The organism is Burkholderia reimsis (assembly GCF_003294055.1).
GTDB lineage: Bacteria > Pseudomonadota > Gammaproteobacteria > Burkholderiales > Burkholderiaceae > Burkholderia > Burkholderia cepacia.
On the sequence record NZ_QMFZ01000014.1, the window covers coordinates 1 to 56,224 of the forward strand.

Genomic DNA, 56,224 nt, shown 5'->3' on the forward strand with positions numbered 1-56,224 from the left:
CCTGCTCGGGCTTCACGCCCGCGCGCTCCAGCACCGCGCGGATCACCGTCGCGCCCAGTTCGGGCGCCGCAATCTTCGCAAGCGAACCGCCGAATTTGCCGACCGCGGTCCGCGCGGCCGATACGATTACTACGTCCGTCATGTCCAGTTCCTGCATTGAAATCAGTTCGTCGTTCCGACGCCGGTGCGAGCCGGTCTCGGCCGGCGAACGCGCCCCCGGGCCATCCGGCGCGGTAGCGGTCGCATGCCTCCGTACGGCGAACCGCACCCGTTCGCACGGGTGGCACACCAGCACGGCTCGCCGGGTCACCGGCGCGTTGCGGCAGACCGGATGCGAGCCGGACACCGCGCGGCACACGCGGCGTCCGGCGCCATCCGGCGCCGATCAATCGTGTCGCGCCCGTGCGCGACACATGCTTGCGCGGCTACGCGATCACGCAGCCGATTCGCGGGCGGCCGCGGCGTCCTTGCGCGCGGCGGCGGCCGTTTGCTTCGCACCACGCGTTGCCGTTTCGCTGACCGCGTCGAAGCCGCTCTGGGCGGCTTCGATCGCCTGCCCCGTCGCTGCGCGTACGGAGTCGGCCGCGGCGGTCGCCGCGGACAACGCCGAGTTCAGCGCGGCCACCACCGGCGCCGAGCCGGCCGGCGCGTGCTTCGACAGCTCGCCCAGCACGTCCTTCAGGCGCTTGTCGTTCTGTTCGTATTGGGCTTGCGCGACCTTTGCCCATTCGGATTGCGTCGACACCGCGATGTCGAACAGGTGGCGGCCATAGGACACGGCCTTGCCGGCCGCTTCCTGCGGCACGGCGATCTGTTGCGCGAAGCCCGCGGCCGGATTGCTGCTGTTGAACGCGTTCTTCAGCTTGTCCTCATATTCCTCGAGCGCCGTCCGGGCCGCTTGCAGGTTGAGTTCGACGACAGCCTCGAAACCTTGGATAGCCGGACGGACGATCGCAAACCACGCGGCGATACCGGACTGATAATCGGCGTTGAGTTTTTCGGGGGCAAATACGGACATCGGGCACGCTCCTGTTGGCAATGCGAGAGACGACGTAAGGAAAATCGGAAGCCGGTTCGATAGCAGACTTCCTTATTGACAACCCGTCACTTGTTTGAGTGCGGGAGGTTGAAGGAGCCCATTCTAGATCGATTAATTGTCAATTAAATGGCATTAATGCTAGGTGTAAACCCCTAATCCAATCCCGAGCGACCGCTGGAACCCGTGATGCGCCGACATCGCAGACGGGGCGGCGCTTCACTCTGTCCCGCAATGCATTTTTACCTTTTTACAGGATAGCCGATCATGACGTCGCGCAACATTTACCAATTCATTATTCCGTTTATTAGAAAACCGGCGCACATTGAAAATGGAGCAGTCGCTTATGTAATCGTTTTTTCCGGATTTATTATGAAATCGTTTTCGGGATTATTAATGACGAAATCAATGATCGGACGAATTGCGGGTCGCAATAAAAAAACGGCCGCATGATGCGGCCGCGTGCGGGGTCCGGCAGGCGCGGATGATCAGCCGGCCAGTTCGCGATGCAGCGCGAGGAACTCCTGCGCGAGCTTGTGCCCGGGCTCCAGATGGATCACCGGCCTGGACTGCTGATGCGACTCCCGGATCTTCACCGAGGCCGACAGCTTCGACGCGAGCACCGGCAGCCCTTCTTCGACGAGTTCGTCGACGAGCCGCTGCGGCAGGCTCGCTCGCGGCTGGAACTGGTTGATCACGATCCCTTCCACCTCGAGCGTCGCGTTGTGGTCCTGCTGGATCTCCTTCACATTCTCGAGCAGCGTGTACAGCGCGCGACGTGAAAAATCGTCGCAGTCGAACGGGATCAGGCAGCGCTCGACCGCGATCAGCGCCGAGCGCGTATAGAAATTCAGCGCGGGCGGCGTGTCGATGTACACGGCGTCGTAGGCATCGAGCTCGTTCAGCGCATCGCGCAGCTTGTAGATCTTGTAACGCGATTCGAGCTTGCCGTGCAGCGTGTCGAGATCCGGATGCGCGGGCATCACGTCGAGCCCTTCGAACGGGGTCGGATGGATGAACGATGCGACGTCGACCGGACGGAAGTTGAAGGTCAACGCGGTTTCGAAGAAATCGGCGACACCCGGCTGCGCGTCGGCCGCGGCGTCGCCGAGCAGGTAGCGCGTGGAGTTCGCCTGTGCGTCGAGGTCGATGACGAGCGTGCGCGATCCTTCGCTCGCGCTGATCGCCGCCAGGTTGCAGACGATCGTCGACTTGCCCACGCCGCCCTTCTGGTTGAATACGACCCGCCGCATGGTGCCCCCTCGATCGAACGTCGAAAAGAGCAGCTTAGCCGGTCAATAATGGCGACCGCGTGACGCAGGTCGAATTGCGTGCGACTTGTGTACGGCTCGCATCAAGCGCGCGGCAGCGCCCCCGACACGTACCGGCTGCCGGGCACGCACCACCGCCACGGGAAGTCCATGCCGACGCGAATGCCGATGCGCGGGCCGCCCGCCAGGTTCGCGGGCGGCGCCGCACCGTCGTCGACGATCGCGAATCCTTCGCGCGCAGCGACGAGATCGACGCCATCCTGCGCACCACTGATGCCCATCGCCTGGGTCAGCCGCCCCGGCCCCCGGCACAGGTCGCGATCGCGCGTCTGCGGCGGCCGGGCCGCACGCATCCGTTCGATCCCGTACAGCGGCTCGAGCGCACGGATCAGCACGCCCGTCCCCGTGCCGTCCGGGCCGCACACGCAGTTGCAGCACCAGTGCATGCCGTAGGTGAAATAGACGTACAGGTGCCCCGGCGGCCCGAACATCGTCGCGTTGCGCGGCGTCTTGCCGCGATAGGTATGCGCGGCCGGGTCGATCGCGCCGGCATAGGCTTCCACTTCGACGATCCGCCCTGCCCGCCCGTCCGCGGCCGCGAGGATCTTGTTGAGCAGTTGCGGCGCGACGTCGGTGGCCACGCGGTCGAAGAACGCGCGGGGCAGCACGGCGCCCGGCCACGCAGGCGCGGGTTCACCGCGCCGCATCCCGCCTCTCCGGTTGAAGACCGGAACCGGCCTTCGCGTGCAGACGCAGTTGACGGTAGGCGTCGACCAGATCGTCGAGGCCGAACGCGAGATTTCTCCCGCTGGGATTGGGCAGCACCCAGACACTTGCCCCCTCCATGCGGGCCGGCTGCAATCCCCACCCGACCTCACGCTGGCCGGAAAGCGCCGAGTACGCCGCCTTGCCGAGAAAGGCAACGAAGCGCGGCCGATAACGCGCCACCTTTTGCTCGAACCCCGCGGCCGCGGCCATGAATTCCGCGCGCGAAAGCTGATCGGCGCTTGCGGTCGGCCGCTTCACCACCGCCGTCAGGCCGCAGCCATGGCGGAGTATCGCGCGATCGTCCTGCGGCGAAATTTCCGCCGGCGTGAAGCCTGCGAGATGGATCACGCGCCAGAAGCGGTTGCTTCTCCCGGCGAAGTGATGACCTGTTGCCGCAGCGGTCAGGCCGGGATTGATCCCGCAGAACAACACGTCGAGATGCGGAGCGATGAGGTCGGGAAGTTCGTCAGCCACGGTTCGTCTGGATTGCGAGGGACAAGGACATCAATGAAAAGGAACCAGGCGCTCGGCCGGCGACGCGCCGCACGGACGAGCACTGCTCGAACGTCTGGAAGCGCCGAATCGGCCGCTGCACCTGCTGATGGACAAGGCGTACGAAGGCAACGAAGCCCGACAACTCGCGCTCGATCTCGGCTTCACCCCCGTCGTTCCTCCGTTGGGCACGCACGTTGAGCCTTGGGAGTAGGACCGGGAGTTGTACAAACGTCGCAACGAAGTCGGGCGGCTGTTCCGTCGATTGAAGGGCTTTCGTCGCATCTTCCCGCGTCGACAAACTCGATCTGATGTTCATTGCCTTTATCAACTTCGCCTTGATCGTCGAAGCCCTTCGTTAGCGTGAACACATCCTAGTCCCCTTCGCGTTGGGACCGGCGAATCAAATGCCACTCCAGGTAGGCGCTGTGTCCGAACAGGATTGCCGACGTCAATGCCAGACGCCCCGTCGTGAGCACGCCCGGCGCCACGACACTGCTCAACGCGGCCACCCCGACCGACATCGGAAGCGTTCTGCCGAACGCACCCAGCAAGACGGCAAACCATCCATCGCCGAACTCCTTGCTGAATCGCTCGGGATAAAGGCCGTACCTCAAGAACTTCCTGACCGGGCTTCGCAAATCACGAAAATGCATGACGACTCCCGACATTTCAATACATCGAACACGACAGGTGTGCGAGCATCGAAATGCTCGCACACCCCCTACGGACAGGCAAAACTGCCCGTCGATATTCAGAACTTGCAGATCCAGGCCTGTCCGAGGAACGCGCCCGCGCCACTCAGAAGTGCTGCTTGCGGGCCACGGGCGGCGCCCACCAGGGCTGCCCCACCAACCGCCGCCCAGTTGATGGGAGCCGGATTAAGTTGACACGAAAAAGCGCCACTGACCTGTTTCAGGTCGCTTCGTTTGAGCTCATGCATCGATTCGGTATCCTGATAAAAGTTGACTTGGGCCGGCTGCATCTGCGATCACATTCGCGCCGACAACGCACTCTATCCGCGGGAGCTGTCTCGATAAATATGGAATTTCTCACGGGAATGAAGAAATCCACAACGAAATCGCTGAACCGCACCGCTCACGATGCAGGCTCAAAAATCGAGCCAGCTGTCGGGTTCGGGGGTTCGTAGCCCCCCTGGTTCCTGCCGGCCGGGTCTCGGCTTCCGTCTTGCGGGGAAGGAAAATTCGCGGAATCGCGAATACAAAAAGAAAAACCCCACCAGAGGGCGGGGTTGATCTTTACATTTCTCGGATACGGGAAATCAGAACGGGATATCGTCGTCCATCTCGTCGAAGCCGCCGCCTGCCGGTGCGCTCGGACGGCTTTGCGCGCCGCCGCCAGCACCGCCACGCGCCGCGCCGCCGGCACGACCGCCGCCGCCACCGCCGCGTTCCATCTGTTCGCCGCGACCACCGCCGCCGCCACCACCGTAGCCGCCGCCGTAACCGCCTTCGTCACCACCGCCACCGCCGCCGCCCGCACCGCCGCGGCCGCCGAGCATCTGCATCTGGTCGGCGACGATTTCGGTCGAGTAACGATCCTGGCCGTCCTGGCCCTGCCACTTGCGCGTGCGGATGCGGCCTTCGATATAGACCGACGAACCCTTCTTCAGGTATTCGCTGACGATTTCCGCCAGACGGCCGAAGAACGCGACGCGATGCCACTCGGTCATTTCCTTGAAATCGCCGCTGGCCTTGTCCTTGTAGCGGTCGGTCGTCGCGAGACGGATATTCGCAACCGCGTCGCCGCTCGGCAGGTAACGGACTTCAGGATCGGCGCCGAGATTGCCGACGAGGATGACCTTGTTGACGGATGCCATGTGTTTCTCCAGTAAATTCGATGCCGGGCCGCCCGCTCACGCTGCCGGTGCGGCCCGCCGGGCAAGCCGGCGAACGCCGCCGGTGCCTGCCCGAAGTAAGTTCAGGCCTTGCGCGGCGGCGCTTTCATGCTGGCCGCGATTATAAGCCACGCGGCAACGAGCCCCGAGCACGTGTAGAACACCGTGTTGGCGCCCCCGTGCTTCAGCAGCCAGCCGCCCACGATGCCGCCGAGCGCGAGCCCGATCGACTGCGTGGTGTTGTAGACACCCGTGGCCGCGCCCTTGCGCGAACCGGGCGCGAGCTTCGACACAAGCGACGGCTGCGACGCTTCCAGGATGTTGAAACCGAGGAAGTAGACGAACAGGACCGCCGCCACAATCAGGATGGTATGCGGCGCGCTGCCCAGCAGCAATTGACCGATCAGGATAGCCAGAATGCCGCCGAGCAGCACCGGCTTCATCTTGCCCCGTTTTTCCGCGACGATGATCGCCGGAACCATCATCACGAACGCGAGCCCCATCACCGGCAGGTAGACCTTCCAGTGCGCGGCGACCGGCAGGCCGCCGTCGACGAGCAGGCGCGGCACGACGAGGAACAGCGCCGTCTGCGTCGCGTGCAGCACCAGCACGCCGAAGTTCAGGCGCAGCAGCTCGACGTTGTGCAGCACCTCGGCGAACGGCGCGGGCACGTGCACGGGCTTCGCCGCGTCGGGCACGATCCACAGCACGACGCCGATCGCGAGGATCGACAGCACGCCGACGATCGCGAACAGCCCGCTCATCCCGACCCAGTGGAACACGATCGGCGCACCGACGATCGCGACCGCGAACGACACGCCGATCGAGCCGCCGACCATCGCCATCGCCTTCGTGCGGTTCTGCTCGGAGGTCAGGTCGGCGATGAACGCGAGCACCGCGGACGAAACCGCGCCCATCCCCTGGATCACGCGGCCGACGATGATCCACGTGATGTCGTGCGCGAACGCGGCGACGAAGCTGCCGATCGCGAAGATCACGAGGCCCGTGGCGATCACCGGCTTGCGGCCGAACTTGTCCGACGCCCAGCCGTAGAAGATGTAGAACAGCGACTGCGTGACGCCGTAGGCCCCGAGCGCGATGCCGACGAGCAGCACGTTGTCGCCGCCCGGGATGGTTTTCGCGTAGACCGAGAACACCGGCATGATCATGAACAGGCCGAGCATGCGCAGCGCGAAGATCGCCGCGAGCGACGTGGTCGCGCGCAATTCGGGCGCAGTCATGCGGGAAGACGTGGCAGACGGATTGGACATCGGGAATGAATTTCGAATGATCGGGATGACCGCCCGACACCGGGCGGCGGAAGATCAGGACCAGCGGCCCGGGAGGCTTGGCGGGCGACACGTCGGGGCAGGATTCAGGCAGCCCGCGGGCCACCCGGAACCGCGCGGCGCGGCCGCTTTCCCGGCGCAGGCGCCGCCTTGCTGCCACCTGCGGCCAAGGCCGGGGGCCCCAAACGACGGCCTCGAAAAGCCGTTATAGTAGCAGGTTTGGTTCCCTCCATTTTCGCCAGGTTCATGGAACAGATCCGTATCCGTGGGGCACGTACCCACAACCTGAAAAACGTCAATCTCGACCTGCCGCGCCACAAGCTGATCGTGATTACCGGGTTGTCCGGGTCGGGCAAGTCGTCGCTCGCGTTCGACACCCTTTATGCCGAGGGCCAGCGCCGCTACGTCGAAAGCCTGTCCGCGTATGCCCGCCAGTTCCTGCAGCTGATGGAGAAACCCGACGTCGACCTGATCGAGGGTCTGTCGCCCGCGATCTCGATCGAGCAGAAGGCGACGTCCCACAACCCGCGTTCGACCGTCGGCACGGTCACGGAAATCCACGACTACCTGCGACTTTTGTACGCACGTGTCGGTACGCCGTACTGCCCCGATCACGACATCCCGCTGGAAGCGCAGAGCGTGTCGCAGATGGTCGACGCGGCGCTCGCGCTGCCCGAGGACACCAAGCTGATGATCCTCGCGCCCGTCATCGCGAACCGCAAGGGCGAGCACGCGGAGCTGTTCGAGGACATGCAGGCGCAGGGGTTCGTGCGCTTTCGCGTGCGCTCGGGCGGCGGCGCCGCGAACGAAGGCGTCGCGAAGATCTACGAGGTCGAGTCGCTGCCGAAGCTGAAGAAGAACGACAAGCACACGATCGACGTCGTCGTCGATCGTCTCAAGGTGCGCCCGGACATGAAGCAGCGCCTCGCCGAATCGTTCGAGACGGCGCTGCGCCTCGCCGACGGCCGTGCGATCGCGCTGGAAATGGATACCGACCACGAGCACCTGTTCAGCTCGAAGTTCGCGTGCCCGATCTGCTCGTACTCGCTCCAGGAGCTCGAGCCGCGCCTGTTCTCGTTCAACAACCCGATGGGCGCGTGCCCGGAATGCGACGGCCTCGGCCAGATCACGTTCTTCGACCCGAAGCGGGTCGTCGCGCACCCGTCGCTGTCGCTCGCGGCCGGTGCCGTGAAAGGCTGGGACCGCCGCAACCAGTTCTACTTCCAGATGCTGCAGAGCCTCGCGGCGTTCTACGAGTTCGACATCGACGCCGCGTTCGAGGACCTGCCGGAGAAGATCCGGAAGGTGCTGCTGTTCGGCTCGGGCAAGCAGACGATCCCGTTCTCGTACATCAACGAGCGCGGCCGCACGACGATCCGCGAGCACGTGTTCGAAGGGATCATCCCGAACCTCGAGCGCCGCTACCGCGAGACCGACTCGGTCGCGGTGCGCGAAGAACTGTCGAAGTACCAGAACAACCAGCCGTGCCCGTCGTGCGAAGGCACGCGCCTGCGCCGCGAAGCGCGCCACGTGCGCATCGGCACCGGCGACCACGCGCGCGGCATCTATGAAATCAGCGGCTGGCCGCTGCGCGACGCGCTCGGCTATTTCGACGGCCTGACGCTCGAAGGCGCGAAGCGCGAGATCGCCGACAAGGTGATCAAGGAAATCGTCGCGCGCCTCACGTTCCTGAACAACGTCGGCCTCGACTACCTGTCGCTCGAGCGCAGCGCCGAGACCCTGTCGGGCGGCGAGGCACAGCGCATCCGGCTCGCGTCGCAGATCGGCTCGGGCCTGACGGGCGTGATGTATGTGCTCGACGAGCCGTCGATCGGCCTGCACCAGCGCGACAACGACCGCCTGATCGCGACGCTCAAGCACCTGCGCGACCTCGGCAACTCGGTGATCGTCGTCGAGCACGACGAGGACATGATCCGCACGGCCGACTACGTCGTCGACATGGGCCCGGGCGCCGGCGAGCACGGCGGCGTGATCGTGGCCGAAGGCACGCCGAAGCAGGTGCAGTCGAACCCGCAGTCGCTCACCGGCCAGTACCTGGTCGGCAAGCGCACGATCGAGTACCCGGACGAGCGGCTCGCGCCCGATCCCGAGCGGATGCTGCGCATCGTCGACGCGCACGGCAACAACCTGAAGCACGTCGATCTCGAGCTGCCGGTCGGCCTGCTGACCTGCGTCACCGGCGTGTCGGGCTCCGGCAAGTCGACGCTGATCAACGACACGCTGTATCACGCGGTCGCGCGCCACCTGTACGGCTCGTCGGCCGAACCGGCGCCGCACGAGGCGATCGAGGGCCTCGAGCACTTCGACAAGGTGATCAACGTCGACCAGTCGCCGATCGGCCGCACGCCGCGCTCGAACCCGGCCACCTATACGGGCCTGTTCACGCCGATCCGCGAGCTGTTCTCGGGGGTGCCGACCTCGAAGGAACGCGGCTACGATCCGGGCCGCTTCTCGTTCAACGTGAAGGGCGGCCGCTGCGAATCGTGCCAGGGCGACGGCGTGCTGAAGGTCGAGATGCACTTCCTGCCGGACGTCTACGTGCCGTGCGACGTGTGCCACGGCAAGCGCTACAACCGCGAGACGCTCGAAGTGCAGTACAAGGGCAAGAACATCAGCGAAGTGCTCGACATGACCGTCGAGCACGCGTATGCGTTCTTCAACGCGGTGCCGGTCATTGCGCGCAAGCTGAAGACGCTGCTCGACGTCGGCCTCGGCTACATCCGCCTCGGCCAGTCGGCCACCACGCTGTCGGGCGGCGAGGCGCAGCGCGTGAAGCTGTCGCTCGAACTCTCCAAGCGCGACACCGGCCGCACGCTGTACATTCTCGACGAGCCGACCACCGGCCTGCACTTCCACGACATCGCGCTGCTGCTGGAAGTGATCCACCGGCTGCGCGACCAGGGCAACACGGTCGTGATCATCGAGCACAACCTCGACGTGATCAAGACGGCCGACTGGGTGATCGACCTCGGCCCCGAAGGCGGTGCCGGCGGCGGCCAGATCATCGCGCAGGGCACGCCCGAGCAGGTCGCGAAGACGAAAGCGAGCTTTACCGGCAAGTACCTCGCGCCGCTGCTCAAGCGCCCGACCCGCAAGGTCGCGGCGGGCTGACGCTTTGCGCCGCCCTGTCCCTCCCGCGCGCGGCCGCCCGGCCGCGCGCGCCTGCGCGCACCGCGCAACCGGCCTCCTCTCGTTTTCCCTTCTGCGTTTACACCATGCGCCAAACGGCCCCGTTGCGGCCCATAATGGCGGCTATACTTTACGGTCGTAAGGTTCGCCGTACGCACCAATCCGGTGCAGCGCCGGGCGAACACGGCTCTGCCGCGCATTCCGCGGCATGACACACGAACGACAGGAATCCACGATGGAGAAGCAACCAGACTCGTCTCGCGATACGCAGAATCGCGAACCGCACCTGCGCAGCGTGCGGCTGACGAGCGATTTCAGCCTGCCGAAGCTGTCGGCACTCGAGATCGGCAGCTATGCGTTTGCGATCCTCGCGATGTGGCTCGTGATCGAGCTCAAGTTGCTCGGCGGGCTGCTGGCCGGCCTGCTCGTCTATCAGCTGATCCACACGATCGCCCCCGTGATCGAACGTCACACCACGAGCATGCGCGCGCGCTGGGTCGCCGTCGTGCTGCTGGCCATCGCGATCGTCGGCGCGCTGACGGGCCTGACGATCGGCATCATCGAACACTTCGAACGCACGGTGCCGAACCTGCAGAGCCTGCTCGACCAGCTGATGCAGATCGTCGAGCAGACCCGCGCGCGCACGCCGGCCTGGATCGCGAACCTGCTGCCCGTCGACGTCGAGCAGATGAAGACGAAGGCCGCCGTGCTGATGCACTCGCACATGGACCAGCTTCAGCAAAGCGGCAAGAGCGTCGCGCGCGGCTTCGGCCACGTGCTGTTCGGGATGATCATCGGCGCGATGATCGCGATCGGCGTCGAGCACGGCAAGGTGCGCCGGCCGCTGTCCACGGCGCTCGTCACGCGCGTGTCGCGCTTCGCCGACGCATTCCGCCGGATCGTGTTCGCGCAGATCAAGATCTCGGCGATCAACGCGGTGTTCACCGGCATCTACCTGCTCGTCGCGCTGCCGATCTTCCACCAGCGGCTGCCGCTGTCGAAAACACTCGTGCTCGTCACGTTCATCGTCGGCCTGCTGCCCGTGATCGGCAACCTGATCTCGAACACGCTGATCGTCGCCGTGTCGCTGTCGGTCAGCATGGGCACCGCGATCGCGTCGCTTGCGTTCCTCGTGGTCATCCACAAGCTCGAATACTTCCTGAACGCGAAGATCATCGGCGGCCAGATCGAGTCGCGCGCGTGGGAGCTGCTGCTCGCGATGCTGATCATGGAAGCCGCGTTCGGGCTGCCCGGCGTGATCGCCGCGCCGATCTTCTATGCGTACCTGAAGCGCGAGTTGTATCTGCTGCGGCTGATCTGAAGCAGCCGGCGCGCTCAGGCAACAAAAAACGCCGCACCCCGTAACGGGTGCGGCGTTTTTGTTTGTAACGGGCCTGCGCTGGCGAATCAGCGGAACACGACCGTCTTCGTCCCGTTCAGCACGATCCGGTGCTCGACGTGCCACTTCACCGCACGCGCGAGCGTCACGCACTCGACGTCGCGGCCGATCGCGGTCAGCTGGTCGGGCGTCATGCTGTGGTCGACGCGCTCGACTTCCTGCTCGATGATCGGGCCTTCGTCGAGATCGGTCGTCACGTAGTGCGCGGTCGCGCCGATCAGCTTCACGCCGCGATCGAACGCCTGGTAATAAGGCTTCGCCCCCTTGAAGCTCGGCAGGAACGAATGGTGGATGTTGATCGCGCGCCCGGCGAGCTGTTCGCACATGTTCGGCGACAGGATCTGCATGTAGCGCGCGAGCACGACGAGATCGGCCTGGTGCTCGTCGATCACTTCCAGCACGCGCGCTTCCTGCGCGGCCTTCGCGGCATCGGACGAGCCGCCGATCAGCGGAAAGTGATGGAACGGGATGTTGTAGCTCGCGGCAAGCTGGTAGAACTCCTTGTGGTTCGACACGATCGCCGGGATCTCGATCGGCAGCTGGCCGGTGCGATAGCGGAACAGCAGGTCGTTCAGGCAGTGGCCGATCTTCGACACCATGATCACGACGCGCGGCTTCACGGCCGCGTCATGCAGTTCCCAGCGCATCGAGAACTGCTCGGCGAGCGGCGCGAATTCCTTGCGAAGCGTGTCGAGCGCCGTCGCGGCATCCGCGCCGCCGCCGTCCTGCTCGAAGTGCACGCGCATGAAGAATTCGCTGGTGCGGCTGTCGCCGAACTGCGCCGAATCGAGGATGTTGTTGCTGCGCTCGAACAGGAAGCCCGAGACCGCATGGACGATGCCGTGCCGGTCGGGGCACGACAGTTTCAAGATAAAGCTGTGATCGGTCGGCATGACCGCTACTCCCTTCGTTTCCGTATTCGTCAAATTGCCCGTTCGCGCCGCCGGACTGCGTGCGCGGCACGCGTCACGCGGCCGGTGCAAACAGGGCGTCGATGCCGGCCGCATCGGCCGCCGGGATCCAGCGGTGGCGCAGCAGCGTGTCGAGCGTCGCGAGGCTCGCATCCATCGTCGCGCGGCCGGCGCGCAGCCAGCCGATCACCTCGGGCACGCCGGCCAGCAGGTGCTCGGCCACTTCGCCGTCCTGGTTGCGCGGCGCGAAGTCGCGCGGCAGCGGCAGGTCGTACACGAAGATCAGTTCGGACTGCGTGCCTTCCGGCAGCGAGCACAGCACCTGCACCGCGCGGCCCGCGATCGCGCGCGCGGCCAGCTCGGCCGGAATGCCGGCTTCTTCCCAGCATTCCTTCGCGAGCGTCTCGTGAACGCCCAGGCCCCAGCCGATCCCGCCCGCGACGACGTTGTCGAGCATGCCGGGGTCGGTTGCCTTGGTCTCGCTGCGACGGCCGAGCCACATCTGCGGGACGGCCGCGGCGGACGGCTCGCCCGGCGCAACCGCATATTCTACGATGCCGTTCAGATGCACCGCGTAAGTCTGCGTGCCGAAGAAGCGCGACGCGGCGCGCTCGATGTACGCGAGCGGCGGATCGTCGAAGCGGTTGCGGATCGCGTAGATCTCGTCGCGCCAGCCGGGAATCGCGCCTTCGGCCGCGAGCGCGCCGATGGCACTCGCCAGCGCCATGCTGCGTGCGTCGACCGAGTCGTAGCGCGCCGCCAGCACGACGCGCTCGTCGGTCAGCTCGAACACGTCGGGCCAGCGGGCGAGCATCGCGACATCCTGGCGGCGCACCCAGCCGACCGCCTGGCCGGCCATCTCGAAACGCAGGTGCGCGGCCGGGTCGAAACGGCGCGCGGCCGCAATGCACGGAAACGTCATCGTCGTCAGTCCTTCAGCGCCACGCGGATGCCGATCGCGATGAACGTCGCGCCGGCGATCCGGTCGAGCCACACGCCGGCCTTCGGGCGGCGCTTCAGCCACGCGCCGATCATGCCCGCGCCGACGCCGAACAGCGAGAAAACCACGGCCGTCTGCAGCATGAACAGCGCGCCGAGTTCGAACATCTGCAGCGTCACGCCCTGCCCGCCGTGCGGATCGACGAACTGCGGCAGGAACACGACGAAGAACAGCGTGACCTTCGGGTTCATCAGGTTGCCGATCACGCTCTGCCGGAAGATCGTGCCGAGCGGCTGCGGCGGGCGCTCGTGCGCGTTCGCGAGGCCCTGGCTGCGCAGCGCCTTGATGCCGATCCACACGAGGTACGCGGCGCCCGCGAGCTTCAGGATCTCGAACGCGACCGGCGACGAACGCAGCACGGCCGCGACGCCGAGCGCCGCGAGCGTCGTGTGGAACAGGATCCCGGCGGTGAAGCCGAGCGCGGCGACGAAACCGGCCGCGCGGCCCTGCGAGATGCCGCGTGCGAGCACCTGCAGGTTGTCGGGACCCGGCGCGAACGTAATCGCGATCGACGTGGCGAGAAACAGCATGAAGTTGGGCATCGAGACCTCGCTGTGTAACGTGGAATCAGGCGTGCCGGCGATCAGTGGCCGGCGAATTCGGTGACGGTATAAACCGGCAATCCCGCGTTGCGCAGCAGCGCCGAGCCGCCGAGATCGGGCAGGTCGATGATCGCCGCGCCTTCGACGACCTCCGCGCCGAGCCGCTGCAGCAGGTTGCGCCCCGCCATCATCGTGCCGCCGGTCGCGATCAGGTCGTCCATGATGATCACGCGGTCGCCGGGGCGGCACGCGTCTTCATGGATCTCGACCGTCGCGCTGCCGTATTCGAGGTCGTACGATTCCGAGCGGGTCTTGTACGGCAGCTTGCCGACCTTGCGGATCGGCACGAAGCCCACGCTCAATTCGTACGCGACGATCGGCGCGATGATGAAGCCGCGTGCATCGAGGCCCGCGACGTAGTCGAGCTTCGCATCGACATAGCGCTCGACGAACAGGTCGACGAGGATGCGCAGCGCCTTCGGGCTCTGCAGCAGCGTCGTGATGTCGCGGAACATCACGCCCGGCTGCGGCCAGTCGGGCACCGTGCGGATCTGGCTGTGGATGAAGGCGACCGGATCGAGCGGTGCGCCCGACGACGAATGCGGCATGAAACTCTCCGAAAAAAACGGTGCGCGAAGATCGGGCACCGTTTCGAATAAATACGGGTCAGATTATCAATCCATGCGCGGCTCAGGCTGCCGCGGCCGGCGGATCGCGCCGATGGCGCGACAGCCGCTCCTCCGCGAGCGCGAGTGCCTCGGGCAGCCCGCGCAGCACGACGATGTCGCTCGCGCGCAGCTTGGTCTGCGGATCGGGTTCGACGCCGCGGATGCCGTGCCGGCGGATCGCCGTGACTTCGAGCCCGAGTGCATACAGCCCGAGTTCTTCCAGCGAACGCCCGACCGCGTCCGCGCGCGCATCGACCGGCACCGATTGTAGCCGCACCTGCTCGTGGTCGTCGTCGTCCGCATCGTCCGCGCCGCGGAAATAGCCGCGCAGCAGGCTGTAGCGCTCGTCGCGCATTTCCTCGACGCGCCGCACGACCTTGCGCATCGGCACGCCCACCAGCACCAGCGTGTGCGACGCGAGCATCAGGCTGCCCTCGACGATCTCCGGAATCACCTCGGTCGCACCCGCCGCGAGCAGCTTCTCGAGATCGGCATCGTCGACGGTGCGCACGATCGCGGGCAGCGTCGGCTCGAGTTCGTGTACGTGGTGAAGCACGCGCAGCGCGGACGGCGTGTTCGCATAGGTGATCGCCACCGCCGCCGCGCGATGGATACCGGCCGCGAGCAGCGACTCGCGGCGCGCCGCGTCGCCGAACACGACCGATTCGCCGGCCGCCGCGGCCGCGCTCACACGATCGGGGTCGAGGTCGAGCGCGACGTACGAAATGCCTTCCTGTTCGAGCATCCGCGCGAGGTTCTGGCCCGCGCGGCCATAACCGCAGATGATCACGTGGCCGCGCTGCTTGAGGCTTTGCGTCGCGATCCGCGTCATCTGCAGCGACTGCTGCATCCATTCCGTGGACGAAAGCCGCATCACGATCCGGTCGGCGTTCTGGATCAGGAACGGCGCGGCGAGCATCGACAGCAGCATCGACGCGAGGATCGCCTGCAGCAGCGTCGAATCGACGAGATGCCGGTCGAGGATCAGGTTCAGCAGCACGAAGCCGAATTCCCCGGCCTGCGCGAGCCCGATGCCGGTGCGCATCGCGACACCCGGCGTCGCGCCGAACAGCCGTGCGAGCCCGGCGATCATCGTCCCCTTGAACAGGATCTGCCCGACGAAGAAACCGAGCACGAGGAACGGGTGCTCCCAGATCACGCGCGGATCGAGCAGCATCCCCGTCGTCACGAAGAACAGGCCGAGCAGCACGTCGCGGAACGGCTTGATGTCCTCCTCCACCTGATGGCGGAACGGCGTCTCGGAAATGAGCATCCCCGCGATGAACGCGCCGAGCGCGAGCGACAGGCCGAAGCGGTCGGTGATGAACGCGGCGCCGAGCGTGACGAGCAGCAGGTTCAGCACGAACAGCTCCTGCGACCGGCGCCGCGCGACGACGTTGAGCCAGCGCGTCATGAAGCGCTGGCCGATGACCAGCAGCAGCGTCAGCGCGATCACGATCTTGACGGCCGCGAAGCCGAGCGTGAGCGCGAGGTCCTTCGACGATTCGGCGCCGAACGCGGCGATCACGATCAGCAGCGGCACCACCGCGAGATCCTGGAACAGCAGCACGCCGAAGATGTTGCGGCCGTGTTCGGTCTCGATCTCGAGCCGCTCGGCGAGCATTTTCGACACGATCGCCGTCGACGACATCGCGAGCGCGCCGCCGAGCGCGATGCTGCCCTGCCACGTGATGTGTACCCAGTGCTCGAACAGCATGCCGAGCACGAGCGCGAGCACGAGTGTCGCGACGACCTGCAGCAGCCCGAGCCCGAACACGAGCCGCTGCATCGCCCTCAGCTTCGCCAGCGAGAACTCGAGGCCGATCGAAAACATCAGGAACACCACGCCGAATTCCGCGAGATGCTCCGCGCGCTCGAGGTCGGCCGCGATGCCGAAGGCGTGCGGGCCGACCAGGATGCCGACGGTCAGGTAGCCGAGCATCGGCGGCAGGTTCAGCGAACGGAATACGACGACGCCCACCACCGATGCCAGCAGCAGCAGGAGCGTCATTTCGAGCGGGGAAATCACGGGCAAAGCGTCCTCGTTCGTCGGGGCCACGGGAAAGCGGGCGCGGCAGGGTGGCGGTGGACAGGCGACATCGGACGAGTCCGAAGGCCCGGCGCGGCGAACAAACGCCTTTGCTATACTCCGCGCATGATAGCGAAAATCAATGATGATCGGGCGCTCGCGCTCGCCCGCGACGTGCTCGACATCGAGGCGGACGCCGTGCGCGCGCTGCGCGACCAGCTCGACGGCGGCTTCGTCCAGGCCGTCGCGCTGCTGCTCGGCTGCCGCGGCCGCGTGGTGGTGTCCGGTATCGGCAAATCGGGGCATATCGCCCGCAAGATCGCGGCCACGCTGGCCAGCACCGGCACGCCGGCCTTCTTCGTCCACCCCGCCGAGGCCAGCCACGGCGACCTCGGGATGGTCACCTCCGACGACGTCTTCATCGGCATCTCCTATTCCGGCGAATCGGAAGAACTCGTCGCGATCCTGCCGCTCGTGAAGCGGATCGGCGCGAAACTGATCGCGATCACGGGCCGCGCCGGATCGAGCCTCGGCACGCTCGCCGACTTGAACCTGAACGCCGCGGTCTCGAAAGAGGCCTGCCCGCTGAACCTCGCGCCCACCGCGAGCACGACCGCCGCGCTCGCGCTCGGCGACGCGCTCGCCGTTGCGGTGCTCGACGCGCGCGGCTTCGGTTCGGAAGATTTCGCGCGCTCGCACCCGGGCGGCGCGCTCGGCCGGCGCCTGCTCACCTACGTGCGCGACGTGATGCGCTCGGGTGACGACGTCCCGTCCGTCGGGCTCGACGCGACGCTGTCGGACGCGCTGTTCCAGATCACCGCGAAGCGCCTCGGCATGACCGCCGTGGTCGACGCTGACGGCAAGGTCGCCGGCATCTTCACCGACGGCGACCTGCGCCGCGTGCTCGCGCGCGACGGCGACTTCCGCACGTTGTCGATCACCGACGTGATGACGCGCGACCCGCGCACGATCGCACCGGATCACCTGGCGGTCGAGGCCGTGGAACTGATGGAGCGCCACCGGATCAACCAGATGCTGGTGGTCGATGCCGACGGCGTGCTGATCGGCGCGCTGAACATGCACGACCTGTTTTCGAAGAAGGTGATCTGATGAGCGCAGCGCTGACTGCGGCCGAACGCGCGAGCCGCGTGAAGCTGATGATTTTCGACGTCGACGGCGTGCTGACCGACGGCGGCCTGCTGTTTACGGCGGCCGGCGACACGATGAAGTCGTTCAATTCCCTCGACGGCCACGGCGTGAAGCTGCTCGGCGAAGCCGGCATCGCAACCGCGATCATCACGGGCCGCCGCTCGGAAATCGTCGCGGCACGCGCGAAGGAAATGAAGATTGCGCACCTGTTCCAGGGCGTCGAGAACAAGCTTGCCGTGTTCGCCGATCTCATCGCATCGCTCGGCCTCGCCGCCGACCAATGCGGCTACATGGGCGACGACTGGCCCGACCTGCCCGTGATGCTGCGCTGCGGCTTCGCGACCGCCCCCGCGAATGCGCACCCCGAGGTGATCGCCCGCGCGCACTGGGTGGCCGAGGCCCGCGGCGGCCACGGCGCCGTACGCGAAGTCTGCGATGCGATCCTGCGCGCGCAGCGCCGCTACGACGCGCTGCTCGCGGCCGCCTGCGGAGCCTGACGGATGAACACGCATTTCCGCTGGACCCAGCTGCTGCCGCTCGTCGCGGTCGCCGCGCTCGCGGGCATCACGTGGTGGCTGCTGCAGGCCACGCTGCCGCCGCCCGGCGAGGGCACCGCGCAGCCGAAACGCCATACGCCCGACTATTTCGCGGACAACTTCTCGGTCACCGAGCTCGACCAGTCCGGCTCGACCCAGTACCGGCTCACGGCCGCGAAGCTGATCCACTACGAAGACACCGAAAACAGCGACCTGACCGATCCGGCGATGCGCGCGTTCCAGCCCGGCAAGCCGGTCGTGACGACCACCGCGAAGCGCGGCATCGTCAACGGCGACGTGTCGATCGTCGACTTGTACGACGACGCGCGCATCCTGCGCGCGGCCGGCGGCGGCGATCCGCAGATGCAGGCCGATTCCCAGCATTTCCGGATCTTCGTCAATGACGATGTGATCCAGACCGAAAAGCCGGTTAAACTTCAGCGCGGCCTGTCGCTCGTCAACGCGACCGACGGCATGAAGTACAACAACGTCACCCGGGTCATCGAGCTTTACGGCAACGTGCGCGGCACGATCGCCGCGGCGGACACGTCCGGCGGCTCGAAAGGTCAACCCAAGTGACGCATCCCTCACGTGACTGCATGAACGAACCGTTCCCTCGACAGAATTCCGGCGGCGCTGCGCGCGCCGTCCGCGCCGCGCTTGCCGCGGCGCTCGTGGCGCTCCCGCTGGCCGGGCTGGCGCCGCTCGCCCATGCCGAGAAGGCCGACCAGAACAAGCCGATCAACGTCGAGGCCGACAACCTGACCTATGACGACCTGAAGCAGGTCACGGTCGCGACCGGCAACGTCGTGATCACGAAGGGCACGATCATCATCAAGGGCGATCGCGTCGAAGTGCGCCAGGACCCGGAAGGCTATCAGTACGCCACCTCGTTCGGCAGCGGCAAGAAGCACGCGACGTTCCGCCAGAAGCGCGAAGGCCTCGACGAGTACATCGACGGCGACGCCGAGCGCATCGACTACGACGGCAAGCAGGACCTGACCACGCTGACCACCGCTGCGACCGTGCGCCGCCTGCAGGGCACGTCGACCGTCGCCGATACCGTGCACGGCAGCGTGATCACGTACGACGGCCAGCGCGACTTCTACACCGCGAAGGGCGGCAAGGACGTCGCCGCGCCGGGCAACCCGAACGGCCGCGTGCGCGCGATGCTGTCGCCGAAGAACGGCGGCCCCGCGCCGCTGAACGGCGCGCCGGCGAAGCTGTCGCCGTCGACCACGATCCAGGGGGCGCCGGGCCAATGAACGCACTACCGAACCGCCAGCCGGCCGGCACCACGAGTTCGCTCGTGGTCCGCAACCTGAAGAAGCGCTACGGCTCGCGCACGGTCGTCAAGGACGTGTCGCTCGACGTGAAGAGCGGCGAAGTCGTCGGCCTGCTCGGCCCGAACGGTGCCGGCAAGACCACGTCGTTCTACATGATCGTCGGCCTCGTGCCGCTCGATGCGGGCGAGATCTCGCTGAACGGCAGCTCGATCAGCCTGCTGCCGATCCACAAGCGCGCATCGCTCGGCCTGTCGTACCTGCCGCAGGAAGCGTCGGTGTTCCGCAAGCTGACCGTCGAGGAAAACATCCGCGCGGTGCTCGAGTTGCAGCACGGCGAAGACGGCAAGCGGCTGTCGAAGGACGCGATCGCGTCGCGCACCGAAGCGCTGCTCGACGAGCTGCAGATCGGCCACCTGCGCGAGAACCCAGCGCTGTCGCTGTCGGGCGGCGAGCGGCGCCGGGTCGAAATCGCGCGCGCGCTCGCGACCAACCCGAACTTCATCCTGCTCGACGAACCGTTCGCCGGCGTCGACCCGATCGCGGTGCTCGAGATCCAGAAGATCGTCAAGTTCCTGAAGCAGCGCAACATCGGCGTGCTGATTACCGATCACAACGTCCGCGAAACGCTCGGCATCTGCGACCACGCATACATCATCAGCGACGGTTCGGTGCTCGCCGCCGGTGCGCCGAGCGAAATCATCGAAAACGAAAGCGTGCGCCGCGTGTACCTCGGCGAACACTTCCGGATGTAACTCCCCTTCGTGGCTGGCTGCACCCCGCCCGGCATCGCCGCGCGGGGCCGCGCCCTGCTCTGCAACCACGCCCGCGGCCGTGCCCGCGGCCGGGCGGCGCGCCGCGCGTAATCGCGGATGGCTCAACGCGCCTGGGTCGTGGCAAACTGCCGGTATGACTCCCTCCTTGCCATGAAAGCCAGCCTTCAACTCCGCCTGTCGCAACATCTGGCGCTGACGCCCCAGCTACAGCAGTCGATCCGGCTTCTGCAGTTGTCGACGCTCGAATTGCAGCAGGAAGTCGCGATGGCCGTCGCGCAGAACCCGCTGCTCGAGAACGACGATGAATGGATCGCGAGCCCGCTGCGTGTCGCAGCGGACGGATCGTTGATCGCGCAGACGCCCCCCGCCCAGAACACCGAGCCCGCTGCGACAAACAGTAGCAGTTCGTCGAGCGAGCGCGCCGAGCGCGACGAACCGGCCGGCGCGGACGAATACGACGGTTACGCGTCCGGCGACGGCAACGACGGCCCGCAGTGGAACCTCGACGAATTCGGCCGCGCGAGCGGCGCGTCCGACGACGACGACCTCCCGCCGCTGCAGGTGCAGGAAGCGGCGACGTCGCTGCGCGACCACCTGTCCGCGCAATTGCGCGTCACGCAGGCCAGCCCGCGCGATCGCGCGCTCGTGATGTTCCTGATCGAATCGCTCGACGACGACGGCTACCTGACCGCCACGCTCGACGAAGTGCTCGCCGACCTGCCGCCCGAGCTGGAAATCGACTGCGACGAACTGAACGCGGCGCTCGCGCTGCTGCACAGCTTCGACCCGGCCGGGGTCGGCGCCCGCTCGGCATCCGAATGCCTGAAGCTGCAGTTGCTGCGCCTCGATCCGTCCCCGACACGCACGCTCGCACTCGAGATCGTGTCGCAGCATCTCGAACTGCTCGCCGCCCGCGACTTCACGCGGCTGCGCAAGCACCTGAAGGCGAGCGACGACGCGCTGCGCGACGCGCACACGCTGATCCGCTCGCTGGAGCCGTTCCCCGGCGCCGCATACGGCAAGGCCGAGGCCGACTACGTCGTGCCCGACATCATCGTGAAGAAGGCCGGCCAGGGATGGCTCGCGGAGCTCAATCCGGAGGTCGTGCCGCGCCTGCGGATCAACAACCTCTACGCGAACATCCTGCGCAACAGCCGCGGCGATCCGTCCGCCGGATCGCTCAAGCAGCAGCTCCAGGAAGCACGCTGGCTGATCAAGAACATCCAGCAGCGATTCGACACGATCCTGCGTGTCGCGCAGGCGATTGTCGAGCGTCAAAAGAACTTCTTTGCGCACGGTGAAATTGCCATGCGCCCCTTGGTTTTGCGGGAAATAGCTGATACGCTGGGCCTACACGAGTCGACTGTCAGCCGTGTGACAACCGGGAAGTACATGCTGACCCCGTTCGGGACGCTTGAATTTAAGTACTTCTTCGGATCTCACGTCTCGACCGACACCGGTGGCGCCGCCTCGTCGACCGCCATCCGAGCCCTCATCAAGCAACTGATAGGAGCTGAAGACCCAAAATCGCCACTTTCGGACAGCCGCATTGCCGAGCTGCTGGCAGAACAGGGGTTCGTGGTCGCGCGCCGCACGGTTGCGAAGTATCGCGAAGCCCTCAAGATCCCGGCAGTGAATCTGCGCAAGTCTCTTTAAGCCTGCTGCCTGCCCGGCGGCGGGCGTGTTCCGGCCACCGCGCACACGGGGAACAGGCCGGGCGACCTGTCCGCGATACGCCGCCTCGTGCGGCATGGGCAAGTCGACCGGAGCGCCGCCTCGATGCGGCCGGGTGGTCACTCGCTTGGAGAAGCACTATGAACCTGAAGATCAGTGGACATCATCTCGAAGTCACGCCTGCAATTCGCGAATACGTGATCACCAAGCTGGACCGGGTGCTACGGCATAGCGATCAGGTGATCGATGGCACTGTGATCCTCTCGGTCGACAATCACAAGGAAAAGGACAAGCAGCAGCGCGCGGAAATCAATCTGCACCTGAAGGGCAAGGACATCTTCGTCGAAAGCGCGAACGGTAATCTGTATGCGGCGATCGACCTGCTGATCGACAAGCTGGACCGTCAGGTCGTCAAGCACATGGAGCGCCTGCAAACGCACGCGCACGACCCGATCAAGCTTCAACCGTCGATCGACCAGATCGAACTGCCGCCGCAGTAACCTTCACCGCAACACACACGTCGCCCGGCTCGCCGGGCGTTTTTTTTGCGACTCCGCGCGGTGGTGCAACCGGTCCGTCCACGCTGCGCCACGCACGCAGCTGTGCTCTATAATGTTCCGGTTATCGCCGGGGGGGCGCTGGATGCGGTAGCTGCCTTGCAGATTGCCGATGCAGAACGCCTTGATATCGCCGAACATGGATGATCAGTCTGCCGCCGCAAGGAGACCCCAGGCCGCCCAATCGCCTGCCAACATGAATCGCCTAGCCAAAATCCTGCCCATAGAGAACGTCGTCATCGACCTCTCAGTCACCAGCAAGAAACGCGTGTTCGAACAAGCCGGGCTGATGTTCGAGAATCAGAACGGCATCGCCCGCAGCACCGTCACGGACAACCTGTTCGCGCGCGAGCGCCTCGGCTCGACCGGGCTCGGCGAGGGCGTCGCGATTCCGCACGGGCGCATCAAGGGTCTCAAGCACCCGCTCGCCGCGTTCGTCCGGCTCGCCGATGCGATCCCGTTCGAAGCCCCCGACGGCCAGCCGGTCGGCCTCCTGATCTTCCTGCTCGTGCCCGAGCAAGCCACCCAGCAACACCTCGAGATCCTGTCGGAAATCGCGCAACTGCTGTCCGATCGCGACGCGCGCGAGCGTCTGCACAACGAAACGGATATCGCCGAGTTGCATCGCCTGCTCACTCAGTGGCAACCTTGAGTTGATCCGGGCGGATTATTTTCCCGTACGAGGCGGCACATGCCGCCGTCCAGGGCCGCCCGGCGCCGGCCCGGCATGGCGACGTCCGTCGCCGCGCGCATGCACCGGCCCATTGGAGTGACGGAGCAGTCATGGATACGTCCAGCATCAACGCCCAGAGCATCTTCGACGACAACGCGGCCACGCTGAAACTGAGCTGGCTGACGGGGCATGAAGGCTGGGAACGCGGCTTTTCGGCCGACACCGTCGGCAATGCAACCTCGAGCGCCGACCTCGTCGGCCACCTGAACCTGATCCACCCGAACCGGATCCAGGTGCTCGGCGAAGCCGAAATCGACTACTACCAGCGGCAGACCGACGAAGACCGCTCGCGCCACATGGCCGAGCTGATCGCCCTCGAACCGCCGTTCCTCGTCGTCGCGGGCGGCGCCGCCGCCCCGCCCGAACTCGTGCTGCGCTGTACGCGCTCGTCGACCCCGCTGTTCACGACGCCGATGTCGGCCGCCGCGGTGATCGACAGCCTGCGGCTCTACATGTCGCGGATCCTCGCGCCGCGCGCGACGCTGCACGGCGTGTTCATCGACATCCTCGGGATGGGCGTGCTGCTGACCGGCGATTCGGGCCTCGGCAAGAGCGAACTCGGCCTCGAGCTGATCAGCCGCGGCCACGGCCTCGTCGCCGACGACGCGGTCGATTTCGTCCGACTTGGCCCCGATTTCGTCGAAGGGCGCTGCCCGCCGCTGCTGCAGAACCTGCTCGAAGTGCGCGGCCTCGGCCTGCTCGACATCAAGACGATCTTCGGTGAAACCGCCGTGCGGCGGAAAATGAAGCTGAAGCTGATCGTGCAGCTCGTGCGGCGCCCCGACGGCGAATTCCAGCGCCTGCCGCTCGAAAGCCAGACCGTCGACGTGCTCGGTTTGCCGATCAGCAAGGTCACGATCCAGGTTGCAGCCGGCCGCAACCTCGCGGTGCTCGTCGAGGCAGCCGTCCGGAACACGATCCTGCAGTTGCGCGGAATCGACACGTTGCGCGATTTCATGGATCGGCAACGACTCGCGATGCAAGATCCCGACAGTCAATTCCCCGGCAAACTGGTGTAACCCGCACGCGCCGGCCACGCAACGCCGACGCGTCGAGCCGGTGCTATGATGAAACGTCAGGATTCTCTGCTTCCCATGCGCATCGTCCTCATCACCGGCATCTCCGGCTCAGGCAAGTCCGTCGCGCTGAACGCGCTCGAAGACGCAGGCTATTACTGCGTCGACAACCTGCCGCCGCACGTGCTCCCCGAACTTGCCCGCTACCTCGCGGAGGATGGCCAGCACCGGCTCGCGGTCGCGATCGACGCGCGCTCGAGCGCATCGCTCGACGAAATGCCCGGCCTGATTCGCGAGCTGTCGCGCGAGCACGACGTCCGCGTGCTGTTCCTCAACGCGAGCACCCAGTCGCTGATCCAGCGCTTCTCCGAAACGCGCCGCCGTCATCCGCTGTCCGGCTCGCTGTCGCACGATGCGGACGTCGGCCTGCTGTCGTCGCTCGAGGAAGCGATCGAGCGCGAACGCCACCTCGTCGCGCCGCTCGCCGAATTCGGCCACCAGATCGACACGAGCACGCTGCGCGCGAACGCGCTGCGTACGTGGGTCAAGCGCTTCATCGAGCAGAAGAACAACGACCTGATGGTGATGTTCGAATCGTTCGGTTTCAAGCGCGGCGTGCCGCTCGACGCCGACCTGATGTTCGACGTGCGCGCGCTGCCGAACCCGTACTACGACCACGAGTTGCGCCCGCTCACCGGGCTCGACCAACCGGTCATCGCCTTTCTCGACGCACTGCCGATCGTCCACCAGATGATCGACGACATCCATGCGTTCCTGATGAAATGGCTGCCGCACTTCCGCGATGACAACCGCAGCTACCTGACCGTCGCCATCGGCTGCACGGGCGGGCAGCATCGTTCGGTGTTCATCGCGGAAACGCTTGCCGCGCGCCTTGCGCGCGAGGCGAACGTGATCGTGCGGCATCGTGACGCGCCAGTGGATGTCGACGCGTCGTCGCGGCTCGTCTCCGAGGTCGACCGACCCTAGCGACGCACGCCCCAACGCCCGCGCGCCATGTCCTCCCTATCGACCACCCTGATCGACCTGCCGCTGTTTCCGCTGCACACGGTGCTGTTTCCGGGGGGGCTGCTCCCGCTCAAGGTGTTCGAGGCGCGTTATCTCGACATGTCCCGCGCGTGCCTGCGCGACAACGCGCCGTTCGGCGTGTGCCTGCTGAAGAGCGGGCCCGAAGTCGCACAGGACGGCGCCGTGTCGGTGCCCGAGACCATCGGCTGCATGGCGCGCATCACCGAGTGCGACACCGGCGAATTCGGCATGCTTTATCTGCAGGCCGTCGGCACGCAGCGTTTCGAACTGCTGTCGTATCGCGTCGAAGGCAACGGGCTGCTGGTCGGCATCGCGGAGCCGCTGCCCGACGACATCCCGCTCGAAGGCGAGCAGGCGCTCGCTCAATTCGGCTCGTGCGCCGAGGTGCTCGAGCGCATCATCGACGCGCTGAAGAAGTCCAATCCGGAGAAAATGCCGTTCGGCGAACCGTTCCGCCTCGACGATCCGAGCTGGGTGTCGAACCGCCTCGCGGAACTGCTGCCGCTCGACCTACGCGCGCGGCAGAAGCTGATGGAGTTTCCGGACGTCGGCGCACGCATCGATGCCGTGCACCACGTACTCGACCGGCACGGCTGGCTGTAACTCCCGCGGCCGATTCCGTCGCGCGTCGCACCCGCCGGAAGACCTTTCCCGCCAGCGGCATCCCGGCGCGTTCCCGAACCCGGCCCGCACCGCGCCCTTCCCGTTCGTTACAGCAGCGGCCCGCTCAGCGCATCGAGCAGCTTGCGCACGGGCGCCGGCACGCCGTACGCATCGAGCCGGCTCAGCGGGACCCACGCGGTATCCGCGTCCCGCGCCCCCGAAAGCAGGCCGCCACCGTCGGCCATGTCGCTCAGCCGAGGCTCGATCTCGAGCCGGAAATGCGTAAACGTGTGCGTGAGCGACGCGAGCGGCACCGTGCCGCCGCCGCCGAAGCCGCGCGCGAGTTCCGCAAGCGCGGCGTCGCCGTCCGCTTGCGGCAGGCTCCACAGCCCGCCCCAGATGCCGGTCGGCGGCCGGCGCTCGAGCAGCACGGCGTCACCGTCGCGCAGCACGAGCATCCAGGTCTTGCGTGTCGGCACCGCCTTCTTCGGCCGCGCGGCCGGCAGCTCGCGCTGGCGGCCCGTCGATTGCGCAACGCAATCGCCCGCGAACGGGCAACGCGCGCAATCGGGCTTGCCGCGCACGCACAGTGTCGCGCCGAGATCCATCAGCCCCTGCGTGTACGCGCTCACGTCGGCCGCATTCGCGGCGTCGGGCAACAGCGATTCGGCGAGCGCCCACATGTCGTTCTCGACACGCTTCTCGCCCGGAAAGCCCTCGACGCCGAAAACCCGGGCAAGCACGCGCTTCACGTTGCCGTCGAGGATCGTCGCGCGCGCGCCATACGCGAACGACGCGATCGCCGCGGCCGTCGAACGGCCGATGCCCGGCAGTTCGGCCAACGCGTCGGGCGTCGCCGGAAACGCGCCGCCATGCTCGGCGACGACGGCCTGCGCGCAGCGGTGCAGGTTGCGCGCGCGCGAGTAGTAACCGAGGCCCGCCCACAGCGCCATCACGTCGTCGGTCGGCGCGGCCGCGAGCGCGGCGACGTCCGGGTAGCGTTCGAGAAAGCGCGTGTAATACGGGATGACGGTCGATACCTGCGTCTGCTGCAGCATGATTTCCGACAGCCAGATTCGGTACGGATCGCGCGTGTTCTGCCACGGCAGGTCGTGGCGGCCATGCTCGCGCTGCCATGCGACCAGGCGCGTGGCGAACGTGCGATGCAGCGGCGTGACGGGGAACGGAGCGGGGGCGATGCGGGGCGGCTTCAAGTTATCTGATCGGGGAAAAAGGTTTCAACGCTGAGGTTTCAACGCTGGCAGGTCGGGCAAAAATAAGTCGACCGTTGGCCCTGAACGATCTGGCGAATCGGTGTGCCGCATACGCGGCACGGTTGGCCGGCACGGTCGTAGACGAAGCAGTCGAGCTGGAAATAGCCGCTTTCGCCGTTGCTGCCGACGAAATCGCGCAACGTGCTCCCGCCACGCTCGATCGCGTCGGCGAGCGTCGCGCGCACCGCGTCGGCCAGCCGCTCGTAGCGCGGCAGCGAGACCTTGCCGGCGGCCGTCGTCGGCCGGATGCCCGCGCGAAACAGGCTCTCCGACGCATAGATGTTGCCGACGCCGACGACCATGTCGCCCGCCAGCAGCGCCTGCTTGACCGACACGGTGCGGCCGCGCGTGCGCGCGTGCAGCAGCGCGCCGGTAAACGCCGGCGAGAACGGCTCGACGCCGAGGCTCGCGAGCAGCGGATGTGCATGCACGTCGCCTGCTTCGCGCGGGTGCCACAGCACCGCGCCGAAACGGCGCGGATCGCGGAACCGCAGCACGAATTCGTCGAAGATCCAGTCGATGTGGTCATGCCTGGCGGCGACTGGCACGCCGTCGGCGGGCAGCACGCGCAGCGTGCCCGTCATGCCGAGATGGACGATGAACCAGCCTGCGTCGACCTCGAACAGCAGGTACTTGCCGCGACGCTCGACGGCGAGCACCTCGCGCGCGCGCAACTGCTCGGCGAGCCCTGCCGGCACGGGCCAGCGCAACATCTCGGTACGGACGTCGACTCGCTCGACGCGGCGGCCCGCGACAAAGGGCTCGATGCCCCGGCGCGTGACTTCGACTTCTGGCAACTCTGGCATGTTTTACGGGTCTGAGGCTGGATTCACGATCGTGCGTGTATTGTAGCGAGCGCGTTACAATCGGTTGAAACATCGAACGGATTTCCATGACCCTGCCCTCGAAGCTGCTTCTGAAGCGCCCCGCCGCCGTGCGCGGCGCGCGTGCCTTCCCGGTCCGCCGTGCGCTCGGCGCCGCGCTGTTCGCCGCCTGGACCCTCACCGCCTTCCCGGCTCACGCGCAGGATCCGGCATCGGACGACGCGGAACCGCAGGGCGCGTTCGAGCACGTGATGCCGGACGAGCAGAAGAATCTCCCCGGCGTTCCGCTGACGAGCCAGATCGTCTACCAGGTGCTCGCCGCCGAGGTCGCGCTCCAGCGCAACCAGCCCGCGCCGGCCTACCAGACCTACCTCGCGCTTGCCCGCGACACGCGCGATCCGCGCATGGCCCAGCGCGCGACCGAGATCGCGCTCGGTGCGCAGAGCCCGGCCGATGCGCTGTCCGCCGCGAACCTGTGGCGCCAGTACGCACCGGAATCGAACCGGGCGTCGCAAGTCGACGCCGCGCTGCTGGTGCTCGCCGGCAAGCCGGCCGACGCGCAGCCGATGCTCGCGCGCGAGCTGGCCCGGGCGACCGGCGAGACGCGCGGCCCGGCGATCCTCGCGCTGCAGGCGCTGCTCGTGCGCGGCCCCGACCGCGTCGGCGGCCTCGCGGTGCTGAAGGACATGCTGAAGAACGACCTGAACCGGCCCGAGGCTCAGCTCGCGATCGCGCGCCAGCAGCTTGCGGTCGACGACAAGGACGGCGCCGCGCAGTCGCTGAAGCAGGCGCTGCAGATCCGCCCCGACTACCTGCCGGCGGCCCTGATGCTGTCGCAGATGGGGCCTGCGGAACGCGCGGCGGGCATCGCGTCGTTCGAGAAGTATGTTCAGCAGAATCCGAAGTCGCGCGATGCGCGGCTCGCGCTGTCGCAGCTCTATCTCGCCGACGATCGCCTCGACGACGCGCAGAAGCAGTTCGAGACGATGCGCAAGCTCGACTCGAAGGATCCGACGCCGCTGATGGCGCTCGCGCTGATCAAGATCCAGCAGAAGAAGCTCGACGAAGCCACCGCCTACCTGAAGCAGTACGTGCAGCTCGGCGACAAGCAGCCGAACCTCGACGTCGGCCAGGGCTACATCTACCTCGCGCAGATCGCGATCGACCAGAACAACGACGCGCAGGCGTCGCAATGGCTCGACAAGGTCGATCAGACGAGCCAGCACTATCTCCCCGCGCAGATCACGCGCGCGCAACTGCTGCAGAAACAGGGCAAGACCGACGAGGCGCGCAAGGTGCTCGACAACCTGCCGATCACGGATCCGCGCGATGCCGCCGTGGTCGCTCGCACCGACGCGTCGATCCTGTTCACCGCGAAGCGCTATCCGGAAGCCGAGGCCCGGCTCGGGCAGGCGGTCCAGGACTTCCCGGACGATCCCGACCTGCGCTACGACTACGCGATGGCGGCCGAAAAAACCGGCCACTACACGACGATGGAAAAGCAGTTGCGCGAGCTGATCCGCACGCAGCCCGACAATCCGCAGGCGTACAACGCGCTCGGCTATTCGCTCGCCGACCGCAACCAGCGGCTGCCCGAAGCCAGCAAGCTGATCGACAAGGCAATGACGCTCGCGCCGAACGATGCCTACATCATGGACAGTCTCGGTTGGGTGAAGTACCGGATGGGCGATACGGCCGGCGCGGCGAAGGTGCTGCGGCGCGCGTACGAACTGCAGCCGAACGCCGAAATCGGCGCGCATCTCGGCGAAGTGCTGTGGAAGAGCGGCGCGCAGGACGACGCGCGTTCCGCGTGGCGTGACGCGCAGAAGCTCGAGCCGGACAACGAAACGCTCGTGCAGACGCTGAAGCGCCTCCAGATCAACGGCCTCTGATGCAGATGTTCCCGACGTTTTCCCTGTCCTCCCGCGCGCAGCGCACGCTGGCCGCAGCCGGCGCGGCGCTCGCGCTCGCCGGCTGCGCGAGCACGCCGCCGTCGGCCAGCGCGCCGACGGGCGCGCCGCTGCAGACCGCCGCAACGCACGCTTACCATGGCCGCTTCGCGGTGCAGTACGACGACCGTCTCGGCAAGCAGCAGAACGTGTACGGCAACTTCGACTGGCAGGAGCACGGCGACGACGTGTCGCTCGAGCTGCGCAGCCCGCTCGGCCAGACGCTCGCGGTCGTGAAATCGACGCCGCAGGCGGCATCGCTCGAATTGCCGAACCGTCCGACGCAATATGCGCCGGACGTCGGCGACCTGATGCAGAAAACGCTCGGCTTCGAACTGCCGCTCGCGGGCCTGCGCTACTGGCTGCTGCCCACGGCCGCGCCCGCGACCCCTGCGGAGACGGTGCGCGACCCGGCCGACGGCACGCGCGTCAAGCAGATCCGCCAGGACGGCTGGACGATCGACTACCTCGCCTACGCGGATGCCCCGGCCACGGGCGTCAAACGCGTCAACCTCGTGCGCGCGACCCCGCCGCTCGACATCAAGCTCGTGCTCGACCAGTGAGCACCGGCCCAGCCCAGACATACGCATGACCGATTCGACCCGCTCGCTGCGCAATTGCCTTGCGCCCGCGAAACTCAACCTGTTCCTGCACATCACCGGCCGCCGCCCGAACGGCTATCACGATCTGCAGAGCGTGTTCCAGTTGCTGAACTGGGGCGACACGCTGCATTTCACGCTGCGCGACGACGGTCGCGTCGTGCGCGTCACCGACGTGCCCGGCGTGCCCGAGGAAAGCGACCTCGTGGTGCGCGCGGCCAACCTGCTGAAAGCACATACGGGCACCGCGCACGGCGTCGACATCGAGATCGACAAGTGCCTGCCGATGGGGGCCGGCCTTGGCGGCGGCAGCTCCGACGCCGCAACGACGCTGCTCGCACTGAACCGCCTGTGGCGACTCGACCTGCCGCGCGCCGAGCTTCAGTCACTCGCGGTCAAACTCGGCGCAGACGTTCCGTTTTTTATTTTTGGAAAAAATGCGTTCGCAGAGGGTATCGGAGAAGAATTAGCTGAGGTACAATTGCCGACTCGCTGGTTCTTGGTTGTGACGCCAAGCGTTCATGTCCCGACCGCTGAAATATTTTCAGATGAGTTGTTGACAAGAGATACGAAGCCCGTCACAATTGCTGACTTTCTTGCACAGCAAACCAGCGATGCGGGATGGCCAGATAGCTTCGGCCGGAACGACATGCAGGAAGTTGTAACAAGGAAGTACGCGGAAGTTGCGCAGGTGGTTAAAAGGTTGTATGATTTGACCCCCGCGAGGATGACCGGCTCCGGAGCAAGCGTGTTTGCAGCGTTTCACAGCAAGCACGAGGCAGAAGCGGCGAAAGCCAGGCTGCCCGCCAGTTGGAAGGGTGAAGTTGCCGAGAGCCTGAACGAGCATCCGCTCTTCGCTTTCGCGTCATGAAGTTTTACTTTGCCGAACGGCCTACACGAGTTCGGTGAAGCAGTCAGTTAAGTGTAGGGGAGTCGCCAAGTTGGTCAAGGCACCGGATTTTGATTCCGGCATGCGAGGGTTCGAGTCCTTCCTCCCCTGCCAAAAATTTTCCCGCATTTCCCGCCCAAGCCTGAAGCAGGTGCACGATGAGCAGCCACAGCCATGATGGCCTGATGGTCTTTACTGGCAACGCGAATCCCGCGCTCGCCCAGGAAGTCGTCAATATCCTTGGTATCCCCCTCGGCAAAGCAATGGTCAGCCGTTTCTCCGACGGCGAGATCCAGGTCGAGATCCAGGAAAACGTGCGCGGCAAGGACGTCTTCGTCCTGCAATCCACGTGCGCACCGACGAACGACAACCTGATGGAACTGATGATCATGGTCGATGCGCTCAAGCGCGCATCCGCCGGCCGGATCACTGCAGCCATCCCCTACTTCGGCTACGCCCGTCAGGATCGCCGCCCGCGTTCGGCGCGCGTTGCGATCTCGGCGAAGGTCGTCGCGAACATGCTGGAAATCGCCGGCGTCGAGCGGATCATCACGATGGATCTGCACGCCGACCAGATTCAAGGCTTCTTCGACATCCCGGTCGACAACATCTACGCAACGCCGATCCTGCTGGGTGACCTGCGCAAGCAGAACTACCCGGATCTGCTCGTCGTGTCGCCGGACGTCGGCGGCGTGGTGCGTGCCCGGGCACTCGCGAAGCAGCTCAACTGCGATCTCGCGATCATCGACAAGCGTCGCCCGAAGGCGAACGTCTCCGAAGTGATGAACATCATCGGTGAAGTCGAAGGCCGCACCTGCGTGATCATGGACGACATGGTCGATACGGCAGGCACGCTCTGCAAGGCCGCGCAAGTGCTGAAGGAGCGCGGCGCGAAACAGGTTTTCGCCTACGCGACGCACCCAGTGCTGTCGGGTGGCGCGGGTGATCGGATCGCCGCATCGGCACTCGACGAGCTGGTGGTCACCGACACGATCCCGCTGTCCGCCGAATCGCTCGGCTGCTCGAAGATCCGTGCACTGACGAGCGCGAGCCTGCTGGCCGAAACGTTCTCGCGGATCCGCCGCGGCGATTCGGTGATGTCGCTGTTCGCGGAATCCTGATCGCGAATCGACTGAACAAAGCATGCGCAGAAAGCGAAGCGGCAACGCTTCGCTTTTTGCACAATCGGACGGGATAGACGAAACCCCGTCCGCTTCATCGGGGGCCGACATTTGACGGCCCCGTTTTACTGCCTGGTCGCGGGCAGCCATTGGAGAATCATATGAAAGTCGTCGCTTTCGAGCGCCAACAGCAAGGTACGGGTGCGAGCCGCCGCCTGCGCAACGCCGGTAAGACCACGGGTATCGTTTACGGTGGCGAAGCAGCCCCGCAAAAGATCGAACTCGATCACAACGCCCTGTGGCACGCCCTGAAGAAGGAAGCTTTCCACTCGTCGATCCTCGACCTCGAAGTGGCTGGCCAGTCGCAACAGGTTCTGCTGCGCGACGTGCAATACCACCCGTTCAAGCAACTGGTGCTGCACGTGGACTTCCAGCGCGTTGACGCGAAGAAGAAGCTGCACACGAAGGCTCCGCTGCACTTCCTGAACGCTGAAATCAGCCCGGCCGTGAAGCTGTCGAGCGCGATCGTTTCGCACGTCGCGACGGAAATCGAAATCGAGTGCCTGCCGGCTGACCTGCCGGAGTTCCTCGAAGTCGACCTGTCGAAGATCGAAGCCGGTCAATCGCTGCACGCGAAGGACATCGCACTGCCGAAGGGCGTCGCGCTGGTCGCGCACGTCGACGCGGAAAACCCGGTTGTCGCATCGGCGACGGTCCCGGCTGGTGCCGTGTCGGACGCAGCCGAAGGCGAAACGCCGGCTGCCTAAGCGGCTGCCTACGCGCCCCATCGATCCGTTTCACGAAACGGTCGACGCAACCCGCCGCGGCTTGCCCGGCGGGTTTTTCTTTTTCTGCGCCCAGGCGGCGGCTGCCGCCTTCGAAACGTCATGATCAAATTGATCGTCGGCCTCGGCAATCCCGGGGCGGAATACACCGCGACGCGCCACAACGCCGGCTTCTGGCTGATCGACCAGCTCGCCCGCGAAGCAGGCGCGACGCTGCGCGACGAACGCCGCTTCCATGGCTTCTACGCGAAAGCGCGCCTGCACGGTGAGGAAGTCCACCTGCTCGAGCCGCAAACCTACATGAACCGCTCCGGCCAGTCGGTCGTCGCGCTCGCGCAGTTCTTCAAGATCCTGCCCGACCAGATCCTCGTCGCACACGACGAGCTCGACCTGCCGCCCGGCACCGTGAAGCTGAAGCTCGGCGGCGGCAGTGGCGGCCACAACGGCCTGAAGGACATCACCGCACACCTGTCGTCGCAACAGTACTGGCGGCTGCGAATCGGCATCGGCCATCCGCGCGACCTGATTCCGGAAAGCGCCCGCGCCGGCGCGAAGCCCGATGTCGCGAACTTCGTGCTGAAGCCGCCGCGCCGCGAGGAACAGGACGTGATCGACGCGTCGATCGAACGCGCGCTCGCCGTGATGCCGATGGTCGTCAAGGGCGAACTCGACCGCGCGACGATGCAGCTGCATCGCAACTGACCGCAGCGCTCCACCACGACCGTCGCGCCGTCCGGCGTCGCCGGGCGGCCCGGTCCGCCCCATCCTGCGCACACTTGCGGTAATCTGGTCGCTTTGCCCGACAGGAGCCAAGCGGTGAGCCGTTACTGGAGCGACGTCGTTCAGCAACTCGTGCCTTACGTGCCGGGCGAGCAGCCCGCACTCGCACACCCGGTCAAGCTGAACACCAACGAAAATCCCTATCCGCCGTCGCCGCGCGTCGTCGCGGCGATCGCGCGCGAACTCGGCGCGACCGGCGACACGCTGCGCCGCTATCCGGACCCGGTTGCACGCGCGCTGCGCGAAACGGTCGCGGCCCATCACCGCATCCAGCCCGAGCAGGTGTTCGTCGGCAACGGCTCCGACGAAGTGCTCGCGCACGCATTCCAGGCGTTGCTCAAGCACGACCGGCCACTGCGCTTCCCCGACATCACGTACAGCTTCTATCCGACCTATGCACGCCTGTACGGCGTCGAGACGACGGTCGTCCCGCTCGCGGATGACCTCTCGATCCGTGTCGACGACTATCTCGACGATGCCGGCGGCGTGCTGTTTCCGAACCCGAATGCGCCGACCGGGCGCGCGTTGCCGCTCGCGGATGTCGAGCGGATCGCGGCCGCGAATCCGTCGTCGGTCGTCGTGATCGACGAAGCCTATGTCGACTTCGGCGCGCAGTCCGCGATTGCGCTGATCGACCGCTACCCGAACCTGCTCGTCGTGCACACGACGTCGAAGGCGCGCTCGCTCGCGGGCATGCGCGTCGGTTTCGCATTCGGCGATGCCGCGCTGATCGACGCGTTGAACCGCGTGAAGGACAGCTTCAACTCGTATCCGCTCGACCGGCTCGCGCAAGTCGCCGCGCAGGCGGCATACGAAGACACCGATTATTTCAGCGCAACCTGCCGGCGCGTGATCGACAGCCGGACGCGGCTCACGCACGCGCTCGGCACGCTCGGCTTCGACGTCGTGCCGTCGGCCGCGAATTTCGTGTTCGCGCGCCATCCCGCGCACGACGCGGGCGCCATCGCGGCCAAACTGAAGGAACGGGAAATTTTCGTGCGGCACTTCGGGCTGCCGCGAATCGACCAGCACCTGCGCATCACCGTCGGCACCGATGCCGAATGCGATGCGCTCGTCGCGGCGTTGCGCGAGCTGCTGGCCTGACATGAAGGAACCGGCGCCAGGCGGCGCCGATCCGGATGCGTGACGTGCGTGCCGAAGAACCCAGGCGCGCGCGTCACCACGGGGTCACGACGCGTCGTCGCCTTTCACGGCGATCAACGCGTGATACTTCTCCATCAATTGCGCGTGCGATTCGTCATGCTGCGGATCGCGCGGAATGCATTCGACCGGACACACCTGCTGGCACTGCGGTTCGTCGAAATGGCCGACGCACTCGGTGCACTTGTTCGGGTCGATCACGTAGATGTCCGGGCCCATCGAAATCGCGCCGTTCGGGCACTCGGGCTCGCACACGTCGCAATTGATGCACTCGTCGGTAATCATCAAAGCCATACTGATCTCACTTCTTCAGGCCGGCGGCCGGCTTCGCGACGAAACCGGCCGGCGCCGCGTCACGCGGCAGGGCCTCCCATCGCCGTCACTTTCTCGGTCAGCCATTTCTCGACGGACGGGAACACGAACTTGCTGACATCACCGCCCAACTGCGCGATTTCGCGCACGATCGTGCCCGAGATGAACTGGTACTGGTCGGACGGCGTCATGAACATCGTCTCGACGTCGGGCAACAGATAGCGGTTCATCCCCGCCATCTGGAACTCATATTCGAAATCGGACACGGCACGCAGGCCGCGCACGATCACGCGTGCGTTGTTGGTGCGGACGAAGTCCTTGAGGAGGCCGGTGAAACTCATCACCTTCACGTTCGGGTAATGGCCGAGCACCTCGTTCGCAATCGTCAGACGTTCTTCCAGCGAGAAGAACGGCTTTTTCGCGCGGCTGTCGGCCACACCGACCACCAGCGTATCAAAAATGCTCGACGCACGCCGCACGAGGTCTTCGTGCCCGCGCGTCAGCGGATCGAACGTACCGGGATACACGGCGACTACCATGTCGCTCCTCCTGTCATCACGCAAACGGGATGGCAGCGGTGCCATGCGCACGCGACTGCCGAGATGGGCATGCGTCGCCTTTGCAGCGCGCCGCCTCGTATGGAACGCGCATTATTCATCATTTTCGCGCCGCAGCAAATGATAGTGAACCGCACCGGCCTTGCCGTGCTTCACCACCTCCCAGCCCGCGAGCGCATCATGCGCGGCCGGGTCGAGTTCCGCGCCCGTTTCGACGTACAGCGCGCCGCCCGCCGCGACGAGCGGCGCCGCCAGCGCGACCGCGCGATCGAGCACCGCCGGTTCGCCGAACGGCGGATCGAGAAACACGACGTCGAACGCGCCCGGCGTGAGCCCGGCCGCGAGCCGCAACGCGTCCGCCTCCGCGACCTCGACCGCACGCGCGCCGAGCTTGTCCTTGATCGCACGCAGCTGCTGCGCGGCGCGTGGATGGCGCTCGACCATCACGACGCTCGCCGCGCCGCGCGACGCGGCCTCGAAACCGAGTGCGCCCGTGCCCGCGAACAGGTCGAGGCAGCGGCGGCCTTCGAGATCCTGGCCGAGCCAGTTGAACAGCGTCTCGCGCACGCGATCGGGCGTCGGCCGCAGGCCGTCGAGATCGAGCACCGCGAGCGGCGTACGTTTCCAGTCGCCGCCGATGATGCGGATCGTGTGCGGCTTGCCGCGGCTGGAAGGGGCCGCCGGGCGGCCGGAAGAGGAACGGGACATACGGAAGATCGACGACGGAGGGACCGGGCGCGCGCAGGGGCGCACCGCCAAACAGGCGCACGTTACCACAGCGGCGGCGCGCACTGACGCGAGCGCCACGCCGCACTGATAAAATGCACGGTTTCGGCCGCCGTGCGCCGCGCCCGCGCGAACGCAGGACGGCCCGTCCGGTGCCCCGCTTCTGGCGGCGGCCCGCCCTCTTCCCGACGTCAGACCATGTTCAGCTTCTTCAAACGATTCAAGAAAACGCAGGAGCCCGATCCGGCGGAATCGCAATCGGCCGACGCGCAGCAAACGGACGAACCGTCCGATGCGCCCGCGGTCGAGGCCCCGCCTGCGGCCGAGGTGCCGCAAGCGCCCGCGCAGCCGGCCGCGCCGGCCGTCGTGATGACGGTCACGCCGACCAACGACGGGCGCGACGAAGTCGTCGAGACGGTCGAAATCGTTCCGCCGCCGCTGCAGGACGCCACCGCGAAGAAATCGTGGCTCGCCCGCCTGAAAACGGGGCTCGCCAAGACGGGCTCGAGCATCACCGGCGTCTTCGTCAACACGAAGATCGACGAGGATCTGTACGAGGAGCTCGAAACCGCGCTGCTGATGTCCGACGCGGGCGTCGACGCGACCGAGTACCTGCTCGGCGCGCTACGCGAAAAGGTGCGCGCGGGCCGCCTGACCGACCCGCAGCAGGTGAAGGCCGCGCTGCACGACCTGCTCGTCGAGTTGCTGACGCCGCTCGAGAAGTCGCTGATGCTCGGCCGCGCGCAGCCGCTCGTGATGATGATCACCGGCGTGAACGGTGCGGGCAAGACGACCAGCATCGGCAAGCTCGCAAAGCATCTGCAGAGCTTCGACCAGTCGGTGCTGCTGGCCGCGGGCGACACGTTCCGCGCGGCCGCGCGCGAACAGCTGGCGGTCTGGGGCGAGCGCAACAACGTGACGGTCGTGCAGCAGGAAAGCGGCGATCCGGCCGCGGTGATCTTCGACGCGGTCAGCGCCGCGCGCGCGCGCAAAATCGACGTGATGATGGCCGACACGGCCGGCCGCCTGCCGACGCAGCTCCACCTGATGGAAGAGCTGAAGAAGGTGAAGCGCGTGATCTCGAAGGCGCACGACGGCGCGCCGCACGAAGTGCTGCTGGTGATCGACGCGAACACCGGCCAGAACGCGCTCACGCAGGTCAAGGCATTCGACGACGCGCTCGGCCTCACCGGCCTCATCGTCACGAAGCTCGACGGCACCGCGAAGGGCGGGATTCTCGCCGCGATCGCGCGGCAGCGCCCGGTGCCGGTCTACTTCATCGGCGTCGGCGAGAAGGTCGAGGATCTGCAGCCGTTCAGCGCAGTCGAATTCGCGGACGCGCTGCTCGGCTGAACACCGCCGGCACGCATCGCACGGGGCGCCTTCGGGCGCCCTTTTTCATGCGCGCCCGGTCATGCATGCCGGGCGCACCGCGCTCATTCGGCGTCGGGCTGCGCGCCGGGTTCGGCGGCCTTGAACGCCTCGAGCGTCGACGCATGGTCGACGATCCGCTGGATCGTCGGATAACGCGTCGTGTCGATCGAAAAGCGGTTCGCGTTGAACACCTGCGGCACGAGGCACACGTCGGCGAGTGTCGGCGTGTCGCCGAAACACAGCTTGCCGGTGCGCGGATCGCTCGCGAGACGGGTCTCGAGCGATTCGAAGCCCGCCTCGATCCAGTGCCGGTACCACGCGTTCTTCGCCTCTTCGGGCACCTTCAGCGTGTGCTTCAGGTACTTCAGCACGCGCAGGTTGTTGAGCGGATGGATTTCGCACGCGATCTGCAGCGCCACCGCACGCACATAGGCGCGATCGACCGGCTGCTTCGGCAGCAGCGCCGGTTCCGGATGGGTTTCCTCGAGATATTCGATGATCGCGAGCGACTGCTGCAGCGTCGCGTCGCCGTCGGTCAGCGTCGGCACGACCGCGTCCGGATTCAGCGCGCGGTACGCGTCCTTCAGTTGCTCGCCGCCGTCACGCAGCATGTGCACGGGAACATAGTCGAACGGCAGCTGCTTCAGGTTCAGGGCGATCCGCACGCGGTACGACGCGGAACTGCGGAAATAGCTGTAAAGCTTCATGGGATGTCTCTCGTAGTCGTATTCGGCCGGCAACGGCACGGGCGCGGCGCAGCCGGCGCGCGCACCGCCGGGAACCAGAGTGTAGCGCGCCGCGATGCGCCCCCTTGCTTGCGCCGGCCGTGCCCATGCGATACTCGGGCATTCCTCACCGCTCACAGCGCGGCCCGATGCCGGCCGCCCGCCCCACGCCCCGATGACCGCTTCCCACGACCCCGCCGCCGTTCCGTTCCCGTGCGCCCGCTTCATCAAGGAAATCGGCCGCGGCCCGAACGGCGCACGCGCGCTGTCCGCCGAGGACACGTTCGAGCTCTATCGCGCGATGCTCGACGCGCGCGTGTCGGATGTCGAACTCGGCGCGATCCTGATCGCCTATCGGCTGAAGGGCGAATCCGCCGACGAGCTGGCCGCGATGTTCGCCGCCGCGCAGGCGTCGTTCGAGCCCGTGCACGTACAGGACGCGGCGTTCCGCCCCGTCGCGATCCCGAGCTACAACGGCGCGCGCAAGCAGCCGAACCTCGTGCCGCTGCTCGCACTGCTGCTCGCGCGCGAAGGCGTGCCGGTGCTCGTGCATGGTGTCGAGCAGGATCCGGGCCGCGTGACGAGCGCCGAGATCTTCTCGGCGCTGTCGCTCGCGCCATCGGCGTCGCACGATGCGATCGAGGACACGCTTGCCGAGCGCCGCGTCGCGTTCGCGTCGATCGAGGTGCTGGCGCCGCGCATCGCCCACCTGCTGTCGATGCGTCGAGTGCTCGGCGTGCGCAATTCGACGCACACGCTCGTGAAGATCCTGCAGCCGTTCGCACCGGCCGGCCTGCGGCTCGTCAACTACACGCATCCGCCCTACCGCGACAGCCTTGCGCAGCTGTTCCGCGACCATCCGGACGCCGCGCTCGGCGGCGCGCTGCTGGCGCGCGGCACCGAGGGCGAAGCCGTTGCCGACACGCGGCGCCAGGTGCAGGTCGACTGGCTGCACGACGGCGTGTGCGACACGCTGATCGAGGCCGAGCGCTCGTCGACCGATGCGCCCCCCGTCGCCCTGCCCGAATCGCGCGATGCGTCCACGACGGCCGCGTGGACGGACGCCGTATTGCGCGGCGAGGTGCCGGTGCCCGACACCGTCGCCCGCCAGGTGGCGACGATCGTGCAGATCACCCGCATCGCGCGCTGACGGCACGCCCGCGAACCGGCCCCGCACGCCGGGCATTTGACACGCGGGCGCATCCTGGCATAGAGTTGCCGTCATGCGTTCCTTTCCGAACACCCTCCGAATTACCTCCGGCCGCCTAGCGCGGCCGCTATCGCTACGACTAGCCTAAGGCTGTCGTAGCGCCGTGTGCTGTCCGCACGGTCCCTCCCAGCAGTTCCTCGCAGTACCCCTCTCGCAGTTTTTACAACCCGAAGTCGTCAGCATTCGTCCGTCTATCCGTCGGCCGATTCGCGAAGATCATCCGCATCCGCAGCGCGCTCACGTGCCGCGGAGCGAGGCAGCGCCAACCGTCGCCCATGCCACCCGTCTTCGCTCGCGACTTGAGACCCGAGGTCCAGAAGATGCAGCGCAATCCGCAAGACAAGTACCGTCCGTTCGAGCCCGTCCGCCTCAATGGCCGCAAATGGCCGTCGCGCACCATCGAGCGCGCGCCCGTCTGGATGAGCACCGACCTGCGCGACGGCAACCAGTCGCTGATCGAGCCGATGAGCATCGAGCAGAAGCTCGAATTCTTCGAGATGCTGGTCGCGATCGGGTTCAAGGAGATCGAAGTCGGCTTTCCGTCGGCGTCGCAAACCGACTTCGATTTCGTCCGCAAGCTGATCGACGACAAGCGGATTCCCGACGACGTGACGATCGAAGTGCTCGTGCAGGCGCGCGAGGACCTGATCGCACGCACGTTCGACGCGCTCGAGGGCGTGCCGCGCGCGATCGTGCACCTGTACAACGCGGTCTGCCCGTCGTTCCGCCGCATCGTGTTCGGGATGTCGAAGGCAGACGTGAAGGCGCTCGCGATCGACGGCACGCGCATCATCAAGGAGCACGCCGCCGCGCGCCCCGACACGCAGTGGACCTTCCAGTACTCGCCGGAAACCTTCAGCATGACCGAGCTGACGTTCGCACGCGAGATCTGCGACGCGGTCGCGCAAACCTGGCGCCCGACCCGCGACCACAAGATGATCGTCAACCTGCCGGCCACCGTCGAAGCCGCGAGCCCGAACGTGTTCGCCGACCAGATCGAATGGATGGACCGCAACCTCGCGTATCGCGACAGCATCGTGCTGTCCGTGCATCCGCACAACGACCGCGGCACGGCGGTCGCGGCGGCCGAACTTGCGCTGCTCGCGGGCGCCGACCGCATCGAGGGTTGCCTGTTCGGCAACGGCGAGCGTACCGGCAACGTCGATCTCGTCACGCTCGCGCTGAACCTCTACACGCAGGGCATCGATCCGGGCCTCGATTTCTCCGACATCGACGCGGTGCGCCGCGTCGTCGAACGCTGCAACCAGATTCCGGTGCATCCGCGCCATCCGTATGCGGGCGACCTCGTGTTCACCGCGTTCTCCGGTTCGCACCAGGACGCGATCCGCAAGGGCTTCGCGCAGCAGCGCCCCGACGCGGTGTGGGAAGTGCCGTACCTGCCGATCGACCCGGCCGACCTCGGCCGCAGCTACGACGCGGTGATCCGCGTCAACAGCCAGTCCGGCAAGGGCGGCGCGACGTTCCTGCTCGAACGCGGAATGGGCTTCACGCCGACGCGGCGCGTGCAGATCGAATTCAGCCACGCGGTGCAGACGCTTGCCGACGCGTCGGGAGAGGAAGTGACGGGCGACGCGATCTGCGCGCTGTTCGCGCGCGAATTCTTCGAGACCGACGGCCCGGCCGCGCGCCACGGCAACGGCGCGCGCTGGCAGAACCGCGAAATCGCGACGGCGCCCGCGGCGGATATCGCCCCTGACGATGCCGTGCGACGTTTGGCCGCGGCATTCGCGGCCGCCGCCGGCGTCGCGATCGACATTGCTTCGTGCGAACACGCGCGCACGACGGACGGGCGGATCGCGGTATCGGTGGGTTGCCGGGTCGGCGATGCGCCGCTGCGGCACGGCGTCGGCCTGCACGCCGATGCGGCGGGCGCCGCGCTCGATGCGCTCGTCAGCGCGATCAACCGCTCGGCATGGCACTGCGCGGATCGCCGCGCGGCGGCCTGACGGCCGGTTCCGTTTCAGGGTTCAAACGTCAGCGAGCGGTGCGTGACCGCTCGTGCGCCGCGCGATCCGCGCCGCACGAGGCAGCAAAAAGCGGCCCAGAAGGCCGCTTCGATCGGGACATGAAAACGGGCGCCACGCGCGCTCATGTCTCGGTCGCGCACCGCGTCGCCTGCCACGCGAACAGGCTCCAGCGGCCCTGTTCGTGGGTGTGGACGGAGGTATACGCAATCGGGAAGACCAGGCCGCCGTTGTTCGTTTCCATCTCGATCAACGCACGCCCGGTGACGACGCAGGTTTCATCGCCGACGGGCAGCACATCCTGCGACTGGATTTCGATCTGGCGATAGCGGCGGCGGCCGGCGACGATGGCGTCGATGAACTGCTGCTTGGTTTCGCGTTTGCCGTTGGTGTGCACGAAGAACACCTTGTCCGACAAAAGCGCGCCGAGCGCCTCGCCGTCGCCGTCCACCATCGCCCGGAACCGATCGCGCTCGAGCGCGCGGATCGCATCGATCACCTTCGCCATCGCCTGACTCCTCGGCAACGCGCACGCCGTGCGCGGGCGTGCGGATCAGAAGTTGTACTGCACGTAGAACTGGTGGAAATTTATACCAGGATTCGGCTCTTTGATACCCGCGTTAGACACATGTTCAAAACGGTAGCCGACCTGATACTGTTGCCGTTGGCCGAACTGCACGCCCACCCCCGCGGTCGGCGAGAACTGGAACGCGGTCCCGAGCGAGAAATGATCCGAGATCGTCGGGTGCGTCAGCAGCCGGACGCCGCCGCCGGCCTCGATGAACGGGCGAATCTCCCCGGCGCTCTTGATGAAGCGGAACAGCGGCGTCACGCCGAATTCGCCGATGCTGCCGTGAACGTTGCCGCCCGTGTGCCAGTAGCCGGCGTGCCCTTCCACGACGAACGCGAAGTGCCAACCGCCCATTTCCCACCAGTTCCAGCCCGGATCCCACACCACGCCGAGATCGCCCTTGTCGACCCCGTGGCGATCCGAAAAACCGCCGCCCGCCTGAATCCCCCACCGATCCGCGAATGCCGCGCCCGATCCTCCCAGAAGGGACGCCGCCAGCATCGCGTGCAGGACAAGCCGGCTGCGGGGCCGGCGATTCTTCTTATTGTTCATCTGACACTCCAACTTTGTGGGTTGAATGGAACCTGCCGCTGCGGCCGGTTCGAGCGAACTGAATGGTATGGTAAAGGACTTTTCGGATCGGCATCACGAAGCGAAATGGCTTCCTTCCAAAACAACAAAAATTGAAATCGTCTACTGATTTCCATCTGAAACAACGGCTTACGGAACTTCGCCCCACCTCCCCTGTCGCAGAATAGACTATCGACTCGACTAACTCGATAGAAAAACGGGAACTCCGATGCCCACGCTTGCTCTAAGGAATTAGCACTCAGCTTGCGGGAGTGCTAAGATGCCCCACGGAATCTCATTCGAGACCGGGGGTTTGTCCCTGATTCCAAAGGAGTTTTTAGTGAGCAACGCCCTGACCCTCCCGAACATCCTGAGCCCGACGCCGGCCAAGGCCGAATCGGCAGGCTCGCTGGCGCTCGCAGCTCAATCGATGTTGCCGGGCCAGCTTGGCAACATCGATGCGTATATCCAGGCCGTCAATCGCATTCCGCTGCTGACGGCAGAAGAGGAACGCCAGTACGCGACCGAATTCCGCGAAAGCAACAATCTCGACTCGGCACGCCGCCTCGTGCTGTCGCACCTGCGGCTCGTCGTGTCGATCGCGCGCAACTATCTCGGGTACGGCCTGCCGCACGGCGACCTGATCCAGGAAGGCAACATCGGCCTGATGAAGGCCGTGAAGCGCTTCGATCCGGCCCAGAACGTGCGTCTCGTGTCGTACGCGATCCACTGGATCAAGGCCGAGATCCACGAGTACATCCTGCGCAACTGGCGCATGGTGAAGGTCGCGACGACGAAGGCGCAGCGCAAGCTGTTCTTCAACCTGCGCAGCCACAAGAAGAGCATGCAGGCGATGACGCCCGAGGAAATCGACGGCCTCGCACAAGAGCTCAACGTCAAGCGCGAAGACGTGACCGAAATGGAAACGCGCCTGTCGGGCGGCGATATCGCGCTCGAAGGGCAGGTCGAAGACGGCGAGGAATCGTACGCACCGATCGCCTACCTGGCCGACTCGCACAACGAACCGACCGCCGTGCTCGCCGCGCGTCAGCGCGACTCGCTGCAGACGGACGGCATCGCGCAGGCACTCGACGCGCTCGACGCGCGCAGCCGCCGCATCATCGAGGCACGCTGGCTGCACGTCGACGACGACGGCTCGGGCGGCTCGACGCTGCACGATCTCGCCGCCGAGTTCGGCGTGTCGGCGGAACGCATCCGCCAGATCGAGGCGAGCGCAATGAAAAAGATGCGCACTGCCCTCGCCGAATACGCGTAAATCACCGGCGATTCAAAGCGCCTCATCGAAAACCGCTGCCTGACCGGCAGCGTTTTTTTTTGCCCGCCTTTTTCACCGGTTTTTGGCCGGTTTATCACTCGCCTTTCCGCCCGCCTCTTCGCTCGTTTCTCCGTCGATTAATCGACCTGTTTGATCAGGTATTGGACGGTTCGCGGGCCCCTTCCGCATAAGCTTGATCTGCCTCAAGTTTCGGCCCGTGTTTCGCGACGGTCTGCCGCAGCGCAGCACTCGGCATCGGAAAGCAGTCCTTTTAAAATTGGCATGTCAGGCGCAAAAGGATTAAAACAGCTTCACGGCCGTCATAAATCCGACGTAAAGTCGCCCCAATTCCGACCTACATCGATTCAGGATAATCGCCTTGATCTCGATCAATAAAGAGCCTGCGCCGCCTCCCCCGCGGTCGGCCGGTACGATCGGCTGGCGTGCGCGTATCGCCGCGTGGGCACGCGGCCCGACCCTCGCCCGCGACATCAGCCTGGTGTTGATCGTCAAGCTGATCCTCCTGATGTCGCTCAAATACGCATTCTTCAATCATCCGCAGGCCGAGCACATGTCGCTTCCGCCTGCCGCCGTCGCCGAGAAGCTGCTCTCGGTGCCGGCGCCTGCACCCACCGAGGGAGACCACCATGATAAGTAGCGAAGTCGTCGATCTGTCGCGTCTGCAGTTCGGCATCACGGCGCTCTACCACTTCCTGTTCGTGCCGCTGACGCTCGGCCTGTCCTGGCTGCTCGTCATCATGGAAGCCGTCTACGTGATGACCGGCAAACAGGTCTACAAGGACATGACCCAGTTCTGGGGCAAGCTGTTCGGGATCAACTTCGCGATGGGCGTGACGACCGGCATCACGCTCGAATTCCAGTTCGGCACGAACTGGTCGTACTACTCGCACTACGTCGGCGACATCTTCGGCGTGCCGCTCGCGGTCGAAGGCCTGATGGCGTTCTTCCTCGAATCGACGTTCGTCGGCCTGTTCTTCTTCGGCTGGAACCGCCTGTCGAAGGTCAAGCACCTGATGGTCACGTTCCTCGTCGCGCTGGGCTCGAACCTGTCCGCGCTGTGGATCCTCGTCGCGAACGGCTGGATGAACAACCCGGTCGGCGCCGAGTTCAACTACCAGACGATGCGCATGGAGCTGACGAGCCTGTTCGACGTGCTGTTCAACCCGGTCGCGCAGGTGAAGTTCGTGCACACCGTGTCGGCCGGCTACGTGACGGCCGCGATGTTCGTGCTCGGCATCTCGTCGTGGTACCTGCTGAAGAAGCGCGACACCGACTTCGCGCTGCGCTCGTTCGCGGTCGCGGCCGGCTTCGGTCTTGCGTCGACGCTTTGCGTGATCGTGCTCGGCGACGAGTCGGGCTATACGACCGGTGAAGTGCAGAAGATGAAGCTCGCCGCGATCGAATCGGAATGGGAAACCCAGCCGGCGCCGGCCTCGTTCACGCTGATCGGCATTCCGAACCAGAAGGAAGAGCGCACCGACTACGCGATCAAGATCCCTTACGCGCTCGGCCTGATCGCGACGCGCTCGATCGACGAACCGGTGATCGGCCTGCGCGAGCTCGCGAAGCGCAGCGAGGAGCACATCCAGAGCGGGATGCTCGCGTACGGCGCCCTGCAGAAGATCAAGGAAGGCGACACGAGCGATGCGACCCGCGCACTGTTCGACCAGCACAAGCAGTATCTCGGCTACGGGCTGATGCTCAAGCAGTTCACGCCGAACGTGGTCGATGCGACGCCGGAGCAGATCAAGGCCGCCGCGAAGAAGACGATCCCGCCGGTCGCGCCCGTGTTCTTCTCGTTCCGGATCATGGTGTTCCTCGGCTTCCTGTTCCTCGCGACCTTCGTCGCCGCGTTCTGGCTCTGTGCGCGCCGGCAACTGCTGCAGGACAACCGCCGCTGGTTCCTGCGCTATGCGGTGTGGGCAATCCCGCTGCCGTGGCTCGCCGCGGAATTCGGCTGGGTCGTCGCCGAGCTCGGCCGCCAGCCGTGGACGATCGCGGGCATCCTGCCGACGCATCTGTCCGCGTCCAGCCTGACGTCGACGGACCTGTACCTGAGCCTCGCCGGTTTCATCGCGTTCTACACGGCGCTGTTCGTCATCGAGATCAAGCTGATGTTCAAGTACGCGCGCCTCGGCCCGTCGTCGCTGCATACCGGCCGCTATCACCACGAACTCGTGGCCGCCAGCGAGCGCGCCCCGGCCTGAGCACGCACCTGAAACGGAACAAGGAATCGCTATGGACTATGCAACTCTCAAGGTGATCTGGTGGCTGCTCGTCGGCGTGCTGCTGATCGGCTTCGCCGTCACCGACGGCTTCGACATGGGCGCGACCGCGCTGCTGCCGTTCCTCGGCAAGACCGACGAGGAACGCCGCATCATCGTCAACACCGTCGGTGCGACGTGGGAAGGCAACCAGGTGTGGCTGATCACGGCCGGCGGCGCGATGTTCGCGGCCTGGCCGCTCGTCTACGCGGCGTCGTTCTCCGGCTTCTACTTCGCGATGCTGCTCGTGCTGTTCGCGTTGTTCTTCCGGCCGGTGGGCTTCGACTACCGCAGCAAGCGCCCTGACCCGCGCTGGCGCGCGGGCTGGGACTGGGGCCTGTTCGTCGGCGGCTTCGTGCCGGCGCTCGTGTTCGGCGTCGCGTTCGGCAACCTGCTGCAAGGCGTGCCGTTCAAGTTCGACAGCGACCTGCGCGTGACCTATTACGGCGGCTTCTGGGCGTTGCTGAATCCGTTCGCGCTGCTGTGCGGGCTCGTCAGCCTCACGATGCTCGTCGCGCACGGCGCGGCCTTCATCAAGATGAAGACGGAAGGCGTGATCGCGCGCCGCGCATCGATCGCGCTGCGCGTGGCGTCGTTCCTCGCCGTCGTGCTGTTCGTGCTGGCCGGCGTGCTGATCGCTTCGTATGTCGGCGGCTTCCACATCACGCACGCCGCGCCGACCGATACGGTCGCGAACCCGCTGCTCAAGGACGTCGCCGCGGGCTCGGGCCTGTGGCTCGCGAACTACGGCGAATTCCCGTGGATGATCGCGGCGCCCGTCGTCGGGATCGCGGGCGGCCTGCTCGCGATGCTGCTCGCCGGCTCGAAGCAGGAGAAGACGGCCTTCTTCTGCACGGGGCTGATGATCGTCGGCGTGATCCTGACCGCCGGCTTCTCGATGTTCCCGTTCATCATGCCGTCGTCGCTCGACCCGAGGAGCAGCCTGACCGTGTGGGATTCGACGTCGAGCCACATGACGCTGCAGGTGATGCTGTTCGCGGTGATCGTGTTCCTGCCGCTCATCCTGCTCTACACGAGCTGGGTGTATCGCGTGATGCGCGGCAAGGTCACGCGCGAGGTGCTCGAAGAGAACACGCATTCGATGTATTGAACCCGGCCGGGGCGCGCAGGCGCCCCGCCGCCCCCGTTTCGCAAGGAGTCGGATCATGTGGTATTTCAGCTGGATTCTCGGTATCGGCGTCGCGCTGTCGTTCGGCATCGTCAATGCGATGTGGCTCGAAGCACGGCAGAAAACGCAGGAAGCACGCGTAACCCGCAACTGACGCGTTCGGCCGATCGAGCGGCCGCCGCCCGGAAGGAACCTCGCCTCGCGCGAGGTTTTTTTTCGCCCCGGCGGGCCGGTCAAGCCGGACACGCCGATGCCAATTTAGCGCCAGATTGATACCACTTGAATACCAATAAAAGGTTTCATAAGATCTTTGGACACGGCCGCTGACAGGCCGAATCCACCTGGGTGGGGGAGACATGCGAATCCCGTATGCGGCGCGCGCGTGCGCGCCATCTCGCCGTCGCCGCGCGGCGGCCGGTTGCGCTTCGTCCACGACCCGCGCCGCCGTCGTCCGCGCCGGCCGCGCGTGCGCCTTTGTCATCGGGCGCGTCGCCACCGCGTCAGGGTCAGCGTCGTCCGCAGCCGCGGCCGCCATCGTGCCCGGCCGATGAGGACGCGCACCCGCCCGCGCCGATCCGACCGGCACGCCTGCCCGCCGCCCGTTCCGTAACGCACGCATCCGCGTGCCGACTGCGCGCAGGGCAGCCGCATCGCCCGCGCACCCTGTTGTCCCCGCAGCTCCGTTGAAAGACCCGCCCGCAGCGACGTCATCCCGTGACGCCGCTACGCCCCCCTTTTTTCTCAGGAGTCCGCATGAGCCGAACCTTGTCCACCCTGTTTGCCGGCGTGCTGATCGCGGCACTGCCGCCGGTCGCGCTCGGCGCGCTGCCCGCGTCGAGTGCGGCGGTCGCGGCAGCCGGTGCCGCCCGTCCAACCGTGCCGCCGGCCGATCTCGCGGCGCGGCTGTCGAACGGCCTCGCGCTGCGGGTCGCCGTCGACAACAATCACGCGGCCTCGGCCGGCGTGCCGTGCGCCGACCTCGGCGCCGACGGCGCGGCCTGCGCGACGGGCCGCCTGATCCTGCAGAACCGCGGCCACCAGGCGATCGCCGACGGCGGCTGGAAGCTCTACCTGCACAGCATCCGCCGCCTGCTGCGAATCGATCGCCCCGGCTTCGCACTGCGGCGGCTCACCGGCGACCTGTACGAGCTGACACCGCAACCCGGCTCGGTGCGGCTGGCACCGGGCGAACGCATCGAACTGCCGTTCGTCGCCGAATACTGGCTGCTGCGCTACAGCGACGTGATCCCGCGCCCGTACGTGGTTGTCGAGGGCGCGCCGCCCGCCGTGCTCCGCTACAACGACACCGACGACGAGCTGCGCTACGTCGAATCGCTGCCGGCCGACGCGCAGAACAACTCGACGGGCAACGCGCCGCCCGTGGCCGCACGGCCCGACCCGAGCCGCGCGCTGCCGAGCGTGAAGCGCGAGCAGCCGCTACCCGGCACGCTCGAGCTGCGCGGTGTCGAGCTCGCCCTGCCCGATCTGCCGGACGCGCAGGTCGCGGCGCTGCGCGAACGTGCGACGACACTCGGGCTCGACGGCGCGCGCGTGCCGGTGCGGGGCGCCGTCGCGCCGCGCCGGCTGCCGGCCGACATCGCGACGCCGGGCGGCTACCGGCTCGCGATCGGGCCGCGCGGCGTGCTGATCGAGGGCTACGATCGCGCGGGCCTCTACTACGGCGTGCAGACGCTCTACTCGCTCGCACCGGCCGGCGGCGGCCCGATCCCGGCGATGCTCGTCGAGGATGCGCCGCGCTTCACGCATCGCGGGATGCACGTCGACCTTGCACGCAACTTCAAGCACCCGGCGACGCTGCGCCGCCTGATCGACCAGATGAGCGCGTACAAGCTCAATCGCCTGCACCTGCACCTGTCGGACGACGAGGGCTGGCGCATCGAGATTCCCGGCCTGCCCGAACTGACCGCGATCGGCTCGCGCCGCTGCCACGACCCGAGCGAGACGCGCTGCCTGCTGCCGCAGCTCGGCTCCGGCCCGGACAACCGCTCGGGCGGCGGCTACCTGACCCGCGACGACTACGTGGCGCTCGTGCGTTACGCGGCCGCGCATTTCGTCGAGATCGTCCCCGAGATCGACATGCCCGCGCATGCGCGCGCGGCCGTCGTGACGATGGAGGCACGTTACCGGCGGCTGCATGCGGCCGGGCGCGAGCAGGAAGCGAACGCATACCGGCTGCTCGATCCGCAGGACACGTCGAACCTGACGACGGTGCAGTTCTACGACCGCCGCAGCGACCTGAACCCGTGCGTGCCGGGCGCGCTCAATTTCGCATCGAAGGTGATCCGCGAGATCGCGGCGATGCATGCGGATGCGCAGGCGCCGCTGCACATCTGGCATTACGGCGGCGACGAGGCGAAGAACATCTTCCTCGGCGCGGGCTTCCAGCCGCTGAACGGCACCGATCCGAACAAGGGGCGCATCGATCTCGCCGCGCAGGACAAGCCGTGGGCGCGTTCGCCCGCATGCACGGCGTTGCTCCAGCGCGGCGAGATCAAGTCGATCGACGAGCTGCCGACGCGTTTCGCTCAGCAGGTGAGCGCGGCGGTCGGCGCGAACGGGATCGACACGATGGCCGCGTGGCAGGACGGCATCAAGCATGCGAACGGGCCGCAGGATTTCAGCACGCGCCACGTGATGGTGTCGCTGTGGGACACGATCTTCTGGGGGGCGTCGGACAGCGCGCGCGACCTGAGCGGCAAGGGCTACCTGACGGTGCTCGCGCTGCCGGACTACCTGTACTTCGACTTCCCGTACACGCTCAATCCGCGCGAGCGCGGCTACTACTGGGGCTCGCACGCGACGGACGAGTACAAGGTGTTCTCGCTCGCGCCGGAGAACCTGCCGCAGAACGCCGAAGTGATGGGCGACCGTGACGGCAACCCGTTCGAGGTGACGGGCACGGGCCCCGCGCCGCGCATCGAAGGCATGCAGGGCCAGGCGTGGGGCGAGGTGATGCGCAACGACACCTTCCTCGAGTACATGGCCTATCCGCGGCTGCTCGCGCTCGCCGAGCGCGCGTGGCACCGCGCCGACTGGGAACTGCCGTATGCGGCCGGCGTGCGCTACAAGCGCGGCGACACGCATCACGTCGACACGGCCGCGCTGCAGCGCGACTGGGCCGGTTTCGCGACGCTGCTCACGCAACGCGAATTGCCGAAGCTCGACCGGGCCGGTGTCGGCTACCGGAAGCCGACCTTCACGCTGACGAATCCGTGATCGGCTGAACGACCGGGCGACGCGCGATGCAAACACGTGCATCGCGCCATCGCCCGCACCAAGAAAAAACGGCTTGCGACGCAAGGATCGCAAGCCGTTTTCGTTTTGCCGGCCGGCCCGAATCCGCATCGCGGATCGGGCCGGCCTGGTCACATCAGGCCGGCTGCGCGGCCGCCCCGCTGCCCGACGGCGGCAGGCGCGCGCCGAGCTGTTCGGCGTAGCGTGCCGCCGCATTGCCGCAGACGATGTGGAACGTGTCGAGCGACACCCACGCGACGTCGAGCGCGCCGAGACGATCGCGATCGACCGCCGACGGATCGCGCACGACCACACGCAGGCGCGTGGTCGCGATCGCGTCGAGCGACACGACGTTGGTCGCGCCGCCGAACACCGCGAGCCAGCGCGTCGGCTCCGGATCGAGCGGACCGGCGGCCGCACCCGTGACGGGTTGCGCCGCGGCGGCCGTCGCCGTCGACGCGGCACCGGTCGCGCCGCTGCCGATCGCGGCACGCATCTCGTCGGCAATGATGTCCGCCTCGGGCCCGATGATCACCTGCACGCTGTTGCCGCCGCGCTTGAGCACGCCGCGCGCGCCGATCGACTTCAGTTCCGGCTCCGAGACCTTCTCCGGATCGACGACGGTCAGGCGCAGGCGCGTCGTGCATGCGTCGACGACCGACAGGTTGCCGGCTCCGCCGAGCGCGGCGATGTAGCGCTGCGCGCGCGGCGCGGCAGCCACCGCAGCGGCGCCCGCCGCCGGCGCGACGAAGCCGCCCGATGCGTACGATTCGGCGGCCGCGTCGGCCGATGCCGGCTCACGGCCCGGCGTAGCCATGTTGAACTTGCGGATGAAGAAGCGGAACAGCCCGTAATACGCGGCGCCGTACGCGATGCCGAGCGGGATCGCGATCCAGCCCTTCGTCGACAGCCCGTAGTTCAGCACGTAGTCGATCGCGCCGGCCGAGAACGTGAAACCGAGCTTCACGCCGAGGATCTGGCAGATCGCGAGCGACAGCCCCGTCAGCACCGCGTGGATCACGTACAGCACCGGTGCGAGGAACATGAAGCTGAATTCGATCGGCTCGGTCACGCCGGTCAGGAACGACGTGAGCGCCATCGAGAACAGCAGGCCGCCGACCATCGCGCGGCGCTCCTTCGGTGCCTCGTGCAGCATCGCGAGACACGCGGCCGGCAGGCCGAACATCATGATCGGGAAGAAGCCGGCCATGAAGGTGCCCGCGGTCGGGTCGCCCGCGAAGAAGCGGTGCAGGTCGCCGTGCACGATCTCGCCGCCGGCGGGCGGCGTGAAGTTGCCGAACACGAACCACGCGAGCGAGTTGATGATGTGGTGCAGGCCCGTGACGAGCAGCAGGCGGTTCAGGAAGCCGAACACGAACGCACCGATCGCGCCCGCCGTCGTCAGCCACTGGCCGGCCGCGTCGATCGCATGCTGGACCGGCTGCCACACGTACCCGAACGCGATGCCGAGTACCACGCACACCAGCCCCGTGATGATCGGCACGAACCGCTTGCCGCCGAAGAACGCAAGGTAGTCCGGCAGCTTGATGTCCTTGTAGCGGTTGTACAGCAGGCCCGCGACGACACCCGCGATGATCCCGGACAGCACGCCCATGTTCAGCTTGGGATCGATGTCCTTCATGATCGCGGTTTCGATCAGGTAGCCGATCGCGCCCGCGAGTGCCGCCACGCCGTTGTTGTCTTTCGCGAAACCGACCGCCACGCCGATCGCGAACAGCAGCGGCAGGTTGTCGAAGATCGCGCCGCCGGCGTCGGCGATCATCTTGATGTTGAACACGTCAGGCTGGCCGAGTCGCAGCAGGATGCCGGCGACCGGCAATACCGCGATCGGCAGCATCAGCGCCCGGCCCAGGCCCTGTATTTTCAGAAACGGATTCCCGTTCATTCAGTCCTCCAATCCTTGTCTCGTCGTTAAGCGTCGTTAATCGTCGTTGAGCTGACTGCCTTCGTCGTAATACGGGTCGCGAACCTGCCGTCGACGCTCAGTCGAGCGGCCAGGCCTCGCGACTTGCTGCCCTTACCGCCTGTGCCGAATCGAGCGCGAGCAGATCCTGCGCGCGCTGACGGCACAACTGGTAATCGAGACGGCGCACACGCGCCTTGATGCCCGGCACCGATACGGGGTCGACCGACAGCTCGGTCACGCCGAGGCCCACCAGGATCGGCACCGCGAGCGGATCGCCGCCGAGCGCGCCGCACACGCCGACCCACTTGCCGTGCTTCGCGGCACCGCGCACCGCGATGTCGATCAGGCGCAGCACGGCCGGGTGCAGGCCGTCCGACTGCGCGGCCAGATCGGCCTGGCAGCGGTCCATCGCGAGCGTGTACTGCGTCAGGTCGTTGGTGCCGATCGACAGGAAATCCGCGTGCTGCGCGAGCTGGTCGGCCAGCAGCGCGGCCGACGGCACCTCGATCATCACGCCGACCTCGACCGGCTCGGTGCGGCCCTGGGCGCGCGCGAATTCGTCGATGCGCTTTTTCAGGCGCACGAGCTCGCCCGCGTCGGTCACCATCGGCAGCAGGATGCGCACCGCGCCGAACGGCTTCACCGCAAGCAGGCCCTGCAATTGATCGTCGAGCAGGTCGGGGCGCACCTGCGCGAGACGGATGCCACGCAGGCCGAGCGCCGGGTTCGGTTCGGGCGGCAGCGTGAGGTAATCGACTTCCTTGTCGGCGCCGACGTCGAGCGTGCGGATGATCGCCGTGCGGCCCTGCAGCGCGTCGACGATCGACTGGTAGCTCTGCTGGTGCTCGACGACCGTCGGCGCGGCCTGGCGATGGATGAACATCAGCTCGGTACGCAGCAGGCCGACCGCGTCGGCGCCGTTGTCGACCGCGGTGTTCGCATCGTCGAGCGTCGCGATGTTCGCGGCGACCTCGATCGCGCGCCCGTCGACGGTGGCGGCCGCGGCCCCCGCCAGTTGCCGGTTCGCCTCGCGCACGCCGTCCAGGCGCTGGCGCTCGTGCCGCGCGCGCTCGACGTCGAGCGCGGTCGGCGCATGTTCGAGCCGGCCCGCGCTCGCATCGACGACGACCTGCGTGCCGTCCGGGATCGCGTACAGCGCATCGCCGACCGCCACCAGCGCCGGAATGCCGAGCTGGCGCGCGATGATCGCCGCGTGCGACGTCGCGCCGCCGCGCGCCATCACGAGCGCGGTCACGCGCTGGCGATCGAGCGACGACAAATCGGAAGGCGTGAATTCCTCGGCCGCGAGCACCGCCTCGTCGGGCAGCGCACGCGCGGCACCGTTCGTATGACCGAGCGCGCGCAGCACGCGCTTCTCGATGTCGCGCAGGTCGGCCGCGCGTTCGGCGAGCAGCGCGTCGTCGAGCTTCGACAGCGTGTCGATCTGCGTGCGGATCGTCGCGCGCCATGCGAAGCCCGCGCTCTTGCCGAGGCTGATCAGGTCGCGCGCCGCGTCGATCAGCGTCGGGTCTTCCAGCAGCACGCGGTGCACCGCGAAGATGCCCGCTTCGCCGACCGCGCCGCGCGCCGATGCGTGGCGCACCGTTTCGTCGAGTTCGGCGTCGACGGCCTTCAGCGCCTGGTCGAGCTGGCGGCTCTCCGACGCGGGCGTGCCGGCGGCCTGTTCGGGCGGCACGATCTCCGCATCGTCGAGACGCACCAGCGTGCCGACCGCGATGCCGGGTGCCGCGCACACGCCCGCGAGCGTATTCGGGTCAAGGGGTTCGCCGACGTTGCGCGCAACCGTCTGCGGCGCGGGCGACCTCAGCCGCGCCGGCTTTTCCTCGACTTCGCCGTGCGCTTCGCGCAGCAGCTCGTGCTCGACCGCATCGACGGCCTGCTGTGCGTGCGCGCCACGGCCGACCAGTTCGACCGTCGCGCCTTCGCCCGCACCGAGGCCGAGCAGGCCGACGACGCTCGCGATCGACGCCTTGCGGCCGTCGAACAGCACGTCGACGGTCGCGTCGAACCCGCGCACGGCTTCGCGCGCACGCGCGGCCGGCCGTGCGTGCAGGCCACCCGGCTGGGCCAGCACGATTTCACGGCGCACTTCGTGATGCGCCGCTGCGCCGGTTTGTGCCGCCTGCGCAGCCGCTTCGCCCTTGCCGCGCAACGTGAGCAGCGGCGTCTTGCCGGCCGTCGCGAAGCCGCTGGCACGATCGACGACCTCGAACGCATCCGAGTTCGCGATCGCGATCACCGACACGAGCGAATGCGCGCTGCGCGCCACCGCGTCCTGGTCGAACTCGATCAGCAGCGCGCCCGCCTCGACATGCGCGCCGGCCTCGACGTGCGCGGTGAAGCCCTGCCCGTTCAGCTCGACGGTGTCGATGCCGATGTGCAGCAGCACTTCCGCGCCTTGCGGCGTCGTGATCGTCACCGCGTGGCCGGTGCGCGCGAGATGCGACACGACGCCCGCGCACGGCGCGACGAGCTGGCCCGCGAGCGGGTCGATGCCGATGCCGTCGCCGAACATCCCGCCGGAGAACACCGGATCGGGCACGTCGGCCAGCGCGACGATCGGCCCGGTCAAGGGGCTGAGCAGGACGATCTGATCATGGGTGGAACTCTTCAACTGGGACTCCTCGGCGCGTCTCATCGGCTGTCTCGGCTATCAGTGCGTTTCGGTGACTTTGTTCAGGTGGCGCGGTGTGTCGGGGTTGCGGCCGCGCGCGACGGCGAGATCCGCCGCCATCACGTAGAACGAAAGAATGGCGGCGATCGGGTCGAGCGCCGAATGGGCGGACTGCGCGAGCGGCAAGGTCGCGCCGGGCGTGCCGGCGGGCGCCGCGAGCAGCACCGCGGCGCCGCGTGCGCGCATGTCCTGCGCGAGCTGCAGCAGGCCGGCCTGCTCGGGGCCCGGCGGGGCGAACACGAGCAGCGGATAGTCGCGGTCGATCAGCTCCATCGGGCCGTGACGGACTTCGGCGCTCGAGAACGCCTCGGCCTGGATACCGGAGGTTTCCTTCAGCTTCAGCGCGGCTTCCTGCGCGATCGCGAGGCCCAGGCCGCGGCCGATCACGATCATCCGCTCGACACCCGCCAGCGCGGCGACGGCCTGCGACCAGTCGAGCCGGCCGGCCTGCGCGAGCA

Annotated in this window: 55 protein-coding genes, 1 tRNA gene and 1 pseudogene (1 of these 57 cut by a window edge); 32 read left to right on the forward strand and 25 right to left on the reverse strand. The window is 66.7% G+C overall.

Features of this window, described 5'->3' with window-relative positions:
- The coding region (locus tag DPV79_RS17515; protein ID WP_479891151.1) for a thiolase family protein at positions 1-142 on the reverse strand (142 nt) is incomplete at its 3' end.
- Positions 143-433: 291 nt separating this feature from the next.
- Positions 434-1,018 (reverse strand): TIGR01841 family phasin, encoded by a 585-nt coding sequence (gene phaP / locus DPV79_RS17520; RefSeq protein ID WP_113046063.1) that lies wholly within the window; start codon positions 1,016-1,018, stop codon positions 434-436.
- A 285-nt stretch (positions 1,019-1,303) separates the two neighbouring features.
- On the opposite strand from phaP, the gene DPV79_RS42120 reads away from it, so the two are divergent.
- On the forward strand, positions 1,304-1,489 hold the full coding sequence (locus tag DPV79_RS42120) for a hypothetical protein (protein WP_124924046.1): 186 nt from the start codon (positions 1,304-1,306) through the stop codon (positions 1,487-1,489).
- Positions 1,490-1,524: 35 nt separating this feature from the next.
- Here DPV79_RS42120 and DPV79_RS17525 read toward each other — a convergent pair whose 3' ends face one another.
- From DPV79_RS17525 to mug, 3 genes are all read right to left on the reverse strand, one after another.
- Complete coding sequence (locus DPV79_RS17525; RefSeq protein ID WP_113046064.1) at positions 1,525-2,289, reverse strand: ParA family protein; 765 nt, start codon at positions 2,287-2,289, stop codon at positions 1,525-1,527.
- Positions 2,290-2,390: 101 nt separating this feature from the next.
- Positions 2,391-3,014 (reverse strand): DNA-3-methyladenine glycosylase, encoded by a 624-nt coding sequence (locus DPV79_RS17530; protein ID WP_113046065.1) that lies wholly within the window; start codon positions 3,012-3,014, stop codon positions 2,391-2,393.
- Entirely contained in the window at positions 3,001-3,549 is a 549-nt protein-coding gene (gene mug, locus DPV79_RS17535) for a G/U mismatch-specific DNA glycosylase (protein WP_060323771.1), read from the reverse strand. The genes DPV79_RS17530 and mug overlap by 14 nt, the downstream gene beginning before the upstream one ends.
- 52 nt (positions 3,550-3,601) lie before the next feature.
- Between mug and DPV79_RS17540 the strand changes: the two are divergent.
- Positions 3,602-3,929: pseudogene (locus DPV79_RS17540) on the forward strand (transposase family protein); the annotation flags it as partial.
- A 12-nt stretch (positions 3,930-3,941) separates the two neighbouring features.
- On the opposite strand, the gene DPV79_RS17545 reads toward DPV79_RS17540, so the two are convergent.
- The 4 genes from DPV79_RS17545 to DPV79_RS17560 all read right to left on the reverse strand — a co-directional run bounded on the left by DPV79_RS17545 (position 3,942) and on the right by DPV79_RS17560 (position 6,696).
- Positions 3,942-4,223 carry a hypothetical protein gene (locus DPV79_RS17545; protein ID WP_133295680.1) on the reverse strand — a complete coding sequence of 94 codons (282 nt, stop codon included), beginning with the start codon at positions 4,221-4,223 and terminating at the stop codon, positions 3,942-3,944.
- 98 nt (positions 4,224-4,321) lie between these two features.
- The gene (locus tag DPV79_RS17550) at positions 4,322-4,552 is read right to left on the reverse strand and encodes a hypothetical protein (protein WP_225740280.1); all 231 of its coding nucleotides are present in this window, start codon (positions 4,550-4,552) and stop codon (positions 4,322-4,324) included.
- Positions 4,553-4,849: 297 nt separating this feature from the next.
- Positions 4,850-5,407 (reverse strand): single-stranded DNA-binding protein, encoded by a 558-nt coding sequence (locus tag DPV79_RS17555; RefSeq protein WP_021162583.1) that lies wholly within the window; start codon positions 5,405-5,407, stop codon positions 4,850-4,852.
- Positions 5,408-5,508: 101 nt separating this feature from the next.
- The gene (locus DPV79_RS17560; RefSeq protein WP_059688693.1) at positions 5,509-6,696 is read right to left on the reverse strand and encodes an MFS transporter; all 1,188 of its coding nucleotides are present in this window, start codon (positions 6,694-6,696) and stop codon (positions 5,509-5,511) included.
- Positions 6,697-6,960: 264 nt separating this feature from the next.
- Between DPV79_RS17560 and uvrA the strand changes: the two genes are divergently transcribed.
- Together uvrA and DPV79_RS17575 are read left to right on the forward strand one after the other, a co-directional pair.
- The gene (gene uvrA / locus DPV79_RS17570) at positions 6,961-9,846 is read left to right on the forward strand and encodes an excinuclease ABC subunit UvrA (protein WP_113046067.1); all 2,886 of its coding nucleotides are present in this window, start codon (positions 6,961-6,963) and stop codon (positions 9,844-9,846) included.
- Positions 9,847-10,099: 253 nt separating this feature from the next.
- A complete protein-coding gene (locus DPV79_RS17575; RefSeq protein WP_165843528.1) occupies positions 10,100-11,185 on the forward strand; it encodes an AI-2E family transporter in 1,086 nt (361 codons plus the stop codon).
- Between the two features lie 86 nt (positions 11,186-11,271).
- Here DPV79_RS17575 and purU read toward each other — a convergent pair whose 3' ends face one another.
- From purU to DPV79_RS17600, 5 genes are all read right to left on the reverse strand, one after another.
- On the reverse strand, positions 11,272-12,156 hold the full coding sequence (gene purU, locus DPV79_RS17580; RefSeq protein WP_021162590.1) for a formyltetrahydrofolate deformylase: 885 nt from the start codon (positions 12,154-12,156) through the stop codon (positions 11,272-11,274).
- 73 nt (positions 12,157-12,229) lie between these two features.
- Entirely contained in the window at positions 12,230-13,096 is an 867-nt protein-coding gene (locus DPV79_RS17585; RefSeq protein ID WP_113046068.1) for an NUDIX hydrolase, read from the reverse strand.
- Between the two features lie 5 nt (positions 13,097-13,101).
- The gene (locus DPV79_RS17590; RefSeq protein WP_021162592.1) at positions 13,102-13,716 is read right to left on the reverse strand and encodes a LysE family translocator; all 615 of its coding nucleotides are present in this window, start codon (positions 13,714-13,716) and stop codon (positions 13,102-13,104) included.
- A gap of 41 nt (positions 13,717-13,757) precedes the next feature.
- Entirely contained in the window at positions 13,758-14,324 is a 567-nt protein-coding gene (locus DPV79_RS17595) for an adenine phosphoribosyltransferase (RefSeq protein ID WP_011353218.1), read from the reverse strand.
- Positions 14,325-14,406: 82 nt separating this feature from the next.
- A complete protein-coding gene (locus DPV79_RS17600; protein ID WP_048028905.1) occupies positions 14,407-16,413 on the reverse strand; it encodes a monovalent cation:proton antiporter family protein in 2,007 nt (668 codons plus the stop codon).
- Positions 16,414-16,539: 126 nt separating this feature from the next.
- Between DPV79_RS17600 and kdsD the strand changes: the two genes are divergently transcribed.
- The 11 genes from kdsD to DPV79_RS17655 all read left to right on the forward strand — a co-directional run bounded on the left by kdsD (position 16,540) and on the right by DPV79_RS17655 (position 25,787).
- Positions 16,540-17,523 (forward strand): arabinose 5-phosphate isomerase KdsD, encoded by a 984-nt coding sequence (kdsD, locus tag DPV79_RS17605; RefSeq protein WP_113046069.1) that lies wholly within the window; start codon positions 16,540-16,542, stop codon positions 17,521-17,523.
- Positions 17,523-18,059, forward strand: coding sequence for a KdsC family phosphatase (locus tag DPV79_RS17610; protein ID WP_021162596.1), 537 nt, complete (start codon positions 17,523-17,525; stop codon positions 18,057-18,059). Before kdsD ends, DPV79_RS17610 begins: the two co-directional genes overlap by 1 nt.
- Positions 18,060-18,062: 3 nt before the next feature.
- On the forward strand, positions 18,063-18,677 hold the full coding sequence (gene lptC, locus DPV79_RS17615; protein WP_021162597.1) for an LPS export ABC transporter periplasmic protein LptC: 615 nt from the start codon (positions 18,063-18,065) through the stop codon (positions 18,675-18,677).
- 20 nt (positions 18,678-18,697) lie between these two features.
- Positions 18,698-19,363: a lipopolysaccharide transport periplasmic protein LptA gene (gene lptA / locus DPV79_RS17620; protein ID WP_021162598.1), complete on the forward strand. Its 666-nt coding sequence runs from the start codon at positions 18,698-18,700 to the stop codon at positions 19,361-19,363.
- Positions 19,360-20,136 (forward strand): LPS export ABC transporter ATP-binding protein, encoded by a 777-nt coding sequence (gene lptB, locus DPV79_RS17625; protein ID WP_021162599.1) that lies wholly within the window; start codon positions 19,360-19,362, stop codon positions 20,134-20,136. Before lptA ends, lptB begins: the two co-directional genes overlap by 4 nt.
- Before the next feature lie 171 nt (positions 20,137-20,307).
- Positions 20,308-21,813: an RNA polymerase factor sigma-54 gene (locus DPV79_RS17630; RefSeq protein ID WP_042977154.1), complete on the forward strand. Its 1,506-nt coding sequence runs from the start codon at positions 20,308-20,310 to the stop codon at positions 21,811-21,813.
- 158 nt (positions 21,814-21,971) lie between these two features.
- Positions 21,972-22,331 (forward strand): ribosome hibernation-promoting factor, HPF/YfiA family, encoded by a 360-nt coding sequence (gene hpf, locus DPV79_RS17635; protein WP_006477786.1) that lies wholly within the window; start codon positions 21,972-21,974, stop codon positions 22,329-22,331.
- Between the two features lie 169 nt (positions 22,332-22,500).
- Positions 22,501-23,040 (forward strand): PTS sugar transporter subunit IIA, encoded by a 540-nt coding sequence (locus DPV79_RS17640; RefSeq protein WP_034195946.1) that lies wholly within the window; start codon positions 22,501-22,503, stop codon positions 23,038-23,040.
- A 131-nt stretch (positions 23,041-23,171) separates the two neighbouring features.
- The gene (gene hprK / locus DPV79_RS17645) at positions 23,172-24,140 is read left to right on the forward strand and encodes an HPr(Ser) kinase/phosphatase (RefSeq protein WP_011353227.1); all 969 of its coding nucleotides are present in this window, start codon (positions 23,172-23,174) and stop codon (positions 24,138-24,140) included.
- A 75-nt stretch (positions 24,141-24,215) separates the two neighbouring features.
- Positions 24,216-25,124: an RNase adapter RapZ gene (gene rapZ / locus DPV79_RS17650; RefSeq protein ID WP_021162602.1), complete on the forward strand. Its 909-nt coding sequence runs from the start codon at positions 24,216-24,218 to the stop codon at positions 25,122-25,124.
- 27 nt (positions 25,125-25,151) lie between these two features.
- On the forward strand, positions 25,152-25,787 hold the full coding sequence (locus DPV79_RS17655) for an LON peptidase substrate-binding domain-containing protein (protein WP_113046070.1): 636 nt from the start codon (positions 25,152-25,154) through the stop codon (positions 25,785-25,787).
- A 107-nt stretch (positions 25,788-25,894) separates the two neighbouring features.
- Here the strand turns inward: DPV79_RS17655 and mutY are convergent, their stop codons facing one another.
- Both mutY and mutM read right to left on the reverse strand, forming a co-directional pair.
- Positions 25,895-27,001 (reverse strand): A/G-specific adenine glycosylase, encoded by a 1,107-nt coding sequence (gene mutY / locus DPV79_RS17660; protein ID WP_060157525.1) that lies wholly within the window; start codon positions 26,999-27,001, stop codon positions 25,895-25,897.
- Positions 27,002-27,039: 38 nt separating this feature from the next.
- Complete coding sequence (gene mutM, locus DPV79_RS17665) at positions 27,040-27,867, reverse strand: bifunctional DNA-formamidopyrimidine glycosylase/DNA-(apurinic or apyrimidinic site) lyase (protein ID WP_042977157.1); 828 nt, start codon at positions 27,865-27,867, stop codon at positions 27,040-27,042.
- A gap of 86 nt (positions 27,868-27,953) precedes the next feature.
- On the opposite strand from mutM, the gene DPV79_RS17670 reads away from it, so the two are divergent.
- From DPV79_RS17670 to hisC, 8 genes are all read left to right on the forward strand, one after another.
- A complete protein-coding gene (locus tag DPV79_RS17670) occupies positions 27,954-29,777 on the forward strand; it encodes a tetratricopeptide repeat protein (protein ID WP_048025673.1) in 1,824 nt (607 codons plus the stop codon).
- Positions 29,777-30,397 carry a lipoprotein insertase outer membrane protein LolB gene (gene lolB / locus DPV79_RS17675; RefSeq protein ID WP_021163054.1) on the forward strand — a complete coding sequence of 207 codons (621 nt, stop codon included), beginning with the start codon at positions 29,777-29,779 and terminating at the stop codon, positions 30,395-30,397. The genes DPV79_RS17670 and lolB overlap by 1 nt, the downstream gene beginning before the upstream one ends.
- Positions 30,398-30,422: 25 nt before the next feature.
- Entirely contained in the window at positions 30,423-31,304 is an 882-nt protein-coding gene (gene ispE, locus DPV79_RS17680) for a 4-(cytidine 5'-diphospho)-2-C-methyl-D-erythritol kinase (RefSeq protein ID WP_113046071.1), read from the forward strand.
- A gap of 55 nt (positions 31,305-31,359) precedes the next feature.
- A tRNA-Gln gene (locus tag DPV79_RS17685) sits at positions 31,360-31,436 on the forward strand.
- 44 nt (positions 31,437-31,480) lie between these two features.
- On the forward strand, positions 31,481-32,443 hold the full coding sequence (locus tag DPV79_RS17690; protein ID WP_027789096.1) for a ribose-phosphate pyrophosphokinase: 963 nt from the start codon (positions 31,481-31,483) through the stop codon (positions 32,441-32,443).
- Between the two features lie 161 nt (positions 32,444-32,604).
- Complete coding sequence (locus tag DPV79_RS17695; RefSeq protein ID WP_021163051.1) at positions 32,605-33,210, forward strand: 50S ribosomal protein L25/general stress protein Ctc; 606 nt, start codon at positions 32,605-32,607, stop codon at positions 33,208-33,210.
- Between the two features lie 120 nt (positions 33,211-33,330).
- Positions 33,331-33,930, forward strand: a complete 600-nt coding sequence (gene pth / locus DPV79_RS17700) for an aminoacyl-tRNA hydrolase (protein WP_021163050.1) — start codon at positions 33,331-33,333, stop codon at positions 33,928-33,930.
- A gap of 114 nt (positions 33,931-34,044) precedes the next feature.
- Entirely contained in the window at positions 34,045-35,112 is a 1,068-nt protein-coding gene (hisC, locus tag DPV79_RS17705) for a histidinol-phosphate transaminase (protein ID WP_059688683.1), read from the forward strand.
- Between the two features lie 84 nt (positions 35,113-35,196).
- Here the strand turns inward: hisC and DPV79_RS17710 are convergent, their stop codons facing one another.
- The 3 genes from DPV79_RS17710 to rsmD form a co-directional block, all read right to left on the reverse strand.
- Positions 35,197-35,463 (reverse strand): YfhL family 4Fe-4S dicluster ferredoxin, encoded by a 267-nt coding sequence (locus DPV79_RS17710; protein WP_006477774.1) that lies wholly within the window; start codon positions 35,461-35,463, stop codon positions 35,197-35,199.
- Between the two features lie 59 nt (positions 35,464-35,522).
- Entirely contained in the window at positions 35,523-36,020 is a 498-nt protein-coding gene (coaD, locus tag DPV79_RS17715) for a pantetheine-phosphate adenylyltransferase (RefSeq protein ID WP_021163047.1), read from the reverse strand.
- A gap of 111 nt (positions 36,021-36,131) precedes the next feature.
- The gene (gene rsmD, locus DPV79_RS17720) at positions 36,132-36,746 is read right to left on the reverse strand and encodes a 16S rRNA (guanine(966)-N(2))-methyltransferase RsmD (RefSeq protein WP_027789093.1); all 615 of its coding nucleotides are present in this window, start codon (positions 36,744-36,746) and stop codon (positions 36,132-36,134) included.
- A gap of 216 nt (positions 36,747-36,962) precedes the next feature.
- On the opposite strand from rsmD, the gene ftsY reads away from it, so the two are divergent.
- Positions 36,963-38,117, forward strand: coding sequence for a signal recognition particle-docking protein FtsY (gene ftsY / locus DPV79_RS17725; RefSeq protein ID WP_021163045.1), 1,155 nt, complete (start codon positions 36,963-36,965; stop codon positions 38,115-38,117).
- An 83-nt stretch (positions 38,118-38,200) separates the two neighbouring features.
- Here ftsY and maiA read toward each other — a convergent pair whose 3' ends face one another.
- The gene (gene maiA / locus DPV79_RS17730; RefSeq protein ID WP_059688681.1) at positions 38,201-38,845 is read right to left on the reverse strand and encodes a maleylacetoacetate isomerase; all 645 of its coding nucleotides are present in this window, start codon (positions 38,843-38,845) and stop codon (positions 38,201-38,203) included.
- A 193-nt stretch (positions 38,846-39,038) separates the two neighbouring features.
- On the opposite strand from maiA, the gene ybiB reads away from it, so the two are divergent.
- Together ybiB and leuA are read left to right on the forward strand one after the other, a co-directional pair.
- Entirely contained in the window at positions 39,039-40,013 is a 975-nt protein-coding gene (ybiB, locus tag DPV79_RS17735) for a DNA-binding protein YbiB (RefSeq protein WP_113046072.1), read from the forward strand.
- 380 nt (positions 40,014-40,393) lie between these two features.
- The gene (gene leuA, locus DPV79_RS17740) at positions 40,394-42,040 is read left to right on the forward strand and encodes a 2-isopropylmalate synthase (RefSeq protein ID WP_111938892.1); all 1,647 of its coding nucleotides are present in this window, start codon (positions 40,394-40,396) and stop codon (positions 42,038-42,040) included.
- Positions 42,041-42,182: 142 nt separating this feature from the next.
- Here leuA and DPV79_RS17745 read toward each other — a convergent pair whose 3' ends face one another.
- Together DPV79_RS17745 and DPV79_RS17750 are read right to left on the reverse strand one after the other, a co-directional pair.
- On the reverse strand, positions 42,183-42,566 hold the full coding sequence (locus DPV79_RS17745) for a nuclear transport factor 2 family protein (RefSeq protein ID WP_027789089.1): 384 nt from the start codon (positions 42,564-42,566) through the stop codon (positions 42,183-42,185).
- Between the two features lie 45 nt (positions 42,567-42,611).
- Positions 42,612-43,181 carry an acyloxyacyl hydrolase gene (locus DPV79_RS17750; RefSeq protein ID WP_021163039.1) on the reverse strand — a complete coding sequence of 190 codons (570 nt, stop codon included), beginning with the start codon at positions 43,179-43,181 and terminating at the stop codon, positions 42,612-42,614.
- A gap of 358 nt (positions 43,182-43,539) precedes the next feature.
- On the opposite strand from DPV79_RS17750, the gene rpoH reads away from it, so the two are divergent.
- The 6 genes from rpoH to DPV79_RS17785 all read left to right on the forward strand — a co-directional run bounded on the left by rpoH (position 43,540) and on the right by DPV79_RS17785 (position 51,126).
- Positions 43,540-44,475 (forward strand): RNA polymerase sigma factor RpoH, encoded by a 936-nt coding sequence (gene rpoH / locus DPV79_RS17755; protein ID WP_059688678.1) that lies wholly within the window; start codon positions 43,540-43,542, stop codon positions 44,473-44,475.
- A 379-nt stretch (positions 44,476-44,854) separates the two neighbouring features.
- Positions 44,855-45,133 carry a cytochrome oxidase putative small subunit CydP gene (cydP, locus tag DPV79_RS17760; protein WP_021163036.1) on the forward strand — a complete coding sequence of 93 codons (279 nt, stop codon included), beginning with the start codon at positions 44,855-44,857 and terminating at the stop codon, positions 45,131-45,133.
- Entirely contained in the window at positions 45,123-46,703 is a 1,581-nt protein-coding gene (locus DPV79_RS17765) for a cytochrome ubiquinol oxidase subunit I (RefSeq protein WP_059676932.1), read from the forward strand. The genes cydP and DPV79_RS17765 overlap by 11 nt, the downstream gene beginning before the upstream one ends.
- Before the next feature lie 31 nt (positions 46,704-46,734).
- Positions 46,735-47,871, forward strand: a complete 1,137-nt coding sequence (gene cydB, locus DPV79_RS17770) for a cytochrome d ubiquinol oxidase subunit II (RefSeq protein WP_021163034.1) — start codon at positions 46,735-46,737, stop codon at positions 47,869-47,871.
- 55 nt (positions 47,872-47,926) lie between these two features.
- Positions 47,927-48,043: a cytochrome bd-I oxidase subunit CydX gene (gene cydX, locus DPV79_RS17775; RefSeq protein ID WP_021163033.1), complete on the forward strand. Its 117-nt coding sequence runs from the start codon at positions 47,927-47,929 to the stop codon at positions 48,041-48,043.
- Positions 48,044-48,642: 599 nt separating this feature from the next.
- Complete coding sequence (locus DPV79_RS17785) at positions 48,643-51,126, forward strand: family 20 glycosylhydrolase (RefSeq protein ID WP_113046073.1); 2,484 nt, start codon at positions 48,643-48,645, stop codon at positions 51,124-51,126.
- Between the two features lie 154 nt (positions 51,127-51,280).
- Here DPV79_RS17785 and nagE read toward each other — a convergent pair whose 3' ends face one another.
- From nagE to DPV79_RS17800, 3 genes are all read right to left on the reverse strand, one after another.
- Positions 51,281-53,050, reverse strand: coding sequence for an N-acetylglucosamine-specific PTS transporter subunit IIBC (gene nagE, locus DPV79_RS17790; protein ID WP_021161277.1), 1,770 nt, complete (start codon positions 53,048-53,050; stop codon positions 51,281-51,283).
- A gap of 97 nt (positions 53,051-53,147) precedes the next feature.
- Entirely contained in the window at positions 53,148-55,730 is a 2,583-nt protein-coding gene (gene ptsP, locus DPV79_RS17795; protein ID WP_113046074.1) for a phosphoenolpyruvate--protein phosphotransferase, read from the reverse strand.
- Positions 55,731-55,745: 15 nt separating this feature from the next.
- Positions 55,746-56,224 carry the 3' portion of an SIS domain-containing protein gene (locus DPV79_RS17800; protein WP_048025680.1) on the reverse strand. Its footprint extends 529 nt past the window's final position, so only the last 479 of its 1,008 coding nucleotides appear in the window; the start codon falls outside the window, past its right edge — the gene reads right to left on this strand; the stop codon is at positions 55,746-55,748.

Bases quoted from the DNA above. Each gene is read 5' to 3' on its own strand.
- phaP (WP_113046063.1), bottom strand. From the start codon at position 1,018: ATGTCCGTATTTGCCCCCGAAAAACTCAACGCCGATTATCAGTCCGGT.
- DPV79_RS42120 (WP_124924046.1), top strand. From the start codon at position 1,304: ATGACGTCGCGCAACATTTACCAATTCATTATTCCGTTTATTAGAAAA.
- DPV79_RS17525 (WP_113046064.1), bottom strand. From the start codon at position 2,289: ATGCGGCGGGTCGTATTCAACCAGAAGGGCGGCGTGGGCAAGTCGACG.
- DPV79_RS17530 (WP_113046065.1), bottom strand. From the start codon at position 3,014: ATGCGGCGCGGTGAACCCGCGCCTGCGTGGCCGGGCGCCGTGCTGCCC.
- DPV79_RS17545 (WP_133295680.1), bottom strand. From the start codon at position 4,223: ATGCATTTTCGTGATTTGCGAAGCCCGGTCAGGAAGTTCTTGAGGTAC.
- DPV79_RS17550 (WP_225740280.1), bottom strand. From the start codon at position 4,552: ATGCAGCCGGCCCAAGTCAACTTTTATCAGGATACCGAATCGATGCAT.
- DPV79_RS17555 (WP_021162583.1), bottom strand. From the start codon at position 5,407: ATGGCATCCGTCAACAAGGTCATCCTCGTCGGCAATCTCGGCGCCGAT.
- DPV79_RS17560 (WP_059688693.1), bottom strand. From the start codon at position 6,696: ATGTCCAATCCGTCTGCCACGTCTTCCCGCATGACTGCGCCCGAATTG.
- uvrA (WP_113046067.1), top strand. From the start codon at position 6,961: ATGGAACAGATCCGTATCCGTGGGGCACGTACCCACAACCTGAAAAAC.
- DPV79_RS17575 (WP_165843528.1), top strand. From the start codon at position 10,100: ATGGAGAAGCAACCAGACTCGTCTCGCGATACGCAGAATCGCGAACCG.
- purU (WP_021162590.1), bottom strand. From the start codon at position 12,156: ATGCCGACCGATCACAGCTTTATCTTGAAACTGTCGTGCCCCGACCGG.
- DPV79_RS17585 (WP_113046068.1), bottom strand. From the start codon at position 13,096: ATGACGTTTCCGTGCATTGCGGCCGCGCGCCGTTTCGACCCGGCCGCG.
- DPV79_RS17590 (WP_021162592.1), bottom strand. From the start codon at position 13,716: ATGCCCAACTTCATGCTGTTTCTCGCCACGTCGATCGCGATTACGTTC.
- DPV79_RS17595 (WP_011353218.1), bottom strand. From the start codon at position 14,324: ATGCCGCATTCGTCGTCGGGCGCACCGCTCGATCCGGTCGCCTTCATC.
- kdsD (WP_113046069.1), top strand. From the start codon at position 16,540: ATGATAGCGAAAATCAATGATGATCGGGCGCTCGCGCTCGCCCGCGAC.
- DPV79_RS17610 (WP_021162596.1), top strand. From the start codon at position 17,523: ATGAGCGCAGCGCTGACTGCGGCCGAACGCGCGAGCCGCGTGAAGCTG.
- lptC (WP_021162597.1), top strand. From the start codon at position 18,063: ATGAACACGCATTTCCGCTGGACCCAGCTGCTGCCGCTCGTCGCGGTC.
- lptA (WP_021162598.1), top strand. From the start codon at position 18,698: ATGAACGAACCGTTCCCTCGACAGAATTCCGGCGGCGCTGCGCGCGCC.
- lptB (WP_021162599.1), top strand. From the start codon at position 19,360: ATGAACGCACTACCGAACCGCCAGCCGGCCGGCACCACGAGTTCGCTC.
- DPV79_RS17630 (WP_042977154.1), top strand. From the start codon at position 20,308: ATGAAAGCCAGCCTTCAACTCCGCCTGTCGCAACATCTGGCGCTGACG.
- hpf (WP_006477786.1), top strand. From the start codon at position 21,972: ATGAACCTGAAGATCAGTGGACATCATCTCGAAGTCACGCCTGCAATT.
- DPV79_RS17640 (WP_034195946.1), top strand. From the start codon at position 22,501: ATGCAGAACGCCTTGATATCGCCGAACATGGATGATCAGTCTGCCGCC.
- hprK (WP_011353227.1), top strand. From the start codon at position 23,172: ATGGATACGTCCAGCATCAACGCCCAGAGCATCTTCGACGACAACGCG.
- rapZ (WP_021162602.1), top strand. From the start codon at position 24,216: ATGCGCATCGTCCTCATCACCGGCATCTCCGGCTCAGGCAAGTCCGTC.
- DPV79_RS17655 (WP_113046070.1), top strand. From the start codon at position 25,152: ATGTCCTCCCTATCGACCACCCTGATCGACCTGCCGCTGTTTCCGCTG.
- mutM (WP_042977157.1), bottom strand. From the start codon at position 27,867: ATGCCAGAGTTGCCAGAAGTCGAAGTCACGCGCCGGGGCATCGAGCCC.
- DPV79_RS17670 (WP_048025673.1), top strand. From the start codon at position 27,954: ATGACCCTGCCCTCGAAGCTGCTTCTGAAGCGCCCCGCCGCCGTGCGC.
- lolB (WP_021163054.1), top strand. From the start codon at position 29,777: ATGCAGATGTTCCCGACGTTTTCCCTGTCCTCCCGCGCGCAGCGCACG.
- ispE (WP_113046071.1), top strand. From the start codon at position 30,423: ATGACCGATTCGACCCGCTCGCTGCGCAATTGCCTTGCGCCCGCGAAA.
- DPV79_RS17690 (WP_027789096.1), top strand. From the start codon at position 31,481: ATGAGCAGCCACAGCCATGATGGCCTGATGGTCTTTACTGGCAACGCG.
- DPV79_RS17695 (WP_021163051.1), top strand. From the start codon at position 32,605: ATGAAAGTCGTCGCTTTCGAGCGCCAACAGCAAGGTACGGGTGCGAGC.
- pth (WP_021163050.1), top strand. From the start codon at position 33,331: ATGATCAAATTGATCGTCGGCCTCGGCAATCCCGGGGCGGAATACACC.
- DPV79_RS17710 (WP_006477774.1), bottom strand. From the start codon at position 35,463: ATGGCTTTGATGATTACCGACGAGTGCATCAATTGCGACGTGTGCGAG.
- coaD (WP_021163047.1), bottom strand. From the start codon at position 36,020: ATGGTAGTCGCCGTGTATCCCGGTACGTTCGATCCGCTGACGCGCGGG.
- rsmD (WP_027789093.1), bottom strand. From the start codon at position 36,746: ATGTCCCGTTCCTCTTCCGGCCGCCCGGCGGCCCCTTCCAGCCGCGGC.
- ftsY (WP_021163045.1), top strand. From the start codon at position 36,963: ATGTTCAGCTTCTTCAAACGATTCAAGAAAACGCAGGAGCCCGATCCG.
- maiA (WP_059688681.1), bottom strand. From the start codon at position 38,845: ATGAAGCTTTACAGCTATTTCCGCAGTTCCGCGTCGTACCGCGTGCGG.
- ybiB (WP_113046072.1), top strand. From the start codon at position 39,039: ATGACCGCTTCCCACGACCCCGCCGCCGTTCCGTTCCCGTGCGCCCGC.
- leuA (WP_111938892.1), top strand. From the start codon at position 40,394: ATGCAGCGCAATCCGCAAGACAAGTACCGTCCGTTCGAGCCCGTCCGC.
- DPV79_RS17745 (WP_027789089.1), bottom strand. From the start codon at position 42,566: ATGGCGAAGGTGATCGATGCGATCCGCGCGCTCGAGCGCGATCGGTTC.
- DPV79_RS17750 (WP_021163039.1), bottom strand. From the start codon at position 43,181: ATGAACAATAAGAAGAATCGCCGGCCCCGCAGCCGGCTTGTCCTGCAC.
- DPV79_RS17765 (WP_059676932.1), top strand. From the start codon at position 45,123: ATGATAAGTAGCGAAGTCGTCGATCTGTCGCGTCTGCAGTTCGGCATC.
- cydB (WP_021163034.1), top strand. From the start codon at position 46,735: ATGGACTATGCAACTCTCAAGGTGATCTGGTGGCTGCTCGTCGGCGTG.
- cydX (WP_021163033.1), top strand. From the start codon at position 47,927: ATGTGGTATTTCAGCTGGATTCTCGGTATCGGCGTCGCGCTGTCGTTC.
- DPV79_RS17785 (WP_113046073.1), top strand. From the start codon at position 48,643: ATGAGCCGAACCTTGTCCACCCTGTTTGCCGGCGTGCTGATCGCGGCA.
- nagE (WP_021161277.1), bottom strand. From the start codon at position 53,050: ATGAACGGGAATCCGTTTCTGAAAATACAGGGCCTGGGCCGGGCGCTG.
- ptsP (WP_113046074.1), bottom strand. From the start codon at position 55,730: ATGAGACGCGCCGAGGAGTCCCAGTTGAAGAGTTCCACCCATGATCAG.